We start from the raw sequence: 53,898 nt of genomic DNA, 5'->3' as shown, positions 1-53,898 counted from the left end.
CCCTGCAGTTCGACTACTGGCAGTGGCTCTCACTGACTCTTGCGGCCCCGGTGGTCACCTACGCCGCCTGGCCGTTCCACAAGGCCGCGCTCACCAACGCCAGGCACGGCGCCGCCACCATGGACACCCTGATCTCCGTCGGCACCTCGGCGGCGTTCCTGTGGTCGCTGTGGGCCCTGTTCTTCGGTACGGCGGGCATGCCCGGCATGACCCACCCGTTCGAGCTCACCATCGCGCGCAGCGACGGCTCCGGGAACATCTACCTGGAGGCCGCCGCCGGCGTCACCGCGTTCATCCTGGCTGGCCGCTACTTCGAGGCCCGCTCCAAGCGGAAGGCCGGCGCCGCGCTGAAGGCTCTGCTCGAGCTCGGCGCGAAGGACGTGGTCGTCCTGCGGGGCGGTCGTGAGGAGCGCATCCCGACCGGCGAGCTGCAGGTGGGCGACCGGTTCGTGGTCCGCCCGGGTGAGAAGATCGCCACTGACGGGGTGGTGGTCGAGGGGGCCTCCGCCGTGGACGCCTCGATGCTTACCGGTGAGTCCGTACCCGTGGAGGTCGGTGCGGGCGACAGCGTCACCGGCGCCACCCTCAATGCCGGCGGTCGGCTGGTCATCGAGGCAACCCGGGTCGGCGCCGACACCCAGCTCGCCCGGATGGCCAAGCTCGTCGAGGACGCGCAGAACGGCAAGGCCGCCGCCCAGCGCCTCGCCGACAAGATCTCCGCAGTGTTCGTCCCTGTTGTGATCGCATTGGCGCTCGGCACCCTCGGATTCTGGCTCGGCAACGGCGCCGGCTGGTCCGCCGCGTTCACCGCCGCCGTGGCCGTACTGATCATCGCCTGCCCCTGCGCCCTGGGCCTCGCCACGCCCACCGCGCTGATGGTCGGCACCGGCCGCGGCGCCCAGCTCGGCATCCTCATCAAGGGACCTGAAGTCCTGGAATCCACCCGCAACGTCGACACGATCGTCCTGGACAAGACCGGCACCGTCACCACCGGCAAGATGACCCTCCTCGCCGTCCACACCGCCGACGGCGCGGACGAGACCGAGGTGCTGCGCCTGGCGGGCGCCTTGGAGCACGCTTCCGAGCACCCCATCGCCCAGGCCGTCGCAGCCGGTGCCGCCGCCAAGGTGGGGCCCCTGCCCACTCCGGAGGACTTCGCCAACATCGCCGGCCTCGGTGTCCAGGGCATCATCGACGGCCATGCCGTCCTCGTCGGCCGCGAGAAGCTGCTCGCCGAATGGGCGATCGAACTGCCCGCCGGCCTCAAGGAGGCCAAGGCGGCGGCCGAGGCGGCCGGGCGGACGGTGATCGCGGTGGCCTGGGACGGCGAGGCCCGCGCGGTCCTGGAGGTCGCCGACGCGGTCAAGGACACCAGCGCCGAGGCCATCACCCGTCTGAAGGCCCTCGGGCTCACGCCGATCCTGCTGACCGGCGACAACCGGGCCGTCGCCGAGGCGGTGGCCGCCGAGGTCGGCATCGAGCAGGTCATCGCCGAGGTGATGCCCGAGGACAAGGTCGACGTCGTCAAGCGGCTCCAGGCCGAAGGCCGCTCGGTCGCGATGGTCGGTGACGGGGTCAACGACGCCGCCGCCCTCGCCCAGGCCGACCTGGGCCTGGCCATGGGCACGGGCACCGACGCCGCCATCGAGGCCGGGGACCTGACCCTGGTCCGCGGCGACCTGAGGGCCGCGGCCGACGCGATCCGCCTGTCCCGCAAGACGCTGGGCACCATCAAGTCCAACCTCTTCTGGGCCTTCGGCTACAACGTCGCCGCTCTCCCGCTGGCCGCGGCCGGCCTGCTCAACCCGATGATCGCCGGAGCCGCCATGGCCTTCTCCTCGGTCTTCGTCGTCGGCAACTCCCTGCGCCTGCGTTCCTTCCGGGCCGCCGCCTGACCCCGCGCCGCCGAAGGTGCCCCCGCTGCCGGCGGGGGCACCTTCGTCCGTAGGCCCGTACAGCGGAACACTTCGGCACCACCCCTCGTTACACCTATACCCCCCCGGGGTAATTAGGTGGATGGAAGGAAGGGATCGCCGTGCACGGCTACACCGCCAACAAGGACGACATCCTCAAGCGGCTGCGCCGCATCGAAGGTCAGGTGCGTGGCTTGCAGCGCCTGGTCGAGGAGGACACGTACTGCATCGACGTCCTCACCCAGGTCAGCGCCACCACCAAAGCCCTGCAGTCCTTCGGGCTCACCATGCTGGAGGATCATCTCCACTCCTGTGTCGCCGCCGCCATCGCGGAAGGCGGCGACGAAGCCCGCGACAAGGTCCAGGAAGCCTCCCAGGCCATTGCCCGGATGGTCCGCACCTGACGGCCTCAGCCGCCCGCGGTCTCCTCGCGTACGGCGCTGACCAGCCATGAGCTGCTGCGCAGCCACACGGCTGCGGCCTTCTCGTATGGTCGCAGTGCGTCCATCAGCGCCCGTCGGGCCTGCTCCTGGGTATCGGGTGATACCTGGCTGAGCAGGTGGCGGCCGGGGCCGGAGTCGAGTAGGAAGGCCGCGGCGTCCTCGGCGTTCTTCCCCCAGTTCCCGGCGGCTTCCACGCGCTTCAGGTGGGCGTTCCCGAAGCCGGCGGAGGCCAGGAGGGCGAGCGTGTGGTCGGGGTCGGTGAGTGAGAACATGCCCGGCCCGCCGGGCGCGCCGAAGCCTCCGAGCGGCAGGATGCCGTTCAGTGAGGCCAGCGCCTGGAGCCATTCGTTGGCCTCGGCCTCCGCCGCGCAGATGAACGCCAGGCGTCCACCCGGGCGCAGTGCGCGCCGGATGTTGGCGAAGGCGGCGACCGGGTCTGCGAAGAACGTGATGCCGTAGCGGCTGATGGCCGCATCAAAGGCCCCGGGCTCGAACGGATGGGCCTGTGCGTCGCCTTGGACGAAGGACGCGTTGCGCACCCCCTCGCGTTCCGCGCTCGCCCCGGCCCGCTCGAGCATCGGACCCGACAGGTCCAGGCCAAGAGCCCGGCCCTCGCCCGCACGTTGGGCGGCCAGGCGCGTCGTGCGGCCGGCTCCGCAGCCGATGTCCAGCACGCGATCGGTTGCCGAGATGGTCGCGGCGTCCAGGAGGGGCTGGTTGAAGCCGTCGTTGACGGCGTCCCAGCGTTCCTGGCTGCGGGCCCACTGCTCACCCTCGTAGCCGTTCCACGCCTCGGCCTGAGCGGTGTTGATGAATTGACCCATGGGTGAACTCCCTCCCGCCGGAGCGCGCCAAGGCCCTCCGGCCCTAGTATGGGCAAGTGCCCAAACAGTATGGGCGATCGCCCATACTTTCAATGGGCTTGAGGAAAGGGGCTGTTGTGTCACCTCGTGGAGTGGCGATTCCCGACTTGCGTGAGCGGCTGTTCGCAGCCGCGGAGCGCGTGGTGGCCCGCGATGGCGCCGCAGCCCTGACCAGCCGCGCGATCACGGCGGAGGCGGACTGCGGCAAGGGCGTCCTGCACGCGCACTTCGCCGGCCTGGACGAGTTCGTCGCCGAGCTGGTCCTGGACCGGTTCGCGGGCAGCGCCCGCCGGGCCGAGGGGCTGGACGCCAAGGTGGGGCAGGCCACAGTGGCGGCCAATCTTCAGGACATCGTTCTCGCCCTGCTGGAGGCCCTGCCTCCGGCGGTGGTGGGGCTGGCGATGACCCGCCCGGTGGCCGCACTGCACACCCGGGAGGGTTTTCAGGCCGGCGCGCCCGCCTTCGATGCAATCCAGCACGCCTTCACCGCTTACCTGCAGGCGGAGCAGCGCGGCGGCCGGCTGCATGCCGGCGCCGACGCTGCCACCATCGCGCTCGCGCTCGTCGGCACGATTCACCACCTGCTGATGACACGTGATCCCGGACGCGGAGAGGATCCGAAGGTGATCACGGGGCGGCTGCTGGCCGTTCTGCTCGGTGGTGCCGGGCAGCCGCCGGTGGTGTGATCCGCGGGGTCAGTGCCCGTGGCCGTCGTTGTGGGGCTGCTCGCCGACCGGGGGCGTGGCGGGAGCGGTGCGTGCCGGCGCTGACGGCTGGGTCTGCGGTGCGGGCTGCGTGCTGCCGGTGACGGTCGGTTCCTCTTGGTGGGTCTCGCTCCCGCCCGAATCGGTGCCGTGGCTGTGGCCGCCGCCCGATTCCGGAGCCATGGAGGACGCGACGTGGCGGAGGCCTGCGAAGGCGGCGAGGGCTGTGATGAGGACGGCGAGTCCGGCCAGGCCGAAGATGCGCCGCCACGAGACGTGCTCGTCCTTGATCACGTAGGCGGTGAAGGAGAGCAGGATGCCGGCGGGGATGAGGGTGGCGGCGCGGGTGGGGAAGTCCTCGAAGTGCTGGAGGCCGCCGCTGAGCATGCCGATGCCGAAGGAGAGCAGCAGGGAGGCGCTCATGATGCTCGCCACCTGCTTGAACGTCGGCTTGCGGCGGGTGAGCAGGAATTCGTTCAGGGCGGTCGCTGCGAGGAAGACCAGGACGCCGTAGAGGGCGATGCGTGTGTAGCGGGCGGGGTCGAGGGGGTGGTGGACGACGGCGCCGCTGATCAGTCCGGCGCCGACGAAGTAGCCGACGTATCCGAGGTACCTGGCCAGGAGGGCTTTGCGGCGGGAGCGGGCCTCGCGGATCGCCGTACGGCCTGTGGGGATGGGTTCGGTGGCAGGCGCGGCTTGGGCGCGGTCGGCGATCTGGGTGGGTGTCACGGGGAACTCCTTGGCGGATGTACGGGTGCAGGCACGCCGAGTCGGCGACGGGTGCGTCGCGGGTCATGGCAGGAGCGAATGCCGGAGGGCAGGCTGCACCGGGCCCGGCCCCGATACGGGGGCGGGCAGGGTTACGTGTGTGCGGGCAGCGCGAGCTCGCCGACGGCCTGTAGGGGCGTCGGGAGCTTGGAGTGGTCTAAACGCGCAGGATCGCTGTCGTGCCTGGCGGAGGTGAGCCGCCCAAGGCAGAAGCGGGGACCGCGTTCGCGTCCTGGGCTGCAGCAGGCACGGCGGGCAGGACCTGCGTCAGGGCGTGCTCGGCGGGAGGGGGCAGCGTCGGCTGCTGCGGCGGCCCGCTGGTGGCGCACTCCTCGGCGGAGTGGGACGAGTCGTGCCCCTCGCCGTGATGGTCGTCCGAGGTGCTCTCGGTGGCCGTCAGGCCGACGCCGGGGGTGACGATGCCGGCGGCCGTGTCCGTGTGGCCGCGGACGCCGTCGAGGCTGACTCCGTGCGAGTAGAGGAAGGCGAACACCAGCAGGGCCACCAGCAGCACGCATCGCGGGCCCGCGAGGATGCGGGTCCGCAGCGCGGAGGTACGGGGCCGGGCAGGGTTCACGCCGCGATCCTAGCCGCGGCCCCGTGCCGATCTGCAGGGTGGGCCCTGCGGGGTTCACTCCGATAGGTGATCTTGAAGCTGGCTCCGGAGATGTCAGTGCCCTGTGTTCGTCTGGCCCGGCCGGTGCACGACGGTCCATGTCCGGCCGCCGTCCTTGGACTCGTAGACAGCGTCGTTGGTGTCGGCGGCCAGCAGGTGAGTGGGGCTTGCCGCGGTCAGTACGGCGGGCTGCGCGCCCTGGGGGAGGCGACCGCGTTCGGTCCAGGACGTGCCGTCGCCGCCGGCCAGGACCTTGCCGTCGGCGGCGAGGGCGATCAGCTGGTCGGGGGCGGGCCGCTCCACCGCGGCCAGGGCTGGTGCGCCGGGGACCGGCTCGAAGGTCGCGCCGCCGTCGGTGCTGTGCAGCAGCCCGTCGCGGGTGGCCGCCCACACCTCCTGCGGCGCCCCCGGGTGGGCGGCGAGATCGCCGCTCGGGATCTTCGCGCGCCGCTCCCAGGTGGCGCCGGCGTCCTTGCTGGCCCAGATCTGCGAGGTCTGGCTGTCGAGGCCGTAGACGTTTTCACCGGCCTGCAGGAGCGAGTGGAAGTCTGCCTCGCCTCCGGCGGAGACGGTGGTCCAGGTCTGTCCGGCATCGGTGCTGCGGATCAGGCCCAGATGCGGTGAGGTCGCCGTCGGGTCGGTGGGTGAGGGGTGGCCACTGCCGAGGAAGGTGCGTGGGCCGGTGACGGTGAAGCCCATCGTGTCCTGGTAGCGGTCGGCGATCCGTACGGCGCCGGTGGGGCCGAGTCGGAAGACGCCGAGGTGCCCGGCCGCGTAGAGGCTGCCGTCGGCGGGGTCCACGCCGAGACCGTGGAGGTGCCCCGTTCCGGGGTCGGGGGCGCCGGCCTGGGTCGCGGCGGGCTGGGGGTCGGTGGCCGAGCAGGCGGTCAGCAGCAGGGCGCCGGCCGCCGCGCCGGCCGCGAGGGCGGGTATGCGGAAACGGATGGTCATGTGTGAGGTCCAGAACGCTTGAGAGGAGGCTGGTCGGCGGGGGTGCGGGCAGCCGTTGCCGGCTGCCCGCACCGAGGTGCTGATGCGGGTCAGCTCTTGCCGAGAAGGGTGTTCATCTGGGCGATCTCCGCGCTCTGGGAGGTGATGATCGCTCCGGCCATGTCCTTGGCGGGCTGGTACTTCCCGTCGGACTGTTCGGTCTTGGCCATGGCGACAGCGCCCTCGTGGTGCTTGACCATCATTGTCAGGAAGGCGGTGTCGAACGACTTGCCGGAGGAGGAGTCCAGCTGCTTCATCTCCTCGGCCGACATCATCCCGGACATGTCGTGCCCGCCGTGGCCCCCGCCCTCGGCCGGGACCTGCTCGCCCCAAGAGGTCAGCCAGCCGGAGAGGGTCTTGATCTCCGGGTCCTGGGCCTTCTTGATCTCGCCGGCGAGCTTCTTCACCTCGGCGGACTCGGCGCGGGTCGCGGCGAGATCGGCCATCTCGATGGCCTGACGGTGGTGGGGGATCATCCCCTGGGCGAACGCGACGTCCGCCGCGTTGTGGTCGCCCTGCTGCGCCGGCGCGGAGGCGGACGGCGAGGCGGCGTTGTGGCCGTTGTGCGCCGCGCCGTTGTCGTCGCCGTTGCCGCCGCAGGCGGCAAGGACGAGGGCGGCGGTGGCGGCCGCGGCCACTGCGGTGGCGCGGCGGATCAGGGAACGCTTGGTGATCATGGTGGTGCAACTCCTGCTGTGAGGCACGCGCGTATGCGGGCGTGCGAAGGTCGGGCGAGGCTGAGAGGCGAGGTCACCGGCCGCGTGAGGCCGGGCATGCCGGGGCCGCCCTATATGCGCAGGAGTTGCAGTTCGCTCAGTGACGGTGGCGCCCGCCCGCAGGCGGTGGCGTCGGGGACGATCCCGCGCGCGAGGACCGCCTCGGAGTCGGTACTGCCGAGCAGGACGGCGGGCGCGGGCAGGGCCGGTGCGCCGGCCGTGCCGGTGGCCGCGCACGTTGCATCGGCGTGTTCGGCATGCCCGCCGCGTCCACCGTCGACCGGATCACCGGCGTGAACGCAGCCGTCGTGGCACGGGGCATCGGAGGCGATCGCCTCGTCGTGGCCTGCGGCCGACGCGTGGTGGGCACTGGCCGCCGCGTGGGCTTCCGCCGGGACGGACGCGCCCGGCCCCAGGCCATGCATGGCCACCAGCCCCGCGAGTACGGCGAGGACGAGGAGCAGGTACGAGCGCAGCCCGAAGGGCTTCATCGCTCGCTTCACCTGGACGTCCATGTCCGCATCGTAAGCGGCCTCGTCCGCGGGTGGCGAGGCGAGGGCGGCTACCTCCCGTTGAGGAATACCCCTAGGGGGTATAACGTTCGGGCAGTCGAAGTCATACCCCCATGGGGTATCCACGTCTGTCTTTGGGGAGCGGTCATGTCAACCCTCAATCCGCGTCGCTGGTGGGCCCTCGGGGTGCTCGCCGCCGCACAGTTCATGGTGATCATGGACACGTCGATCATCGGCGTGGCGCTGCCTGAGATGCAGCGCGACCTGGGGTTCTCCCAGGGTGACCTGCAGTGGGTGTTCAACGCGTACGTCATTGCCTTCGGCGGACTCCTCCTTCTGGGCGGTCGTCTCTCCGATCTTCTGGGGGCCCGGCGGGTCTTCGTGACCGGCTGGGGAGTGCTGATCGCCGGTTCCGTCGTGGCGGCGGCCGCGACCACGGCGTGGGTCGAGGTCGCCGGACGCGCGGTACAGGGTGTCGGCGGCGCTCTCATCGCACCGGCCTCGATGACCCTGCTGATGATGCTCTTCGGTAACAACCCCAAGGAACTGGGCAAGGCCCTGGCCCTGTACGGCGCGGCGGCCCCGGCCGGCGGCACGGCAGGCGTGTTCCTGGGCGGGGTGTTCACCGAGTGGGCCAGCTGGCCCTGGGTGTTCGTCATCTACGTCCCCATCGGCATCGCCACCCTGCTCGCCACCGGCGTGCTGCCGGCCGTTGCAGCCCGCCGCGGCGGTGGAGTGGACGTCCTGGGAGCAGCGGCCGTCACCGCGGGCCTCGCGCTCACCGTCTTCGCCGTGGTCCGCGCGCCGGAGACGGGCTGGGGCGCCCCTTGGACGCTGGTCGAGTTGATCGCCGGCCTGGCCCTGCTGGCGGTGTTCGTCCTGATCCAGCGTTCGGTGAAGTCGCCGCTCATGCCGCTCGGCATCTGGCGCACCCCCGGCCTCGGCGTCTCCAACCTCGCGATGGCGCTGCTCGGGGCGGCCTGGATCCCGATGTGGTACTTCCTCAACCTCTATCTCCAGCAGGTGCTCGGCTACGGCGCCTTCGCCTCCGGAGCGGCGCTGCTGCCCATGACGGGCCTGCTGATGCTCCTCATGACCACGGTCACCGCGCGCCTGCTCGGCCGCTTCGGCCCCAAGCCGCTGATCACGGGCGGCCTGCTGGTCCTGGCCGCCGGTCTCGTCTGGCTGTCGGCGGCCCGTCCGACCGGCACCTTTCTCATCGACGTCCTGCCCGCCTCCCTCGTGGCCGCGTTCGGCATGGCTCTGGCCTACATCCCGACCCTCATGTCGGCCATGGCCGGCGCCCCGCAGGAACAGGCCGGCCTCGCCTCCGGCATCGTCAACACCACCTACCAGGTCGGGTCCGCCCTCGGCCTCGCCGCCCTGACCGCACTCGCCACCTCGCAGGGTGCAGGAGCACTGGGTGACCTGCCCGCCCTGACCGACGGGTTCAGTGCCGCCTTCCTCGCCGCCGCGGGCATCGCAGCCGCCGGCGCCCTGGCCACCCTGACGCTGATGCGGGGCAAGCCAGGTGCGGCCGGGGTGGCGGTGGAGCCTGTCGTGGGGACGGAGGGCGCCGAGCGAACCGGCCAGCTGCTCGACAAGAACTGACTGGGTGCGGACGGTGCGGCCGGCGATGCTCCGCCGACCGCACCGCAACCTGTACGCCTGTGCGACGTGGCCTACGTCAGCATGCGAGACGCGGCGGGGGGCGGCTGTGGCCGTCGACACCCTGTCCGTACGTCCCGGAGCCGGTCAGGCGGCCACAGCCTGACATCCCCCTTCGGCTGGGGCAGGTGACAGTCGACCCGTACGGTGCAGCGCGTAGAGCGCCGCCGCGCAGGCCAGGCCGAGCAGCCCCAACGCCGCCCACGGGAGTGCCGGCACTCCGGCATTGCGTGCGGCGTCCAGTGCAACGCCGGTGAGCAGGTTGCCCACCGTGATGCCGATTCCGCAGATGGTGTTGTACAGGCCGTAGTGCGTGGCCACGAGTCGGTTACCCGCGAGGCGGACGATGGTGTCCATCTCGAACGGGTAGGCGATCATCGTGCCGAGTGCCAGCAGCAGGGCGGAGAGCGCCGGTGGCAGCCCGGCCAGGACCCACAGGCCCGCCCCGCCGTCCGGTACCGGCACGGCCGAGGCAAGGAGCAGCGGGACGAACGCCGTCCCCATCACCAGCAGTCCCCAGGTGAGCGCCCGGCCCGGTTCCATGCGGGCCTTGCACCAGGCGGTGACCTTGGTCTGGAGGGCGATCGTGCTCAGCCCGGAGACCGCGAAGAGGACCGCCACCGCGGCCGTCCCGAACTGTCCTTCACCTCCCAGGCGCCTGACCTCCAGCGGCAGGGACAGGTAGACCTGGAAGGACATGACGTACGAGCCGACCATGGCGAGCGAGAACAGCAGGAACGGACGGTTGGCGAAGATCCCGTGCCACTGCCGCAGGACACCTTCGTGGACCCCGTCGGAGGCGTCCGTGTGATCGGGGCGCCGGGTCGGCAGGGCCCTGATCTGGATGATGCTCAGGATCGCGAAGATCCCGGCGGCCACCAGGCAGGTGACGCTGAAATCGACGCCGGTCAGGATCATGCCGACCAGCGGGCCGAGCAGGATGCCCGCCTGGTAGAAGACGTTGAACAGGGCGAACGCCTCCACGCGGCGCTCGCCCGCGTCGGCGGCCAGGTAGGCGCGCGACGCCGGGTTGAAGAGTGCGCCGGCCAGGCCGGTCGCAGCGGATGCGGCCAGGAGGGCTGCGACGGACTCCACCAGCCCGAGGGTCGCGAAGCCGGCGGTGCGGAGCACGAGCCCGGCGATGATCATGGGCTTGTAGCCGAGGCGGTCGGCCAGTGTGCCGCCGATGAGGAACATGCCCTGCTGGCTGAAGTTGCGTACGCCGAGGATCAGTCCGACCAGCCATCCGGCCAGGCCGAGCGGCCCGGCCAGGTAGGTGGCCAGGTAGGGCATCAGCATGTAGAAGCCGAGGTTGATGGTGAACTGGTTGACCATCAACAGCTGAACGCTGCCGTCGTACGAGCGGACTTGAGCGATCGTGTTCTTCACCGGGCCTGCTCCCGCGGGTGCGACGCCTGCTTCACGTCGGCCTCGTTCTCACGGCCCCCGCCGAGGGTGAGCGGGTCGACGACGGCGTTACACCGGGTCCAGCGGGTGACCTCCTTCTCGTCCAGTCGGCCGATAAGGTCCGGTTCCGGCGCCGGCGGGGAGTCGAGCAGGCCGTGGGCGGCGCAGTAGCCGTCGTCGTAGACGGTGCCGAGGTACCGCTGGGGGCCGTCGGGGAAGACCGCCGCGATGCGCGCCCCCTTCGGGAGCGAGCGGGCCAGCCAGCCCGCGACCAGTGCGACTGCTCCGACGCTCCATCCGCCGGTGGCGTAGTGGGAGCCGGCCAGCTGACGGCAGGTCCACACGGCTTCGGCTGGGGAGACCCAGTGCACCTCGCTGAAGTGGTCGTAGGCGACGTTGCGGGGGTAGATGCTCGACCCCAGCCCGCGCATCAACCTCGGCCGGGCCTGCTGCCCGAAGATCGTTGAGCCGATGGTGTCCACCCCCACCAGCGTCAGTTCGGGGTAGAGCTGCCGCAGTACGCGCGAGATCCCCGCGGAGTGGCCGCCGGTGCCGACGCTGCACACCAGTACGTCGATGTGGCGCAGCTCGGTGGCCAGTTCGAGGGCGAGCGGGGTGTAGGCGGCGGTGTTGTCCGGGTTGTTGTACTGGTCAGGGCACCAGGAGTCCGTGTGCTGCGCCATGAGTTGCTGCACCCGGTCGCGGCGGGCCTGCTGCCAGCCGCCCGCGGGGTACGGCTCGGAGACCATGTCGACCTGGGCGCCGTACGCCGTCAGCAGCCGGGTCATGGACGGCTCCAGGCCCGGGTCGGTGACCAGGGAGACCGGGTGCCCGTAGACCATGCCGGCCAGGGCGAGACCGAGGCCCAGGGTTCCACTGGTGGACTCGATGATCCGCGCGCCCGGCTTCAGGTCGCCGCGGGCACGGGCCCGTTCGACCATGTGCAGGCCGGGGCGGTCCTTGATGCCGCCGGGGTTAAAGCCTTCCAGCTTCGCCCAGAAGCCCCGGCCCGCCGGTGCGAGCGGTTCGGAGATGCGCAGGAGCGGGGTGTTGCCCACCAGTTCCGACAGGGCCAAGCGGCCGGTGGACGACGTGTCGGTGGTCGAAGAATGCATGGCTGTGCCTTCGTTCGTTCGGTGATGGCGTCGGCTACTCGTTCGTGTGGCATGCCGTGACCGGCCGGGCATCAGCAGGACAGGGCCCGGCCCGGAGAGCGGCATGCGGCAGCCGCGTGCGGCTGCGGGACGAGCGGCCTAAATCCGCCACCGGCAAACGTCGGCGAGCATGGAACGGCCGGTGCGCGCTATGGATGATCTACTGGAGCCGAAGGCGGCCGAGGCCACCTGCTCCACAGGCAGCACCCTGAGCTCCGACGAAGCAAGGGCTGCCGGCCCATCGGCCGGACGCTGGACCTCGTTCGCAGAGGCCCACGTGGTCAGGCAGGGCGAGGCGCACGCAGCGCCGTGGTCGTGCTGCGGGCGGTCCGGGTGCTCCTGTTCACCGGAGGGCTCCGTGTGCCCGTCCGGCGCCGCCGGTGCGGACAAGGAGAGGTGTCGGTGGCCGTCGTTGGACAGGTACGACGAACAGTGCACGGCGGCAAGGAGCAGCACGCTCAGCGCGCAGGAGAGCAGAACTGCCGGCCACCCGGCGGGTCGAGCGCGGCGGGGGCGGGCGGAGCACAGGTCCTCCGAGCGGCAGTCACTTCCTCGGCCGCGAGGGTGGGAAGCGACATGGGCGGGTGCGCGCACAGGTGGCAGGAATTCGAGGCCAGAAGCCGAGGCGCATTGAACATAACGCCGTGTAGTGGGTAAATCTGTGAATTCCGCAGGGCGCGCGTGGGTGTCGTCGGAAAGCTCCGACGTCTACACCTGAAGGACGACCTGTGATCTGACGTGGTCAGAGGAAGCGGCAGCGGGTTGCCTCAACTGCTCGGTGGGCCGCGCACGCCAGACGCTCGGAGAAGTCTGCCGTTCGTACAGCGCCGCGGCGAGATCGGGCTTGTCTGCCGTGCCTGACGGTGCACTCGAGCGGCGCGCACCCTCGACCGCCGAGTGGCTTTCGCCCTCGGGGCAGCCCTCGGCAGATGCCTCTATCTGGCCTTCCGCGTTCGCCAAGGTGGCGGAGGCGACCTGTACGGCCGCCGTTTCGCTGCCGTGCTCCGGCAAAGAGCAGCACACGCCGATCAGGCTGAGCAGCAGCAAGGCCAGCCCGGCAGTGACCAGTCGGCCCACCTGCGAGGTGGTCGACTGGCCGCCGGAACGCGACCGAGCTGTAATCACCCCGTGATCATAGTCAGCGTCCACCGGGTCCTGGGCGCCCCTTCGTGGAAGAGCGTGTGATCCAACTGCGCCTGTGTGCAAGGGCTGTAGGAAGCCACGAGGACCTGAGCTGAGGGCATGTGCGGATCGTTCAGGGCGCGGCGGTGACGCTTCCAGTCCTGACGGGCCGCTGCTGTCCGCGGCGCGTCACGCCCTTGGGCTTGAACACCGACAGCACCATCGCAGCCGCCAGGGCCAGCAGCGCAAGAACCGAGTGGAGCAGCGGCGACGGATTGCGCACCGCCTCAGCCGGGGCGTCGGACGCCGCCACCTGCGCCATCGCCTCGAAGGTCCGCATGTACATGAGCAGCACCCCGGTGCAGACCACCGTGATGGCGAGCTTGAACAGCACCCAATAGTGCCGCAACAGCCCCCATGGCGTTATCCACGACTGCACCAACCCTGTGACCAGCGAGGCAAAAGCCAGCGGTACCAGCGTGAACCAGGCCACCGGCTCCATGACCTGGTACACCCCGCGCGCGACGTTGGCGTCGGAACTGCTGACTCCCACCACGGCCAGGGCGAGGAAGCAGAAGACCGCGCCCAGCCAGCCGACGCTCGCGCCGACATGCGCGACCAGGGCTGTCTTCCGTACCAGCGCCGAGGCGGCCATCAACGCTTGACCTCCGCCATTGCGCTACCGGCGTCGACGAAGGCGGTGGCCACGGCGCCCGTCCCGGCCCCCTGCATGTGTCGGCTGGGGCTGTGCTCGCCACCGATCAGCAGCATCACCACGATCAGCAGCGCCACGGCGATGCCGACGATGCCGCAGATCTTCACCCAGCGCGGCATGCCCGGGCCGCTTCCCCTGCTGTCGGCTGTCCCGCCCATGACGTTTCCTCCTCGGCTCCACCGCCCCAGACATGGACGGCCGCATTCCTATTTTAGGAGACATCGTGTCTCTGTAGTGAGCGGAGTGTATCGAGGGCGTCGCTTCGTATACTGGGCGGATGCCGAAGCTGTGGAGCGAGACGATCGAGACACACCGTCGCGAGGTGCGCGAAGCGATCCTCGACGCCACTGCTGCCCTCGTCGCCGAACACGGACTGAGGGCGGTGACGATGTCCCGGATCGCCGAGCGGGCAGGCATCGGGAGGGCGACGCTCTACAAGTACTTCTCCGACGTCGAGGCGATCCTCGGTGCCTGGCACGAACGCCAGGTCGGTCACCACCTCCACGAGCTCACTGCGGTGCGGGACGAAGCGGCGGACCCGGCTGCGCGGCTGAAGGCCGTACTGACGGCATACGCGTTCATGACCTCCTCCCGCGCCGGTCACGACGCCGACATCGCGGCCTACCTCCACCACGGCCCGCACGTCGCCCACGCCCACGAGCATCTTCACGGCCTGATCCGCGACCTGATCGCCGAGGCGGCGGCCGGCAGGGACCTGCGCGCCGACACCGACCCGGGGGAGCTCGCCACCTACTGCCTGCACGCCCTCTCCGCAGCTGGCAGCCTGCCCTCCGAAGCGGCCGTCCACCGACTCGTCCAGCTCACCCTGGCGGGCCTGCGCAACCCCGGCTGAGAGCGGCGGATAGCATCCCGTTCCATGGCCGGGCAGAGCGTGCACCCTACGGCCCGGTCCTGGGCCGCGCTGCTCATGCTGCTCGCGCTCATCTGGTGCACGACGGGTCTGTCCCACCCCGTAATGACCGAGGGCGAATCCATGCCCGCCATGCCTGCGATGGCTGGCATGGCCGCAGCTCAGGGTCCGGAGGCACCTGCCCGAGGCGCCGTCCCTCCAGGACCGCCCGCCGGCGTCGGGCGTCTCGCTGACGGGAGGCCTTGAGCCGGCCCCGTGCGACTCCTTGCCGTCGGGCGTATCCGGCGCGGTACGTGCGCCTCCCCTCCCTGCTGCTCGCGGGGGACCTGACCTCGACCACCTGTGCGTGAGCCGGACCTGATCGTGCCACGCTCCACCGGGCCCAGCCCGCTGGAGCACTGACGCCCGTTCAGTCCGGCACGCCGTCATGCGCGCGTGCCTCTCCTCCCATGGAGTTGTTCACGCATGTCCTCCACTCTCAGCCTGCTGCTCAGCGGCGCCGGCACGGGTTTGCTGGCCGGCGGCGCCTCCTGCGCCGCCGTTCAAGGCGGCCTGCTCGCTGGCGCCGTATCCTGCCGCACCCCGACCAGCCCCGCCTCACCCCGGCAAACCGCCGAACCACTCGCCCCGGTGGGCGCCTTCCTCGTCGGCAAGCTGCTCTCCCACACCGCCCTCGGCCTCCTGCTGGGAATCTTCGGATCAGCGCTCCAGCCAAGCCCCCGTACCCGGGCGGTCCTGCTGATCGCGGCAGGGGTGCTGATGGTGTGCTTCGCCCTGGATCTCCTGGGCATCAAGGCGGTGTCGCGTCTGGTGCCCCGTCCGCCGGCATCCTTCGGGCGGCTCGTACGAGGCCGTACCAAGTCGTCCTCGCGCCTGCGGCGCTCGGCTTCGCCACCGTGCTCATCCCGTGCGGAGTAACGCTGTCCGTCGAACTGATTGCGGTCACGACCGGCTCAGCGGTGGCGGGCGCGGCCGTCATGGCTGGCTTCGTCATCGGCACCGCCCCACTGTTCACGCTCATCGGATACGTCTTCCGCCGCGCCAGCCGGGACATCTCCGGCTACCTGGCCGGCGTCACCGGAATCGTCGTGGCGGCCATCGCCGTCTGGACCATCCCCTCGGGACTGCAGGCAGGTGGCTGGCTCGCCACCGCCACCCCCACATCCACCACCGGCAGCGCCCCGGCCGCAGTGCCCGCCTCATCCCAGGCCGCTCCCGAAACAGGCGAGCCGCAGGCCCCTGTCACTCTCGACGCCTCCGGCAAGCAGACCATCGTCCTGACCGTCACCGACTTCTACGTCCCCACCGCCTTCACCGCAAAGGCGCACGTGCCCACCACTCTCGTCCTCCGAGGCGCCGACGCCGGAGGCTGCGCCCGCGCCTTCACCATCCCCGAACTCGGCATCGAGGAGATCGTCAAGAAGAACGGCGACACCCGCATCGACCTCGGAGCCCGCAAGCCCGGCAAGCTCCTCTTCTCCTGCGCCATGGGCATGCAGGGCGGCGCCATCGACTTCCAGGGAGGCCGGGCATGAGCTGGCTGCGCCGCCGCAAAAGCACCCAGGCCGGCCATGAGGCTGCCGGCCCCGGCACGGTCCTCCTCCGTATCGAGGGCATGCACTGCTCCAGCTGCGTACTCCTCATCGACGAAGAGCTCGAGGAGCTTCCCGGCGTGCGCTCCGCCCGCACGTCCCTGCGGGGCGCCCGCACGGTGGTCCAGCTCGACGACCCGGGTGCCGCGCACACGGGCGAGCTGATCGCAGCCGTGGAGCGGGCCGGCTACCGAGCCATCCCGATTGACTGGAGAAGGCCTCTCGCCATATACCCCCAGGGGGTATATGGTCTCAGGTGTGGGGCCACGGGGCCCAAACCGGACGAGGCGAGGAAGAGGCGAGAGAAATGGACCACTCCGCTCACCACACGGAAGCGTCCGCACACGAGCACGCAAGCCACGCGGGCCACGTGCCCGACGCCGGACATGCGCACCACGCCGAGCACGTCCACGCCGACGGAGGGACGACTTGGTCGATGGCCGCGAAGGCGACCCTCCACTGCCTGACCGGCTGCGCCATCGGCGAGATCCTCGGCATGGTCATCGGTACCGCCCTCGCCTGGGGCAACGCCCCGACCATGGTCCTGGCGATCGCGCTCGCCTTCTTCTTCGGCTACTCCTTCACCCTCTACGCCGTCCGCAAGGCCGGCCTCGGCTGGAAGGCGGCGATCAAGGTCGCCCTGGCTGCCGACACCGTCTCCATCGCAGTCATGGAGGCCGTCGACAACGGCATCATCGCCCTCATCCCGGACGCGATGGACGCCCACCTGAGCGAAGGCCTCTTCTGGTACGCGCTCCTCGGCGGCTTCGTGATCGCCTTCCTGATCACCACCCCGGTCAACAAGTGGATGATCGGCCGCGGCAAGGGCCACGCCGTAGTCCACGCCTACCACTGACACGATCTGCCGTACGCGGGCCCTCGCCCGAGCCCCGGCTCAGGCGAGAGCCTGCACTGCGTAAAGGCCGCCCACCCCCGCGGCGAGACCGCCCAGCAGCAGTCGTAGCGCGGTCTCGGGAAGCCGTGGCTGCAGGTGCGCTCCCACGTAGCCGCCGACCAGCCCGCCGAGGCCACAGGCCAGACCCAGCAGCCAGTACGGAGCTATGGCGCCCATGCCCGTGAGCGACAGGAGCGCGTACGTGCAAGCTCCGGCGACGGACGTGACGAACGTCGAGGCCAACGCCGCAGGTGCGACCCAGGGCGAGCCGGTTCCTCGCCGGTCGCCGTTGGCACGGGCGGCTGGGGCACAACGCCTTCATCATGTAGCCGAGGGTGGTCATCCTCCGGGCTTCGGGGTCGAGGCGCCGCTGGCCGTTGAAACATCCGGTGGGGCCTGGTCGGCGTCGAACGCGGCAGCGCAGTGGGCGGAGCAGAAGTAGTAGGTGCCCGTGCTGGTCGTCCTGTGTTCCGCAGCGTGGGCCGGATCCAGGTGCATGCCGCACACGGGGTCCACGACCTCGTGGGCCGACCGGCCCGAGTCCGGATGCCGGTGCTGCCTGCCGCCGGGTGCCTGACGGGGCGCGGATTCCGAAGGGCCCTCGGCTACCTGGTGGTCGGCCGGGGTTTCGACGCGGGGCTGGGTGCGGGCCGGAGGGGTGTGCGGGAGCGGGGTGGTGTGCCAGCGGCGCAGGCGGGAGGAGTTGGTGACGACGGACAGGGAGGACAGTGCCATGGCCGCGGCGGCGATGATCGGGCTGAGCCGGATGCCCCACAGGGGGTAGAGAAGGCCGGCGGCGAGGGGGATGCCGACGGCGTTGTAGATCAGGGCGAAGAACAGGTTCTGCCGGATGTTGCGCATGGTGGCGCGGGACAGGCGGATCGCGGTGACGACTCCGGTGAGCGAGCCGGAGATGAGGGTGATGTCGGCGGCTTCGATGGCGACGTCGGTGCCCGTTCCGATCGCGAGGCCGACGTCGGCGGCGGCCAGCGCTGGGGCGTCGTTGATGCCGTCGCCGACCATGCCGACGGTGCGACCTTCGTCCTGCAGGCGGCGGATCTCGTCGGACTTGTGCTCGGGCAGCACCTCGGCGAGCACGCGGGTGATGCCGACCTGGGAGGCGATCGCGGCGGCCGTGCGGGCGTTGTCGCCGGTGAGCATGACTACCTCGATGCCGAGGTGTTGCAGGGCGGCGATGGCGCCTGCGGAGTCGTCCTTCACGGTGTCGGCGATAGCGAGGACCCCGGCGGGGCGGCCGTCGATCCCGGCGAGGACCGGTGTCTTGCCTTCGGCGGAGAACCGAGTGAGGTGCGGGGCGAGTGTGGTGGTGTCGATGCCGGCGTCCGCCAAGAGCAGCCCAGTTCCGATGAGGACGGTGCGACCGTCGACTTCGGCCCGAACGCCTTTGCCGGTGACGGAGTCGAAGCCGGTCGCGGCCGGCCAGGTCAGCCCGCGCTCGCGGGCTCCGGTGACGACGGCCTGGGCCAGGGGGTGTTCGCTCACTTCCTCAGCAGCGGCCACCAGTCGCAGCAGCTCGTTCTCGTTGAAGCCGTTTGCGGTGTGGATGTCGGTGAGGACCGGTCGGCCTTCGGTGACGGTGCCGGTCTTGTCGAGTACGACCGTGTCGAGCTTGTGGGCGGTCTCCAGGGCTTCGGCGGAGCGGATGAGGATGCCTGCCTGGGCGCCCTTGCCGGTGCCCACCATTACGGACAGCGGGGTGGCGAGCCCGAGAGCGCAGGGGCAGGCGATGATCAGTACGGCAACCGCGGAGACCAGGGCCAGGGTAAGGGCCGGGGCCGGGCCGACGGTGTACCAGATGGCGAACGTGGCGATCGCGATGGCGATGACGGCGGGCACGAAATAGGCCGAGACCGCATCGGCAAGGCGCTGGATGGGAGCCTTGGATGCCTGCGCGGCCTGGACGAGGCGGATGATTTGGGCGAGCATCGTGTCCGCACCGACCTTGGCCGCCCGTACGCGCAAGGATCCGGTGCCGTTGACTGTGGCGCCGATGACGGTGTCTCCGGACCGTTTGGTCACCGGAATGGGCTCGCCGGTCACCATAGACTCGTCCACGGCGGAGGAGCCGGACAGGACCTCGGCGTCGACGGGGATCTTCTCGCCCGGCCGGATGACGACCACGTCACCGACCGCTACGTCCTCGACCGGGATCTCGGTCTCTTCGCCGTCCCGTACGACGCGGGCGGTGCGAGCCTGCAGGCCCAGCAGGGCGCGGATGGCCTCACCGGTGCCGGCCTTCGCGCGGGCCTCCAGGAGCCGACCGAGCAGGATCAGCGTCAGGATCACGCCGACCGCTTCGAAGTAGACCTCGCGCACGTGCTCAGGCAGGAGGGCGGGCGCGGCGGTGACCAGGAGGCTGTAGCCGTAGGCGGCACTCGTACCGAGGGTGATCAGGGAATTCATGTCGGCGGCACGGTGGCGCAGGGTCAGCCAGCCGGTCACGTGGATCGGCCAGCCGGTGTAGAACATCACCGGGGTGATCAGTGTCAGCTGCACCCAGTGGTTCAGCATCCACCCCGGCACCCAGTCGGCCCCGAACAGCTCGTGCGCCATCACTGCGAACAGCACCGGCGCGGTCAGCACCGCCCCGACGGCGACTCGGCGGGTCAGATCCTTGATCTCCGCCCGGCGCTCGGCGACATCCGCCGCCTCCGCCTCGGCCGCCGACCGCTCCACTGCGGTCGGCGGGCCGCTGTCGCGCGCGGTGGCGGTGCTGTGGCCGGTCGAAGGCAGCGACGCGGATTCGGGCTGCCCGTCCGGCTCGACGAGCAGCGTGCCTTGGATCATGTTCATGCCGCAGGCGAAGCCGAACGTCCCGGGCCGGTCCGGTATCAGGCGCACGGTAGTACGCGTGTGGGCGGGCAGCCCGGCGCTGACCTTCAGATCCGGGAAGACAACCCGGGAGGTGCACTCCCCGGATTCCTGCCGGTCGAAGACAATCTCCAGCGGCGTACCCTGGCGGACCTTGATCAGATTCGGGCTATAGCCGCCCCGGACGGTCACGTCCACCCGCTGCAGCCCGCCCTCCAGCCGGGCGGCCCCGGCGCGGCGCGGGCCGAAGAAGTACCAGCCCAGACCGCCGATCAACACAACGGCGGCCACGACGACGGTGACATCGACGGCGCCCATGGGCCCTCGCCTCCCTGCTCGGCATCGTCCCTTCCAGCATGCGCCCACCCCATGCGGCGGTGCGCAGGGACCACCCGGCACCAGCAAGGGACCATTCAGCCCCAGTCCTCACTCCCTGGGCGGCCGCATGATGCCAGTAGGCAGACAAGCCCCGTGGTCCGGGCCCCGTGCCCGGGCCGGTCAGGCAGGTGAGTGGTGATGATGTTCTGGTACGACCACGATGTCAGCGGGTGGGGCTGGTTCGCGATGACGGCCAGCATGATCCTGTTCTGGGCGCTGATCATCACGGCGGCGGTACTCCTCTTCAAGGCCCTGAACCGCCCCCACGAGCACACCCATGCCCCCGCCCCCACCGCGCCGACACCCGAGCAGATCCTCGGCCAGCGCCTGGCCCGCGGGGAGGTCGACGAAGACGAGTACCGGCGCCTCCGGGCCGCCCTCCGAACCAGCCCGCCGAACGCCCCGTAACCGGCTCGCCCACACCCGGGTGGAGCCGTCGCTCTTGAGGGAGGTCACCGTGAACACCAACCGCAATTACGGGCTGTACGCCCTAGCCGCCGCGATCGCGTTCGTGGGCGCCCTGGCGTTCGGCGTCCCGCTCGGGACGCTGGCCTGGCTCGCGCTCGTCGCCGCCTGCCCGCTGATGATGTTCTTCATGATGCGCGGCATGCGCGACTCCGACGGCCACGCAGGCCACGACTCGGCGGAGAAGGATCAGCTGGGCAAGCACGACCACCCGACCGGGCCCGGCCGCACCTGAGGCGCGGCTGGCCGAGTCAAGCAGGTGGGCGCCATGACCGCACTGATAGCTGTCCTCGCCGCCGCGCTGATCCTGGCGGGCGTCGCATACGACACCGCCCGCCTGATCACCCCCAGCGAGTGCCGGATGCCGCCGCCCGCCGCTCCATGCACCCGTTTTGGGCTCCTAGAAGAAACCCAATTTCTTGGGGGAGTAGCTACAAAAAACGCTCTTCGAGTGCTGGTGGTACACGCGCCACACCGGTCCTGACCAGGCAAAATAGAGGATCCGTCGTCGATCGGGCGGTGCTGGCCCGTAACTGGCCCGGATCTTGCTCCACTTAGAGGCGCAGTAGCGCCTGTTTGTCCGCGGCCCCGAGTGGAAGCCGGAGAGGCAACCGTGCGCAATTGTCACCCCATGTAGGACCCATGACCGTCGCTGCGTGGCACTGGGCGTCAGCTTCGACGGAGCTCCCATGCGGCGGATGCCTCGACTTGTTCCCGATCGATTCGGCAGCCCCGGAAGCAGACTCCACCCGGCAGTGGCTGGAGTGGGCCCGGGCCTACGCAAGATCCCTGGACCCCCTGCGGGAGCTGCCCGGGATGTCGGCGCCCCGCGAGCCCGATCCAGAGGAGCTGAAGCTGTACTTGAACGGCTGGAGTCCGCGCGGCCCGGAAGAGCACGGCTTCTCCTGGCGCAGGTGATCAAATGGCGCGGACGCTCATTTGATGCTCGTTCTGATGGAGTGCCACCTGGAGTCAGTTGCTGAGTGGGCCTGTGTGAGGCGCAGGTCGGCCGAGGGCCCCTGAGGGGCCGCGCAGCCTCAAGCTGCTTCCTGTGATCGACAACGGGGCTGCTGGACAGCGGATTCCGGCCGCCGGATAGAATCCTGGCGCGTTCACGGCCCGAGCTGCATCCAGCGCGCAGCGGACCCGCCGACCGGCGGCAGCGGTCCGGCGACCGCAAACATTCACACCCGGCTCCGGTCCCGCAGTCACTGCTCGTATCTGTCCGCCCGGCCGTCACAGTGCTGGGCCGACTGCCTATGGGCTGCTCGGGGCCGGAGAGGCGCCGAAGGCGCCCCTCTCCTCGACGGTGCCGCCGAGCGTGGCCCGCAGGGACTCCATGTACTCCTTGGATTTCGCCGAGAGCGCCCAGCGATCGCCGACCAGATAGACCCCGCCGTACAACTGCGCGTAGTCCAGCCAGGCGCGCTGCCCCTCGGCGGTGTCGAAGTCCACGAACACATAGTCCGCCTGGGCGGTCTTGCAGGTGGCCTGGCGGTAGTCGGCGGCCTTCAAGGTGATTTCAGCCGTGCAGCCGACGGCCGAGGCCAATTGCTGCACGGTCCTGGGCGGGGCGGTCGTGATGCTCGGGCTAGCACTGGCTGCCGATCGCTCGACGGATGCTGCAGCGTCGGGCTCGGTGCCCCCGCCGCAACCGGCGATCAGCAACGCGCCGGCAACGGCCAGGACCGGCCCGATGAGTACGCGGCTGCGCCGCATACCGGCGTTACGGATGGAGACCGGGTGCGACGGTTGATCCATCGGGCGCCCTCTCGTGGCAGGTACATGCGTGATGTCTACGTAAATACGTATGTTGTGCGGCTGCTGCTCAGCGGGCCCGGTCGCGTTCCGGCGCATCTCAGCTCACCGAGCCGTTCGCCCCGGGCCCCGTGAAGGCCTCGCACTGGGCGCCTGCAACCGGGCGGCCGGCGAACACCGGGCTGAGGCATGGCGAGACGCCCGGGGCGGGGCTGGAGCTCTCACTGGCGACGGCGGTCAACGTTCCCCCTGGGACGGTATAGGCAGTCACCGCAACCGCGGTGACGACGTGATGCGAATGGTCTCGTGCACGGTGACTTGATCGATCTCTGTGGTGCGCACCGTGAGGTTCATGGTCCACTCACCAGCGATGGGTAGTCGCAGGTCGTAGGCGGCCCAGTACCCCTTCTGGTTCTTGAGCCTGGCGTCGAGCGGGCCGATTCCCAGCTCTTCCTGGGTGAGGGTGAGGCGGAGTTCGGGCACTGCAGCGATGCCGCCGTCCCCGGAGAACACCACGGCCTCGACCGTGTTCTCGCCGACGCGCCCCGGCGCCAGCGTGATCTGCACCGTGCCCCGATGGTTGGCCGTCCCCATGTCGAACGGGATCGTGACCACCTTCGCCTGCGGCTCCTGTGCATTGGCTGCCGCGGCCATCTCTGCGGCAGCAGCGCGGCTGGGCTGGGTGCCGGTGAGCAGGGTGGTGATCGCCAAGACCAGGACACTGAGTGCTGCTTCGGCAGCCACCGTGCGGCGCAGTCTGCGCCGGTACCTGTCAGCCTCGAAGCCGGGAGGCTCGACGTCGTGGCCCGGCTCGCCCCCGCCGGGTGCATCGGGTGTGCTGGGGTGGTCTGTTGCCGCCGGGGAAGTCGGCGCGCCGACCGTCTGGGCGACTCTCACGTGTTTGGGTTCGGGCACCGTCAGTGCCTCCATGGCCGGCGGCGCCTCGTGGATGAGGCAGGCGGTCCACCGGCGCGAGAAGGACGCCACGCACAGCACCAGGACCACGGCGGCGATCTTGATGCTGAGGGTCCTGCCGTACGACGTGGTGGACAGCGCTTGCCAGGAGCCGACCTGCCGCCAGGACTGGTACACCCCGGTGCCGACCAGAACGGCGACGGCGCTGAAGGCCAGAGTCGAGAAGCGGGCGATCGCGGACGCTGGGATTTCGCCGTTGTCGGGCGCTCGGTGCCGAAGGATGATCACCAGAGGGATCAGGCCGCCCAGCCAGACCCCCATGGCCAGCAGGTGCAGCACAGCGACGGGAACGGCCAGAGGCACCTGGATGCCGGCTGAGGCGTGCTCGGCAGCGGCCCAGGTCAGCGCGAGGCCCAAGGCGAGCAGTGATCCGGCGAGGCGGACACGGGGGCCGAGGTCCCGCGGATGCGATTCGTCACCCAGACCGCGCAGTCGTACGGACAACCGTTTCAGCAACATCGCGGCCACCGCGAGCAGCACGAGGCGTGCGATCAGTGCGCCCCCGGGCCTCCCGGTGAGGGTTCGGCCCAGCTGAGACAGGTCGAACGCAGACGTCAGCGGGCCGGCCGTCTCGTACGGGCCGCGCAGCAGGAACAGGGCGATGGTGGACACCACCAGCGCTCCCCACCCGGCAACCAGCAGTCGGCGCACCGGGCGGACCCCGCCCGCGGTGGGCCAGCACACGAGGACGAACGCGGCAGCTCCGACGAGGAGGGCGAGGCCGCTGTAGGCGACGTAGCGGAAGAAGTCATAGATGCGGCTGGCGGCCGTGTCGTCCGGTGAGCCGGTCGCCACCACGGCGGTGGTCCCAGACGGCTTGCCGACGGAGAAGATGAACGCGCCTGAGATCGGGTGGCTGTCGGCGGAGACGACCCGCCAAGCCACCGTGTACGTGCCCTGGGGCAGCTTGCCGGAGAGCGCTACCCGGGCGGTGTTCCCCTTGTCGTCCGCATGCTGCGCGGGGCGCGGGTTCACGCGCTCGTTGTCCGGTGAAAGCACTCTCAGTGAGTCGTCGGAGAGGCCGACCGACTCGGTGAAGGTGAGCGTGACTTGCTCCGGGGCCGTCTTGAGCACCGTGCCCTCTGCGGGATCGGAGGCGCTGAGGCTGGTGTGCGCGAAGGCGGAGCCGGCCCCGCCGAGGAGCAGGGCGAGCACGGTAGCGACCAGCGCTACGACGGTCAGCGTCCTCCTTGTGGGAGGCAATCCAGCGTGCATGAAGGGCAGTCTCCGGGGTGACGGTCGTCAGCAGCGGCATCGCCTTGCGGAACTCAGTCGTGCGGCGTAGCGGCCGGAAGGGACGGCTCATCTGGGGCGACAGGGCGGGCACGGGCACGGGCGGTGACAGGGTGAGATGTGGACGGTAGTGCCACCTGCCTAGGAGCGGCGCAGGTTGAGCAACTTCGGCTAAAGGCTGTTACGGAAGGCTCGGATCGGGCGTTTTTCCTGTATGAGCGGGCCGGCCGAGCCCGCTCGGGTGGAGATGCTCGTCGCGTTGCGATGGACCGGTTCGAGAAGCTGGTGAGGCAGCTCCGCCGCTGGTCTTCGGAAGGGCTCCCGGGCTGTGACCGCGCGGTCGAACCGCAGCGAGGAAGACCACGACGTCGCTCTTCTGCTCCGCGACGCCATGGCCGATTGCATAGCCGGTGCGGGCGACGGCTCCGCAACTGCCCCCGGTCGGGGTGCCCCACGGTCTCGGGGCTGCAGTCCGCTCTGGTGGCTACGGATCGCCGCCCGGCATCCGGGCTGCGGCCCATCTCAAGGAGCACGCGAAAGCAATGTCGCATGCCCCGCGATCAGTACGGCGCAGCGGATGTTGTGGTGCCGCGGTCAGGCGGGATCCGCTTCGGCGCTGCCGGCCTGGGGGCAGCCCGGCGAACAGGTGCCGTCTCCGGCGCCGTCGGCGTGGTCGGCCTCGTGGGCTGCGGCCTCGTGGTGGTGGTGCGCGTTCCCCTCGCAGGGCGCGGTCTCCTGCGTGGCGTGTGCCTCGCCGTGGCAGTGAGTCGCGGCGCCGATCGAGGCCACCTCGGGGTGGGCTCCCGTGCAGGGCTGATGCGTCGTCATGCTGCTCCTTCGTCGTCTGTTCGTTCGACCTTGGGGGAGGAGGGTGTTGCCGAAGGCGGTGGTGACCGCTCGCGGGGCATGGCCGGATCAGCCGGTCTTTCGTTCCACCGAGTAGGAGGTGATCTCCGGGCGGTAGGTCTCGGCGTCCGGCGCCTGCCAGGGCTGGCGTCCCTGCGGCGGAACGGCTTCGAGGACCTCGGTCGCCGACTGCTCGATGGCGTCGAGCTGGCCGTCGAGGTTCGCGCGCAGGCGCTCTCGGTATTCCGCGGTCAGACTGCGCAGGCTCGCCACCTTCCGTTCGAGCTCGCGGCATGCCTGTTGCAGGGACTGCAGTTCGCTTCGCTTCGAGTGGAGTCCGTTCTCCACGGCGGCCGCCTGGTTGTGAGCCTCCTGCTCGATTTGGGTGGCTCGAGCGCGGGCCTCGCCTTCGACTTCCTGAGCCTGGGTCTGCGCCTGCAGGACTATGCGCGTGGCTTCGGCGCCCGCTTGCGTGATGACGTCGCCGGCGGTTCGGTCGGCCAACGTGAGGACGCGCTGGGCCTGGTCTCCGCTGCTCGTGGGATGATGCGCGGCGAGCGCGCCGACTACGGCTACCTGTTGCCGCAGCGCTTCGTTCTCTCTGAACAGGCGCGCCAGGGAGGATTCCACGGCGTGCAGGAACTCGTCCACCTCGCCGAGGGCGTAGCCCTCGCGGAGCCTCACCGTCGAGAACCGCTGGTGGTGTACGTCGTCCGGGGTGAGCAGGGGATCGTCGGCCACCCTCAGGTCGGGACGGAAGATGCGGGGCACACCGTCTGCCGAATCGCTGTCGCAGCACTCTTCGCTCATGGGAGGTCTCTTTCACACGGATGGTTTCGCCTTGCGGAGAAGTGGTTCGGGATTAGTAGGCGATCATGAACGCGGCACTCAGAGTGACCGCAGTGGCTGCTGTGACGACTTGCCACTGGGGCAGTTGACCCGATGCCCGCTTCTTGGCGGCGAGCCGCAGTCCGACCCAGGCGATGCGCAGGATCACTCCGCAGACCAGGGCGAGAGCCACGGGAATCGCGGGGGCCGGCAGTGGGCTGAGCCAGGTGACGAGAGCGCCGACGGCCGGGCTTGCGCAGGCGACCGTGGCCCAGGGCAGGAGCCGTTGCCGGGTTTCCTGCAGCAGGGTGGCTAGCGCGAGCCCGTCGCTGGCTGAGCCGATGACCAGGGCGAGAATGACGGGAAGGGAGACGTCCAGGGCGACGGCTGAGCCCTCCACGACGCGGTGTGCGGTTAGGGCGGTGGCCGCCCCGACACCCACGGACGCGGCGCCGAGTGCCTCCTTGGTCTTGCGATGGCGGCCCGGGGCGTGGACGCCCGCGACCTGACCCGCCAACTCCGCGTCGCATCCGCAGCCGTTCCGCGTGAAGACTGTCATGACCGTGTAACCGAGGATCGACGCGGCGATCACCAGCCAGCGGGGCAGACCCACTTCAGGAGCCTCGTGCCAGGCGTGGGGAAGGACGTCGGCTACGGCGGTGGTCAGCAGCAGTCCGGAAGCGATCATGAGGAGCATCCCGGCTTTGCCCGCTGCCCGGCGTGCGACCCACATGCCGGCCACGGTCGCGGAGATGATAAGGGCAAGGCCGACCCACACAGCCCCGCCGGGAATCGAGGTGGGGTCCCAGAGGTGCATGTGGCCTACTTCCGGTGGACCGGGCCGTGCGGTTCACCACAGTGAACCGCGGAACCTGGCGCCGTATCGGCAGGGACATGGTCGACCTGGAGGGTGGTGTGCCGGATGCCGTGTCCGGCCTGGACCAGCTCTTCCGCGGCGGCACGGACGGCATGGCAGTCGGCGTCGGGGGCGACGAGGATGTGCGCGGAGAGGGCGGGCCGGCCGGACGAGACCTCCCACAGATGCAGATCGTGCACTTCGACCACGTGATCGAGGGCGGCAGCGCGGGCACCGATCTCGTCCGGTTGGATTCCGTGGGGCGCGGCCTCCATGAAGATGCGCCCGGCTTCGCGGACGAGGTTCCAGCCGGCCCTGGCCATCAGCGCGGCCACGACGAGCGTGGCGACGGCGTCCGCACGGTTCCAGCCGGTCAACCAGACCACCACCCCCGAGACGGCCGTGCCGATGAAGGCGTACAGGTCGTTGAGGATGTGCTGGTAGGCGCCCTCGACGTTGAGCGAGGTGCGGTTGGCCTTGGCCAGGAGCCAGGCGGCCGCCACGTTGACGGCGATGCCGACGAGTGCGGTGACGATCACCACGCCGCCCGCGACTTGTACGGGGCTGATGAGGCGCCGTACGCCTTCGAACGTGAAGTAGGCGGCGAGGAGCAGCAGGGTGAGGCCGTTGATCTGGGCGGAGACGACCTCGGCGCGTTGGAGGCCGTACGTGAAGGAGCCCTGGGCCTTGCGGGCGGCCAGTCGCATGGCGACCAGCGCCAGCGCGATCGCCGCGGCATCGGTCAGCATGTGCCCGGCGTCGGAGATCAGGGCCAGCGACCCGGCGATGATGCCGGCTGCCACCTCGATGGCGAGGAACCCCGTGATGAGGATCAAAGCCGTGGTGAGGTAGCGGCGGTCGGCGTCGGCGTTCACGCCATGCTGGTGGCCGTGTCCGCCGTGCACGTGTTCGTGTTCGTGGGGTGTGTCACCGTCATGGCCATGGCCGGATTCGGTTTCTTGGGCGCTCATGCCGCCGGTCCTTCCGATGAGGCTTCCGCTCGCGACGCGTGCGGGATCACATACGGAATGTGTCCATGAATGGGGGCATGGGTACCTATCCCAGCGCATCTGGGACGAAGTGGGACGGCTTACCTGGAATGGCCGCAGTGCTGCGGGGGCCGTCCTGCGAAGCAGGGACAAGGAGGGGACGTTGATGCCCCGTTGGCGGCCACTGCCCGACGTACTCGACGACGACACGCGCCTCCTGGTGGAACGGCTGCGCACGCTGAAGGAGCAGGCCGGACTCAGCCTGGTGGAACTGGCCGCGCGAACCAGCTACAGCAAGTCCGCGTGGCACCGGTACCTCAACGGCGACAAGTTCCCTCCGCGTCAGGCGGTCGAGGCTCTCGGCCGGGTGGCGGGAGCGGAACCCGAGAGTCTCGTTTCTCTGTGGGGGCGCGCGCACCACGCGTGCAACCAGCCGGAGCTCCAGACCGTCGCCCCACCCCAGGTGACAGAGCCCGTGCGGCGTATCAACTGGTTCAAGACGGCAGTCGTGCTGGCGGCGTCCTGTGCGATCCTCGGCGCCGCCGCCGTTGCCGGGGAAGTCATGAGCGCAGCCGCTGACACGGCCGGTGTCGAGATGGCTTCGTGCCGCGGAGCAACGTGCCAGGGCCGCATCCCGCATTCCTCGCGCTGCACGCAGGATGCCCGCACCGAGAGCGCCGTCACGGCCGGCGCGTACGTGGTGCGCCTGCGCTACAGCCCTTCCTGCGCCGCGGTATGGGCCGAAGTGCACACCCACGCTGGTGGAGCGGTGAGCGAGGTCTCGATCAAGGCCGGGCCTGACACGCGGCTGACGTCACATCCCGTGGGCAACGCGGACGGCAGCAGCAGCCCGATGCTCCGTGCGTCCGAGCGGAGGACCGAGGAAGCCTGCGCCGTAGCGGGAGGCAAGCTCGCGTGTACGAGCAAGGACGGATCGGAGGTCGTTCCGGCGCCTGGCTGGTCACCCCAGCCGAGCGCGATGCCCGTGCAGGCCTGATCGAAGTGTCTGGACGAGGCGGTCGAGGAACATCTGGCCGGGCGGGTACGCGCTTTGGGGACGCGGCCCGCAACCGGCAGCTCACCGTCCAGGAGTCGCGCCACAAGCTGGCCCGCGACATCTGCCACGGAAAGCGCGGGCAGATCATGCAGGCGTAACGGACGGGGCAGGAGGACCAGCTCGGCGGGCTCGGCCCGGTCCTCAACGCCGCCGTGCTGTGGACGACCCGCTACCTGGAAGCCGCCGTCGAGCAGGTGCGGGCGCCGCCCGCCGAGGAGCGGGTACACGACGTCCTGGACCAGGACGTCGCCCGGCTCTCCCCGCTGAAGCACGCGAACCTCAACGTGCTGGGGCGCTACAGCTTTCGCGTAACCGTCCCGGCCGACGGGGGCTTGCGACCGCTGCGCGATCCGGACGCCGTTGGGCTTGATGACGACGAGGGTGGCGCGGAGGGTTGAGCGGGCCCGTGCGCCTGGCCGTCAGCCCGGCGGCCGGGGTGCGCTGAGCCGTCCGAGGCGGGGCAGGAACCGGCCGGTGCGCGCGGCGTACCCCGCATATGCCGCGCCGTGGACGCGCAGCAGGTAGGGCTCTTCGACCAGGCGGACGGTGATTTCGATGCCGATCACGGTTGCGGCGAGTCCGGCGAGGGCCAGCGGGTTGGGGACCATGAGGGCCAGCCCGCTGACCGTGAGGATCGCGGCGGTGTAGATGGGGTTGCGGACCAGCTTGAACGGGCCGGTGGTGACCAGGGCGGTGGTCTCACCCGGGGCGACACCGATGCGCCAGGAAGCGCCCATCGCCAGCTGTGCGGTGAAGGTCGCCGCGATCCCCAGCACCGCCAGCACCACCCCGGTGATCCGCACCGGCATGCCGTCCAGGCCGGGCAGAGGATGCACCAGGCCGGTGATCTCGGCGGCCGGAGCGAGGATGCCGGCCAGGAGGCTCCCCAGGCCGGGGGCGATGCTGCCCCACCACTGGGCGGTGCCCAGGCGGCCGTGGCGGGCGCCGGTATCCCCGGTGCGCCGGTACTGGATGCCGGCCCGCAGCGGACCGGCGATCAGCAGGAACGCCCCGTACAGAGAGAGCGCGAGGACGGCCATCACGCTCACCTCCTCCTTGGTCCAGTCAGGCAGGGGCCTTGTCGGGTTCGTGGTCGGTGCGGCGCCAGGACAGGGCGACCATGGCCAGTCCGCCGCAGACGATGAAGACGTCGGCGAGGTTGAAGGTGGGCCACCAGCCGGTGTGCAGGTAGTCGGTGACCACTCCGTCGCCGGCGCGGTCGGTCAGGTTGGCGGCGGCCCCGCCCAGGACGACGGCGAGCGCCGCGGCCGCGGCCTTCGACGTCGGCGCGGTACGCCAGGCGAACACGGCGACGGCGGTGGTGATCAGGCCGGTGAGGGCGATCACCACCCAGGAGGGCAGCGCCTCTCCCATGGAGAACGCGACCCCGTGGTTGAAGGCCAGGCGCAGCTCCAGCAGGCCCAGGTGGACCGGCTCGCCCGGGAGGGCGGTGTTGGCCCATGCCTTGGCGCCCAGGTCCGCGCCGGCTGCGGTCAGGGCGAGGGCTGCGGCGGCGGCTCTGCGGCGGACCGCCGCCCTAGCCGCGGCCGGGTCAGTGGCAGTCATCCGAGCACGACTTCCCGTCCGCGGGAGCGGCCTTGTCCTTGTCGTCTTCGCAGCCGTCGTCGCAGACGAGTTCGCCCTCCCAGGCTTCCTTGCCCTCCATGATCGCGAAGGCGGCGATGACGAATCCGGCGACGGGGTCGAGCCAGGTCCAGCCGAAGACGGCGAAGGCGAGCAGGCCGGCGAAGGTGGACACCGACAGCCAGGCGCACAGCTTGGTCTCGGCGGCGTCGGCGACGACCAGGCGGGAGTTCATCTCCAGTCCGGCCTTGCGCTTGGCGCGGGCCAGCCACGGCATGATCACGATGGACACACCGGTCAGGACGATGCCGACGAGGGAGGTGTCGGGCTTCTCGCCGCCGATCAGGTCGCGGATGCCCTCGACGGTGACGTACGCGGCGAGCGCGAAGAACGTGACGGCGATGAACTTCAGCGCCTTGCGTTCCTTGGCCTCGTCCGGCTCGCCGCCCTTGATCTCGGCGAGCAGCCGGACGAGGACGACGACGGCGGCGGCGACCTCGATGCCGGAGTCGACGCCGAAGCCGATCAGGGAGACCGCCCCGGCGACCGTGCCGGCGGCGATGGCGATGATGCCTTCGATGACGTTGTAGCCAATGGTGAACTTCGCGTACCGCACCGCGCGGTGCGCGGCCTTGCCGGTCACATCCGGCATGGCGGCCGTGGTGGTGTTCTCGCTGCTCATCGCGCGGTGCTCTCCGTGGTGTGGGGGTGGGTGCCGAAGGTGGGGCACAGGTCGACGGCCTCACCGGTGGCTGCCAGCAGCTGCTCGGCCGAGGCCAGCAGGTCCAGCAGCTCCGGGCGGGCCAGGAAGTAGAACGAGGAGCGGCCCTCGGCCCGGGAGTCGATCAGGCCGCACTCGCGCAGGCAGGACAGGTGCGCCGAGACCGTGGACTGCGCCAGCCCGAGCGCCTTCACAAGGTCCACGACGCGGGCCTCGCCCTCGGCGAGCCGCATCAGGATCGCCAGCCGGGCCGGCTCACCCAGCGAGCGGAACAGGGCCACGGCCGCCGATGGCGCCCCGCACGACGTTGTGGTGGCCGCCCGGGCCATCCCCATGCTATTCATCGTCATGCAACGATGATAGCTACTGACGGCGATGCGTTGGCAAGGGGGACCGGACATGCTCATGAACCGGATCGAGAAGGCCGCGATCAACAACCCGGCCAGACGGGCGCTCCAGCGCCTTTACGAGGTGCCGACCCTGCTCAAGCTGGCCGGCGGACCACTGCCGCCCGGCGCGAAGGCGGCCGAACTTGGCTGCGGGCCCGGCTACGGCACCCAGCTGATCCTGGACCGCTTCGGAGCCGCGCACGTCGATGCCGTTGACCTCGACCCCTACATGATCACCAGGGCCCGGCGGCGCCTCGCCTCCCAGCAGCACCGGGTACGCCTCGCAGTGGGGGACGCCACCGACCTGCGCACCGCCTTCGACGCCGGGGATGGGGCTTACGACGCGGTCTTCGACTTCGCGATCATCCACCACATCCCCGACTGGCGCTCCGCCCTCGCCGAGACCGCCCGGGTCCTGAAGCCCGGCGGGGTGTTCGTGTTCGAGGAGGTCACCGCACACGCCCTGGCCCGGCCCTCCTACCGGCTGCTCTTCGACCACCCCACCGACGACCGCTTCACCGCAGAACACTTCCTGCAGGAACTAGCCCACCACGGCTTCACCGTGCGGGGCGCCCTTACCCGCATACAGGGCGACTACCTCCTCGGCGCCGCCACGCGGGCCCATTGACCGGCAGATCGGCGGGCGGGGTTTAAGGCTGCCGCGTCAGCCCCGAACCCCGCCCGCTCGGCCGCCCGTCTCACGAATGAGCAGTTGCGAAAGTTCTGCGAACACCCCGGAGCCGCCCGGGCGGCATTCTGGGCGACGGGCTCGTCGCCGACCCCGTCCGGATCTACGGATCAGGGCGACAACGAGCGTGGCGATGGCCCGCCGAACGTAGGCCGTTCGCGCGGCGGATTGCCCAGTGCTTCCAGGGCCACGTCACTCGTTCGTGGCCTCCCTGCTCGCACAATGTCGTCACTCAGGGTAGCGTTAACGTTACGATGCGGTATCGAGAACGGTTGTTGCGGAGCGTGAGGCACGAGCGGTGGCTCGTCGGCCTCCTGCTCGGCGCCACGTTGATTCTGTTGCTCGGGGTGTGTGATTCGGCCGGACATCACCAGCTGGCGTCCACCATGCAGCCGGTCTCGTCCGCACAGACCGCTCCTGGTATTGCCGCCGCCGGCCAGCCCCGCGCCGTGGACCCGGTGGACGGCGGCTGCCACGCCGGAAACCGGGCTGTCGAAGAGCACACGGCCAACAAGCCCGATGGCGAGGAGGGCCACGTCGCGGGCCTGGAGCCCGCCACGGACCACTCTGCGGAGTTGCTGTTCAGCGGTCCCCTTCCTCGTGCCTCAAGTGTGGCCCTCAACCGGCCCGATCCACGGAACCTGTCGTGCGTGGACCGCAGATGACCGGGCCCGCCCTGCCTCCGTCCTGACAAGGACGGCCGGCTGGGCCGCCGCCATCCGCATGTCCCTGGGCGCTGCCTGGCCACACGCCTGCTCTGACAGGCATGGGCGGGATCTGGTGCGCCCGAGCACAGGAAGCCGCACCTTCATGAAGCACCTCGCCTCACCCCTGCCTGCCCGCAACCCGAGCCTGCTCTCCGCAGTCGGCTCGACGCCGATGCTCTACGTCGACGAACCCTTCGCCCGCGCCCCGCAAGGCTTCTGGGCCAAGCTCGAAGGCTTCAACCCGGGAGGCATCAAGGACCGCGCGGCCCTGCACATGGTCGCGAAGGCCCGCGAGCGCGGTGAACTCCGACCCGGCGCCCCCATCGTGGAGTCGACCTCCGGCACCCTTGGTCTCGGTCTTGCCCTCGCCGGCGTCATCTACGGTCATCCCGTCCACGTGGTCACCGACCCCGGCATGGAACCGATCATGGACCGGCTGCTGGCCGCGCACGGCGCGCACGTCCATCTCGTACCTGAGCCGCACCCCACGGGCGGCTGGCAGCAGGCGCGCCTGGACAAGGTGGCCGAACTCCTCGCCGAGAACCCGGCCGCCTGGTGCCCGGACCAGTACAACAACCCCGACAACGTCGATGCCTACGCGCCTCTCGCCGCCGAACTGGCAGAGCCGCTCGACACCATCGACATCCTGGTCTGCGCGGTCGGTACGGGCGGTCATTCCGCGGGTATCGCGCGTGCCCTACGCCCCCGCATGCCAGGGCTGCAGCTCGTCGGCGTCGACACGATCGGCTCCACCATCTTCGGTCAGCCCGCCCGCAGCAGGCTGATGAGGGGTCTCGGCTCCTCCATCCACCCCGGAAACGTCGACTACCCGGCCTTCAACGAAGTCCACTGGGTCGCCCCGGGCGAGGCCGTCTGGGCCGCCCGCGCCCTGGCCTCCCGCCACTACGCCACCGGCGGATGGAGCGTCGGCGCCGTCGCCCTCGTTGCGGGCTGGCTCGCCCGGACCAGCCCCAAGGACACACGCATCGTCGCCGTCTTCCCCGACGGCCCGCACCGCTACTTCGACACCGTCTTCAACGACGACTACTGCGCCGCGAACAACCTCCTCGGCGTCCGCCCCGCCGAAACCCCGGACTTCCTGGGGGACCCCGGCGAGCGTGAAGTCACCTCGTGGACGCGCTGCCCCCGCGTCGTCGACCCTCTGCACCGCACCACCACGGCCTCCACGCCCCAGATGGGAGCCGGCCGGTGACCGGTGTGTGGCGGCAGGCCCGTTCCTTCGACCCGGCGGTGCAGCTGCTCCTGATCAACCAGCTCACCATCAACCTGGGCTTCTACATGCTGATGCCCTACCTCGCCGCACACCTCTCCAGCTCCCTCGCCCTGGCGGCCTGGGCGGTCGGCCTGATCCTCGGCGTCCGCAACCTTTCCCAGCAAGGGATGTTCCTCATCGGGGGCGCCCTTGCCGACCGGCTCGGCTACAAGCCGCTGATCGTCGCCGGATGCGCCCTGCGCACCGTCGGATTCGCCGCTCTGGCCTTCGCCGACACCCTCCCCACCCTGATCGCCGCCTCCGCGGCCACCGGGCTGGCCGGTGCGCTGTTCAACCCTGCGGTGCGCGCCTACCTCGCGGCCGAATCGGGGGAGCGGCGGGTGGAGGCGTTCGCGCTGTTCAACGTCTTCTACCAGACCGGCATCCTGCTCGGCCCGCTGCTCGGACTCGCTCTCACCGCTGTCTCGTTCCCCGTAACGTGCCTGGTGGCCGCTGCACTGTTCGCGGCCCTGACGGTCTTGCAGACCCGCCGCCTGCCTGAGCGGAGCGGCGGACCCACCGGCGAACCGGTGTCTCTGCGCACCCAGGCGACGGCGGTACTCGGCAACAAGCCCTTCTGGCTGTTCGCGGCGGCCATGACCGGCTCCTACGTCCTGTCCTTCCAGATCTACCTCGCCCTCCCACTGGAAACCGCACGGCTGGCCGGCGACGGAGCGCTGGGCACGGCGTGCACCAGCGCCCTGTTCGTCGTCTCGGGACTGGTCGCCCTGTTCGGGCAACTGCGCATCACGGCATGGTGCAAGCGCACCTGGACACCGCAGCAGTGCCTGGTCGCGGGGCTGGCCCTGATGGGCGCCGCGTTCCTGCCCCCACTGCTGAGCTCCTCCTGGCCGCCGGCCGCAGGGTGGCCGTCCACGGTCCTCGCCGTGCTGCCCCTGCTCGCATGCTCCGCTGCGCTGGCCCTGGCCACGGCAGTGCTGTACCCGTTCGAGATGGACACCATCGTCGCGCTGGCGCGTGAGCGGTGGGTCGCCACCCACTACGGCCTCTACAACACCGTCTGCGGAATCGGCATCACCCTCGGAAACCTCGCCACCGGTGTCGTGCTCGACGCCGCGCGCGGTGCCGGCCTTGCCTTCGCGCCCTGGGCCCTGCTCGCGGCCGTCGGTGGACTGTGCGCCGTCGCGGTCGCGGCCTTGGCCCGGGGCGGACACCTGCGCGCTCCCGCGAAGGAGGTACTGGGCGTGTAGCCGCGAAGAGGAACCGGGCACGCTCGGCGGGGTGCCCGGCTCCGCTTCCCTCCTTCGGCTCAGCCGGTGTTGGTGCTGCGGCGCTTGAACCACACGGCTGCCCCGGCGCCGAGTGCGAGGGCGACGAGGATGCCGATGACCAGACCCGTGCTGCCGCCCTCGTCCTTCTTCTCAGCGGCGCTGTTAACGGAGGCGGAGGCGCTGGGTACCGACGACGGGGTCGGCGCCGCCGAAGTCTGGACCGGGGTCGGCGTCGGGCTGGGGCTGGGGCTGGGTACGACGGGCTTCGCGTCCGGCGCGGCGGGCTTCAGGTCGAGCACGGGTGCCGGGTTCTCCACCTTCTGGCCGCCCGTGGGCACCTCGATCCAGCGGGACACCTTGCCGTCTCCATACGTCTCCACCGTCTTGAAAGCCAGCGACTTCTCGTCGGGCAGCTGCCGTACGACGACGCTGTGTTTGGCGTCTTCACCGGCCTTCAAGGCAGTGCCGCCGACCGAGTAGCCGTCAGGGGTGGGGGTGAACTTCCAGCCCGCCGGGGCCTCTTTCAGGACCACCGAGCCTGGAGCGATCCCCGCGGGCAAGACGATCCGCAGCTCCTTGATTCCAGCGGAATCGGACTCTGCCTCCGAGGAGAACGAGAGCGTTACGTTCTCGGCCAGCGCCCGATCGTCGGAGGCTGTGACCTCGGCGTGGGCGAAGGCCGTTGAGGCGCCGGCCACCACCAAAGCGGCAGCGATGGCGATGGCGGCAGCCACGCGGGCGGCGCGCGGGGAAGTGCGTGAGCGGGTCATGATGCGATTCTCATTTCGGTGCGGGCGCGGCGCAGAAACGCAGGCTGCCGCGCCACGGAAAGGTCGGGGACGCCGGAGGGGCCGACCCCCGGTGGTCCTCGCCTGACGACCACGTGCACCAACTGCGCCACCGCCGCCGGACATCGGGGCGCCGCCACGGGCGAGTATGCGACCCGCAGGGGCGCCCGGAGAGAACAACCGGGCAGGGATCGGGCCGCGCGCGAGAGCGCCGCTGCGGTGGCCAATGCCCACCTGACCAGTACGACGGACAGCCCACGCAGCCGGTGGTCGGCCCAGTGCAGCAGGGACGCCACCGTCAGCGCCGCGGCCACATGCGCGGCGAACATGAGCCAGGGAGCATGGTGGGCCGAATGGCTCATCGGCGCGTGGGTGGCGTGAGGGCCCGGCAAGGCGATCCCTCGGTGCAGCACAGCCTGTGCAAGCAAGGTCGCCGAGACAGTACCCGCCGGTCCGCGTGCACGGCGGGTGACGGGCACGGAGACGATGAACACCCCGGCCGCCACCGACGCCAGCCTCACCCACGCCACCGGCTCTTCCGATGCCAGATGGTGGCCGACCGCCGCCAGCGTGGCATTGATCCCGGCAAAGAGCGCGGCGCCCGGCCAGCCCCGGCCCGGTGCCGACGCTGACCAGGTGGGAACGCGTGATTGCTCCGTCACAACCATGGCGCGCTCATCATGCCGCCTGAGCCCACCGCCGGGCCCGTCACCGCCGAAACTTGTGCCGAACCCGCTAAGAAGGCGGTCCCAGCCTTCAGTTCGTCCGACCTCTTCCCCGAACGACGGCGGATGACCTCCCGGCTGCCCAACGCTCTGGTCTCCCGCCCTGTCCTGAGCGTAATCTGCCTCCCTGTCCTCGGATGGGGAGGAACCGTGGTTCGGTGGGTGCAGCGCGAGTGGCTGACTGAGGATGGGCGGCGGATGTGCGCGATCGTGACGGCAGAAATGGCCGCGCTCACCGACGAGGAGCTGCGTCTCTCGTTCGAGCTGATGCATGGTGTTCCGCGTCAGAGCGGGTGCTCTGAGCGAGGTTTGATGCTAGCGCCGGAGGAGAGCCCCGGTTCAGGGCCCAATGCCGCGGCTGACCGCGGGATCGAGGAATTGCTGGCCTGGGTCGCGGCGCAGGGCGCTCAAGCGCTTGGAGCCGGAGATATCTCGGCCGAGTAGCCTGACCTGGATGCTTGATTGCTACGGAGGCTCTGGGTGCTTCGGATTGGGTGCGGGTGAGGCAGCCCACAACGAGGGCTACCGCGATCACGCTCCAGCCGAGCGGCGAATTGCCGTGCCGTCAGGCGGCGTGCTGACCAGGGCACTTCGGCCAGGCCTGCCCCAGTTGCACCCGACCACCTATCCCCAGTTCGCTGTAGATCCCCTTCGGGCATCCGGGGACCACACGGGCGGCAGGCTTTTGGCGCAGCACGGCACGCCAACAGGGCATCTCACCCCGTGATGCCTCCGTTGCACTGGGTGGCCGATGGGGTGGTCTGGTGGAGTGGTTCGCTCGGGCCATCGCTCCGACGGTGGGTCTATCTCGCCCGCCCGTCGCTTCAAGTGGAAGGGTTGCCTCCTCGGGCATACGCTGAAAACGGCGCAGTGCTTGCGTGCATGCATGCAGCAGCGGTTCGCGGTCCAGTACGCGTGCCGCTGCTGCTACCTGTGGCGGCTCTGCCGTCCCGGCCCTGTGTCGCATGAACATCGGCGACAGGCGTCTATACCGAGCAAGGCGAAGGCCACTGGCCGCTGCGCTCGCCGCCGTCCCGCTCTCGGCGGGACCAAGGGGAAGCTGCACCGCCGGCGCGCCGGCGCTCCTGTCGTTTTACGTCGCGGGACCTCCCTGTCTCTGCCCTTGCTGCCGCGGGGAGATCGCCGCACTAACTTCACAGTTCAGCCTTTCCTGAATCCATCAATCTCTGTATTGTTCAGGGTGTGCTGAACATTGCCGAAGACATCGAGGTGCTGGCGCGGTTCGGACGCGCGCTGGCCGACCCCATCCGCTGCCGCCTCCTGCTTGAACTGCGTAAGGCGCCGGCCCATCCCTCCGACCTCGCCGAAGAGCTGGGCATCTCCCGCACCCGCCTGTCCAACCACCTTGCCTGCTTGCGCGACTGCGGTCTTGTGGTCGCCGTCCCCGAAGGCCGCCGCACCCGCTACGAGCTCGCGGACGCCCGTCTCGGCCATGCCCTGGACGACCTGCGCACCGCGGTGGTCACCGTGGCCGCGGACCGCACCTGCCCCGACGCCGACGAGAAGGACTGCTGCTGATGTCCTTCCTCACCCTGGGCCCCTCCCCGGCACGTCGCGAGGTGCTCGCACGCCGAATACGCCTGCTGGTCGCGGCGACGATCACCTACAACGTCGTCGAAGGCATCGTCGCGATCACCGCCGGAACGATCGCCTCGTCGACCGCTCTCATCGGATTCGGCCTCGACTCCGTGATCGAGGTGTCCTCGGCCGCCGCCGTCGCCTGGCAGTTCTCCGCCCGGGACCACGCCGTGCGCGAAGCGCGCGAGCAGCGGGCCCTGCGGATCATCGCCTGTTCCTTCTTCGCCCTGGCCGCGTACGTCGCCGTCGACGCCGTACGGGCCCTGACCGGTACCGGCGAGGCAGCGGCATCGATTCCCGGCATCGTCCTGGCCGCCCTGTCCCTGGCCGTCATGCCCTTCCTGTCCGCGGCCCAGCGCCGGGCGGGCCGAGAACTCGGCTCGGCCTCCGCGGTCGCCGACTCCAAGCAGACCCTGCTGTGCACGTATCTGTCCGCGGTGGTGCTGGCCGGGCTGCTCCTGAACGCCACGCTCGGCTGGACCTGGGCCGACCCGGTCGCCGCCCTCGTCATAGCTGCCATCGCCGTCAAGGAAGGGCGCGAGGCATGGCAGGGCAAGGGCTGCTGCGCCCCGGTGTCCCCGTCCGCAACACCTACCGCTTCCGGTCAAGACACCTGCGGCAGCAGCCGATCCGGCGACGCGTGCTGCTCCGCTGAGCAGAAGGAGGACGCAAGATGAACGCCTGGGCATGGACGGCGCTGGTCCTCTTCACGGGATGGGCGGTGACCGCGTTCGGTGTACGGGCGTTCGTACAGCACCGCCGTACCGGGGACGCCGGGTTCCGCGGGATTTCGGGCAGGCCGGGTTCGGCATCGTGGTGGGCCGGTTTGCTGTTCGTCTTGGCCCTCGTCGGCGGAGCAGCTGCTCCCGTGGCATCGCTTGCCGGGCTCTCCCCGCTTCCCGGGGCCGGCGGAGATGCACTGCGGTGGGCGGGTCTCATCGTGGCGGTGGCGGGCATCGCGGCCACCTTGGCCGCGCAGAGCGCCATGGGTTCGTCGTGGCGGGTCGGCGTGGACGCCGGGGAGCGCACCGAGCTGGTCACCTCCGGCATCTTCGCCGGCGTGCGCAACCCGGTGTTCACGGCGATGGTCGTCACGGCCGCCGGACTCGCCCTCATGGTGCCCAACCTGATCGCCGTACTGACGTGGGGTGTTCTCGTCATCGCCATCGAGTTGCAGGTCCGGGTGGTCGAGGAGCCGTACCTCGCGCACGTCCACGGCGTGGCGTACGACGCCTACACGGCCCGGGCGGGGCGCTTCGTCCCGGGTGTCGGGCGGCGTCGGTCTCCCATCGCCGCCTGATCGCGCAAGGCGCTCAGGGACGGGCGAGGAAGGCGAGGACGGCCGCGGTGGTCTCTACGGGATGGGTCAACAGCCCGCCGTGCGCGGCGCCGGACACCATCGCCAACTCCCCGCACGGGAGCGCCTCGGCCGCCATCTTTCCGGCGCGCGGCGGGAAGTACAGGTCGTGCTCGAACGCCAGCACCTGCACGGGCACGTCCACGTCCGCGAGTGCGGCCATGCGCGTGGGGTCGCGGAGCCATCCGTCGGACGCCGCGGATTGCCCGGCGGCACCGGCGGGCGCGGTCCACACGTCCTCCTGGGCCCCGAGAAGCTCCAGCCAGCCACGTACCTGTTCCTCGTCGTCCCGCAGTACTGCGGGCGGCAGCGTGCTCAGCAGCGTCTGCAAGCGCATGAACGCCGGCGGCAGATGCCCGGTCGTCGCGATCAGTTCGGCCTCGGCGGCCAGCACCGCGTCCACCACGCCCGTTATCGGCCCGGCACCTGCCATCAGCACCGCGGAGCGCACCAGGTCCGGCCGGGTACGGGCCAGCAGTTCGGCGGTGAAACTGCCCAGCGAGTACCCGACGACCGCGACCTGCGACAGCTCCAGGACATCCAGCAGCCCGGCTAGATCCCCTGCCAGCTCCGCCATCGAATACGGGGCGTCAGGGGCATCCGAGGGCGCCACCCCGCGAGCCGCGTACGTGACCACCTCGAACCCGGCGCCCACCAGTGCGTCCCGGAGCCCGCAGAACTCCCACGCCACCGGCGGCATCCCCGTCCCGCCCGCGAGCACCACCGGCTGTCCCGCGCCGCATCTCTCATACGCGATCCGCACCCCGCCCACCACGACCGAATCCACGCCCCAGCCCCCTCACCGCGCGATCCAGGCTCCCATCATCACCTCCGACGACGCAGACGGAGGGCGAACCGAACAACACGCTGTGGCGTTCGCCGCGACGAGCAACGGGACTGCCAGGCTGAACGCCGGGCGCACCCAGACACACCAGGAGGAACAGCGACATGGGACACGGCCACGATCACGGCTCCACGCCCGGGCCGGACAGCGGCGACGCGCACGCGCACGGACCTCGGATCGGTACCGCGGGCGAACGCCACCAGAAGCCGTTGGCCATCGCCTTCGGAATCACCGCCGCCTACGCCGTGGTCGAGGTCGTGGCCGGCATCATGACCGGCTCGCTGGCCCTGATCAGCGACGCCGCCCACATGGGCACCGACGTCCTCGGGCTCGGGCTGGCGCTCTCCGCGATCCACCTCGCCAAGCGCCCCGCTGCCGGCCAGCGCACGTACGGCGCTTACCGGTTGGAGGTCCTGGCCGCCATCATCAACGGCCTGCTTCTGTTCGGTGTGGCCTTCTACGTGCTCTACGAGGCGTTCGAGCGGTTCCGCAATCCGCCCGAGGTCCTGGGCGTGCCGATGCTGATCGTCGCCGTGGTCGGCCTGATCATCAACCTGATCTCCTTCAGGCTGCTGACCGCCGGCGCGAAGGAAAGCCTCAACGTTAAGGGCGCTTACCTCGAAGTGCTCGCCGACATGCTCGGCTCGGTCGGCGTCATCATCGGAGCCATCGTCATCGCGACAACCGGCTTCCAGTACGCCGACCCGATCGTCGGAGCCGCGATCGGCCTGTTCATCCTGCCGCGTACCTGGAAGCTCATGCGCCAGGCCCTGCGCATCATCATGGAAGTCGCCCCGCCCGACATCGACGTTGATGCCGCCCAGCGGGACCTCGCCGCGATTCCCGGGGTCGACCAGGTCCACGACCTGCACATCTGGACCATCACCAGTGGCATGGAAGCCGCCTCGGCCCACGTAGTGATCAAGGACGGCGCCGACTGGCATGCCGTGCTGGACCAGAGCCGCCAGATCCTCGCCGAGCGGTACCGGGTCACCCACCCCACCATCCAGGTCGAGCCGGCCGACCACACGGAGGAACCCGCCGCTTTCTGAGCACCGGTACGCGCCCGGCCCCGCCCTATCCCCGGACGATCACTACGGGGCAGGGCGCGTGTTGGGCGCATTGCTGGCTGACCGACCCCAGCAGGAGTCGGGCGAAACCACCCCGGCCTCGGTAGCCGACCACCAGCAGGGTGGCGTCACGGGCCTCCTCGATCAGTACCTCGGCGGGAGAGCCATGCACGACACGCCGCTCCACAGACGCCGGCTCGGTTCCGGCGGCGCGCAGAGCCACGTCCAGCACGTCCTCCGCCGCCCGCTGGAGCAGCTCCCGTACGGATTCACCGGCCAGAACAGCGGTCTCACCATCGCTGTACGGGAAGGACCAGCAGTGCACCACGCGGAGGGCAACGTTGCGCAGCGCTGCCTCTTCCGCCGCCCAGCGCAGAGCCTGATCAGCGGCGGGCGAACCATCGACCCCCACAACAATGGCCGCCATGGCCGCTCCTCGTACCCTGCGGGCAACCCGCTTGTCGTCTCTCCATTACAACCCTGACCCCGAACAGCGGCATGGCAGCCCCGGCCGCCCAACGGGCCCGGTCGCGGCGACCCGCACTCGTTTCTACGATGGAAGAGGCCGTCGGGGCAGCCCCAGCCCCCTCACCTCGGAGTCCAGCAAGTCGACCGCCCCGGCGCACGCAGATTGTCGTCGGACGCCAGCGCACGGCACCCTGCGAAACCACCGCCGCGCCTCATCACGCCGGCAGGGACGAGGACACGGCATGGGCTCCAAGGATCCAAAGGACACATCCGCCGCGCGCCGTGCCCGGATCGAGGAGCTGCGCCGTGCGGAGCGGGCCCGCGAACGGCGGGGCAAACTCATGACGGTCGTGGTCTCCCTGGTCATACTCGCGGTCATCGTCGCTGCTGGCTGGTATCTCGTCGCCTCCACGAACGAGAGCGAAAAGACGAGAGCCGCCCCGGTCGCGGGCGAGAAGACCTGGCTCGACCTGAGCCGGGAACATGTGACCAGGGATGTCGCCTATCCGATGTCCCCCGCCGCCGGCGGTGACCACCACCCGGTCTGGCAGAACTGCAACGGCGATGTCTACGAAAAGTCGGTGACCGAGGAGAACTCCGTTCACTCGCTCGAGCACGGGGCCGTCTGGGTCACGTACTCGAGCGAGGCGGCTTCCGACGACGTGAAGGCGCTCAGTGAGCGGGTGTCGAAGACTCCGTACACCCTGATGAGCCCCGCGCCGGGCCAGTCCTCACCCGTCACCCTGACCGCGTGGGGCCACCAGTTGAATGTTGCACAGGCATCGGACGCGAGGGTGGCGGAATTCCTCGACAAATACGTCCAAGGCCCGCAGACTCCCGAGCCCGGCGCCGCGTGCACGGGTGGCAGGACATCGTGACGGCAGACCGACGGCGACGGGGTTGGTGGCCGGCCGCAGTGGGCGCCGTCATCGCCCTCGCGATCCTCGCCGCCGCCGCGTTGTTGATCAGCCGCCCCGGCAGTTCCTCACCCGGCAGTAGCTCGGTGGACGCCGGCTTCGCCCGTGACATGGCCGTCCATCACCAGCAGGCAGTCGAGCTGTCGATCATCGTCCGTGATCGCGCCGGCAGCGAGGACGTCCGCACGCTTGCCTTCGATGTCATCAACACCCAAGCCAACCAGCGCGGGATGCTGCTCGGCTGGCTTGAGCTCTGGGGTCTACCCAAGACCTCACAGGATCCGCCGATGGCGTGGATGGGGCACGGCGGCATGAACCACGACGCGCGTGACGGCTCGTTCATGCCGGGTATGGCCACGAATGCACAGGTCGACGAGTTGCGTGCGGCCAGCAGCAAGGCGGCCGAGGTCCTCTATCTGCGTCTGCTCACCGCCCATCACCGGGGAGGGGTGGAGATGGCCCAGGCCGCGGCGGACCGAGCCGAGACCGATGTGGTCCGACGGCTCGCCCAAGGCATGGTCGAAGGACAGCGGTCGGAGATGAAGCTGATGGCGGACATGCTCACGCAGCGCGGGGCCGGCGCCTAGCGGGAGCGGCACGCTCAACGTGTGGGAAGCGGCTTGTGGCGGTTCCGCCGTCTTTCTGGCGGCGGATTCGGGTTCGGCCGCCGCGCTCCCCCGGGACGGGGGCGCCGGTACCAAGTCCGCAGTTCGGCGGAGCGCCGTAGCAAGTCGGCTTGGAGCAGCGATGGCCGTCTTGGCTCCGAGAGGTGCCAGGACGGCCATCCCTCCGGGGAGGCAACCCGCCCCGGGGCACCCGCACGTGTCATCGGTTGGACGTCACGCCGCCTGCCAGCAGAGGCAGGTCCTTGATGAAGGAATCCGTGGGTGTGCCGCTGGTGTACAGGACGTGCGCCTTGTTGTCCGTCGGAAGGAATGCCAGGACCTGGGTGCCGTGCGAGGAAGTGACCTTGCCGTCGTGATGGACGGTCGGGTCTTCCACGCTGACGCCGAGAGACTTCGCGGCTTGCTTGACCTGCACGAGGTCTCCCGTCATGCCGGTGAAACGGTCCCCGAATGCCTGGAGCCACTTGCCGAGCTGCTCAGGGGTGTCGCGGGCCGGGTCGGTGGTGACGAACACGACGTCGATCTTGTCGCGGATCTCCTGAGGCTGCCGCTGGAGGGCCACCGAGACGTCTCCCAGGGTGGTGGGGCATACATCAGGGCAGTTGGTGTAGCCGAAGAACAGCAAGGTCGCGCGCCCGGCCGTCTTCTGACGCAGATCGTAGGGCTGGCCGTCGGTGCCCGTCAGGCGCAGGTCCGGCTTGTCGAATGGCTGGTCGATCTCGGTGCCTTTGTACGGCGACTTCGTTTCCTTCTGTGCGGCTGCATCGGTGGCGGGTGCTGTCGGTGTGCCGCAGCCCGAGAGGAAGAGGGCGGCGGAGAGTGCGCCTGCGGCGGCTGTGAAGCGGAGGCGCGTGGAGCGGGAGTGCACAGGAGTCCGATCGTCGGGGGTCGCCGTGCCGGCGAGCAGGGAAGCTGACGTGACGCTGGTGAGGGGATCAGATACCGACGGTGAATCCGACAGTCCAGGACTGCATCTGGCGGATGAGGAAGGACCACACTCCACTCACCATCAGCACTCCCGTGGCGATCATCATGCCGCCGCCGATACGCATGACCCATTGGTACCGGGCCTTGATCCAGTCGAAGAAGCCCAACGCCTTGCGGAACGCCAGACCGGCGGCAAGGAAGGGCAGACCCAGTCCGGCACAGTACGCGACGGTCAGGATCGCGCCGCGCGCGGCGCTGGCTTCGCTGAAGGCCAGTGCCTGTACGGCGCCGAGGGTCGGTCCGATGCAGGGGGTCCATCCGAGGCCGAACAGGACGCCGAGCATGGGCGCCCCGACCAGTCCGGCGGCGGGGCGCCGGTGCAGGCGCCATTCCCGGCTCATGCCCGGCAGCACGCCAAGGAAGGACAGCCCCATCGCGATGGTCAGGCCGCCCATGGCGCGGATCAACGGCTCCTGGTACTCGAGCAGCGCGTTGCCCGCGTACCCGAAAGCGGCACCGAAAGAGACGAAGACCGCGGTGAAGCCCGCGAGGAAGAGCAGCGTTCCGGCCAGGATCCGGCCGCGGCGGGCCTCGGCGAGGTCTGCGCCGCTCATGCCCGTCACGTAGGAGAGGTAGCCGGGGACCAGGGGCAGCACGCAGGGGGAGAAGAAGGACACCGCTCCCGCGAGTGCGGCGATCGGCAGCGCCAGCATCAGCGACCCGCTGAGTACGGTGGTTTCGATACCGGCCGACAGCAGCACGGCTCAGCCCTCCTTGAGCAGGGGGTCGATCATGCCCCGGAGCTGCGGCTCGTCCAGAGCCTTCAGCGCGCGGGCCGCGATACGGCCTTTGCGGTCCACGACGACGGTGCTGGGGATCGACGACGGTGAGACGGTGCCCTTGAACTTCAGTAGCTGCCGTCCGTCCGGGTCCCACAGACTCGGATAGGTGATGCCGAAGGTCTCCTCGAAGGCGAGCGCGTTGCCTTGGGTGGAGTCACGGGTGTTGATGCCCAGGAAGACCACGCCTTGATCGTGGGTGTCCTGGTAGACCTTCTGCAAGTGGGGGGCCTCGGCTCGGCACGGGGCGCACCAGGACCCCCAGACGTTCAGCACGACGATCTTGCCGAGGTGGTCGGCGAGCGCGAGTGCTTCACCGGTCAGGGATTCGCCTCTGACGTCCGGGGCGGGCGTCCGTCGGCCGGCGGGAATCTGCAGCAGTTGTTTGTCGGCGGCCGTCTCTGCGGAGCCTTCATCGGGTGCGGAGGTGCAGCCCGCGGCTGCCAGGGCGGTCAGCGGAACGGCGAGGAGCAGTGCCCAACGCGATATCGGCGGGCCGTGCGGGTGGGAGCGTTGGTGGTTCATGATGGCTTTCGGGCATGCGGAAGCAGGACGGAGTACGGGTCGGCGAGGTGCGCACTGATGCCGGGCGGGCCGCACGCGCGGCCCGCCCGGGTGGTCAGTGGTGTGCCGGTGGGACGGGCGTGGAGGGTGCCGGCGCCGATGACGCGGGCATCGCCGTGGCGTCGCGCTGGGTGAGCATGCTCGTCATGAGGTCGATCTCAGACTGCTGTGCCCGCACCATGCCTCCGGCAAGCGCCTTGACCTGCGGATTCTTCGCTTGCTTCTCCGCGGCCTCGGCCATGGCGACCCCGCCCTGGTGGTGGGGGATCATCAACTGCAGGTAGAGGACTTCGGCATCACGCCCCTTCGCCGCCTTCAGCCGGTCCAGCTGTTCACGGGTGGCCATGCCGGGCATCTCGGTGACCGCCATGCCGCCGCTGTGGCCGTCCATCCACGTCATCGCCCCGTCTGCGGAGACTTTGGGGGCCTGCCACATGTCCAGCCAGCCGAGCATCATGCCGCGCTGGTTGGCCTGGGTGTTGATGACGTCGTAGGCCAGGGTCCGTACTGCCTCGTCGTCGGTGTTGTCCCGGACGAGGAAGGACATCTCCACGGCTTGCTGGTGGTGGACGGCCATGTCGCGGGCGAAGCCTGCGTCGGCGGCCGTCGCGGGATCCGGACTTGCGGTGGCTGCCCCTCCGGAAGGGGACGCGAGCACCAAGGCGGCCGCGAACGCGCAGAGCAGCAGCCAGGCCGCACCCCACGCCAGCCACCGCGGCCGAACGGCGGCGCCGCTCACGCTGTCAGGCCGTTCGTGCAGGCCGCGCCGGGCTCGGGAGTCTGGGGGCCCTGGATGTACTTGGTGAGGAAGGTGTTCAACCGCGGGTCGGAGGCGCTGTCGACGCTGACCTGCTTGCCCCAGGCGGACAACGTGATCGGCGAGGTCTGCTTCGAGTGCGGGCTCATCAGCGTGTACGGGGTCTTCTTCACCCGTTCGGTGAGCTTCTTGACGTCGTCGGGCGTGGCCTTTTCGCTGTAGGTGATCCAGACGGCGCCGTGCTCGAGAGCATGCACGGCGTTCTCCTGCCGGATCTCCTTTTCGTACACGTCGCCGTTGCAGTTCATCCACGCCTGCGCGTGGTCGCCGCCGACGGCAGGGGTCATGGGGTAGTTCACCGCCTGGGCGACGTGGTTCTGGGTGAGCTTGTCCCAAGACTGCTCCCCGCTGATGGGGGCGGACTTGGCCGCCTCCTTCTTCTTCTCCTCACCCTTGATGGTGACGAGGAAATAGGTGGTGGTTCCGGCCAGCGCGAGGAAGATCGCCGTGCAGACGGCGACAGTGATGATCTTCATGCGGCGGTCGTGCGCAGCTTGGGCGCGGCGTACTTCGTCGAGCTTCGCGCGTCGCGCGGCTGCGGCGGACTTCTTGGGCAGGGCCATGTCGGCTTCCTTACGTCCCCGAAAACGGGGCGGCTGCAGGGCGTGGGATCGGGCGGCCGGAGGCCGCACCGGGCGTACACGGGTACGCGGGTGCGGCAGCGGCCCTAGATCCGCTGGACCTGCAGTGCGTGGAGATCGACGCCCGGCCTGGGCGCCGTATCGGCCGATGAGGGGCCCGCCCTGGGGACTGCGGAGGAAACGGAGTGGGCGGCGGGCGGCAGCACGGTGTCGTCCGGCAGTGGGACGTAGCTTTGGGGCAAGTGCTGAAGCCCGGTCAGGCAGTGGTTGCCGGACCGGTGATGCGCGCACCCTTGCCCGTCACTGGAGGGGAGCGGCTGCGCACTCGCCGCGGCGGATACCGACGGCACGGAGCCGGCGCCCGTCCGGGGCCCGCTCTGATGGCATACCGTCAGCGCGAGGAGGAGCGCGGCAAGGCAGCACGTCCAGCTCAGCAGCGCGCGAACCCGCAGGCCGCGGCGGAGCGGCGAGGGGAGCGACGGCATGGTCGTCATGGTGGGCAGATCCTAGTCACGGTGGCGGGCCGGCGGTATACCGCTGGGTAGGTCAGGCGTTCCGGCCCGCGTTTTTCAGGGCGTCCGCCAGAGCCTGCGGAGTGCGGGTCGACAGGTAGACGTACGGGGTCGGATCGGCCGGGTCGGTCACCTCGACGCGTACCGCGGTGGTGATGTAGCTGCGCATCATCATGTGGGCCCGCATGTCGGCCTTGTAGGTGCGCCACGCCCGTGCCTCCTCGCCTTCCAGTACCTGGGCCTCGCCCAGGGCCTTCAGCGGGATACGGGCGTCGTCGGCGATGAGCTGATCGGCGGTGACGCGGATACGGGAAGAACCCTGGGCGCTGACCCACATGCAGGTCACCACGGTGCCGGCCGCAAAGCCGCCGAGCGCGGCCAGCGGGCCGTACGGGAAGACGATCAGGGCCATGGCCATGCCGACCGCGACGGCGATGAGCCACCAGGTGCGCGGGGCCGTGAGCCGCTCGTCGTAGGCGAGTGCGGAGGGTGAGGTCATGGGAGGAAGTCCTCGTTGGGTGAGAAGGCCGCCGGTGTTCACAGCGGAAGGAAGGAGCTGAGGTGCGGCCGGAAGCGGAGCGTGGAGCCGGTCTCGAGCTCGTGGTACCAGCCGTGGGTGCGCAGGGAACCGTCGGCCAGGCGGGGGGCGACGAAGGCGTAGTCGCTGAGGACGTCCAACTGGCGCACCACGTGGCTGTGCCCGGCGGCGGTGAAATCTCCCGTGGTCAGGGCACCCGCCTCCTCTGCCGACTGCACGCCGTCGGTGACGCCCACGTCGACGACGTCGCAGTGGGAGTGTCCGCACACGACGATGTCGGTCACCTTCAAGGTGGCGACCGCGTACTCGATCGTCAGGGCTTCGCCCGAGGGGCGCTCGGGGTCGAAGCGTGGGAGTACTGCGCCGTGGGTGCGCAGCTCGAACACCTCTCCGGGCAGGCTCCCGGTGATCAGCGTGGGCACCAGTCGGGCGTCGGAGCACGCGATGAACATGACCTTCGGGCTGTGGACGTCCGCCAGCGGTGCCAGCTGAATGCCGTGGGAGGCGGCGTGTGCCGGGTAGTTGCGGGCGCCCTCGGTGAGCCGGGGAAGAACCGGACGCCCGTCGGTCCGGCTCATTTGGCGAGCCGTTCGTCGATGAGTGCCCTGAACGCCTCGTACGTGCGCGGCGTGGCGACCTTCTTCCCGTCGATGAAGAAGGTGGGTGTGCCCTGCACGTTCAAGCCCATGCCGTCCCTCTGGTCTGCGCGTACCCGGTCCTCGGTGGCCGGGGTGTTCACCGCCGCGTCGTACTTGGCCATGTCCAGACCGAGTTCGCCGGCGTAGGTACGGAAGAGGGCCGCCTTCGACTCCTGCAGCTCACCCCACTCCTTCTGCGTGGCGAACAGCTTGCTGTACATCTGCTCGAACTTGCCCTGCTGGGCTGCGGCTTCCACGGCGACGGCGGCGGTACGGCTGTTGCGATGGCCGGGCATAGGGAAGTACCGGGCGATGAAGGTGACCCGGTCCTTGTACTCCTCACGCAGCCGCTCCACGGTCGGGTGGACCGCCCCGCAGGCCTCGCATTCGAAGTCGAGGAACTCCACCACCGTCAGTTCGCTGCGCTGCGGGGTGGTGAGCCGGTGGCTGTTCTCCCGCACGACCTGCGCGTCGGTCACCGGGTCGGCGGACGCGGCGGCAGGGGTCGAGTCCTTGGAAGAGACGAGCACGAACGTGCCGAGGGCGCCGGCGAAGACAGCCACGAGTGCGGCCGCGACCAGGAGGTTCTTCTTCAGTTTCGTCATGATTCCTCACCTGCGTTCTGGGGGGACGTCGGCCCTGCCTGGGCGGCGACCTTGGCAGCTTGCGGGGCGCGGCGGTCGCGTGCGTGCAGGCTGGCCAGGTAAGCGTTGTAGGCGGCCAGCGGGTCGTTGGCGTCGCCGCGGTCGATCTGCCGGTCGACCCGGCGGGCCTCGCGGGCATCGGAGCGTACCCACTGCGCGGCCAGGATGATCGTGGTGATCAGCACGGGGATGTCGCCGGTGGCCCAGGCGATCGCGCCGGCGTTGTACTGGTCATCGGCGAGTGAAGGGCCCCAGGAGCGGGCCACCGTCGTCCACCAGTCCTCGGCGAGGAGGCCGGTGGAGCTCATCAGGGAGATACTGAACCACGAGTGGAACGGCATGGTCAGCATCAGTACGAAGAGGCGGCCCAGGTGCGGCGGCCGGCGGGGGCCCGGATCGATACCGATGATCACCCAGAAGAACAGCAGGCCCACCGCCAGGAAGTGGATCAGCATCACCATGTGGCCGAGATGGCTGCGCATGAGGGTCTCGAACAGCGACGTGTAGTAGACCGCGAAGGCGCTGCCGATGAACAGGATGCCCGCCACTGCGGGATGGGAAATAACCTTGACGTAGCGGCTGTGTAGCAGCCGCATCAGCACCTCGCGCGGCCCGTCCGGACCGTCCTTGGCCGCGGTCGGGAGGGTTCGCAGGGCAAGGGTGGCCGGCGCGCCGAGGACGAGCAGGATCGGAACGGTCATCGCGAGGATCATGTGCTGGCCCATGTGGACGCTGAACATCACCTTCCCGTACACCGCGAGCCCGCTCATCGTCGCGACCACGGTGACGGCCAGGCCCAGCATCCAGGCGATGGTCCGCCCGACCGGCCACGCGTCGCCCCGGGCCCGCAGCTTCCGCACCCCGGCGAGGTACAGCACGGCGGCGGCGCCGGTACCGAAGGCGAACAGCGGGTCGAAATGCCACTGGGTGAACAGCGGGGTCCACGGGAAGCCGCCCAGCTCCGGCGGCATCGCGAACCCCAGCAACTCCTCCGCTGGCGACAGCGAGCCGCCTCCGGCACTGGGCGCGGGCGTGCGGGAGAGGGCTACGGCCAGCCCCATCGCGGCGGCCATGACCAGCAGCTCGCCCGCCGCCAGCCGGATGAACGGGCCCCGGGCTCCGTCGGCGACCGCGGGCAGGGTCCGGCGCCGATGCCACCAGCCGATCCCGCCGAGTAGCAGCAGCGCGCCCGTCTTGACCAGGACCATCCGGCCGTAGGCACTGGTGAACAGGACCTCCGAGACGGGGAGCCGGACCAGGGCGTTGACCAGGCCGCTCGCGGCGACGGCGAGGAACGCCGCGCCTGCCAGCGGGCTGAACCGGCGGGCCGCGACCGCCGCCCCGTCCTCGCGCCGAAGGGCTGCGACCAGGACGAAGAGCAGACCGCCCACCCACACGGCCACGCCCGCCACATGGAGGGCCAGGCTCATCACCGCCGCGTCATGGTTTCCGGCGGCGGCGGAGTGACCGGTGAACGCGGGCGGCAGTACGCCTGCCACCGCGACCACCAGTGCGGCCCGCGCCCACCGGACCGTGGTGATGCCCATGCAGACGGTCGCCAGCAACAGCCCGGCAGCCGTCATCGTCGCGTAGGCGCGGCCCTGCGCGTCGGTGATGACGAAGTCCGCCACGATTGCGGGATCCAGCATCGCGGTCACAGGCTGGGCGAACAGGTCGGAGAGGGTGAACACGAGCAGCGCGGCGGACGACAGCGCCCACACGGCTGCCGACGCTGCTGCCCATGTCAGGTACCGCAGACGGCCGTCACCGAGCTGCCGGCCGCCCGGCAGCAGGACCGCGGCCAGCAGCAACAAGCCGACGGTGGCGACGGCGGCGGCGTCGGCAGCGATACGGGCTATGGGCAGCCCCCACTCCGTCAGCGGCCCGGCGTCCTCGATGCCCGGCACCTGCTGGGCCGACCCACCGGCCGCCCACATCGCCAGCGCGGTCACAGCCACGGCCACGAAGGCGGCCGTGCCGAGCACAACCGGCGGGCGAGGTACACGCGCGTTGTCAGCCGTCATGCCGAGCCTTCTTCCGCCGCATCAGCAGCACCGCGCCACCGGCTCCCGCGATGATCAGCACGCCCGCCAGCACCAGGGCCGACAGTGCGCCGCGGTTGGACGCCCCGGTCCTAGACGACCCCGCCTGCGGCGACGACGCGGTCGGGCTCGCAGGGCCATAGGTGCTCGGCGAGGCGGCGGCGGAAGAAGCCGGCGAGGAGGCAGGCGGCGGCGTGGCGCCGGCCGTCTCCTTGACGGTGAAGGTGTACGAGCCGGCCACGGGATGGCCATCGGCCGAGACGACCCGGTAGCCGACGGTGTAGCGGCCCGCAGGCAGGCCGGGCTTCACCGTCAGCGTCGCGCTCTTCCCCTCGACCCGCGGCTCACCCTCACCGGCCGGGCTGCCGTCCGGGCCGGTCAGAGCCACCTTGGCGTATTGCTGGGACATCTCATCGCTGAACGTCAGCCGGACGTCGGACGGCAGAGCGTCGACAGTGGCCCCGTCGGAGGGGCTGCTTGAGAGGAGGCCGGTGTGCGCCGACGCCTGCGGGGCCGCCGCCCAGACCAGGGCGGCGGTGAGGGGTACGACCAGGGTGCGTGCCGCCATACGGGCGGCACGCCGGCCAAAGGCATGCATGTGAGCTGGAGATCTCTCTGTGGACCCCGGACGAGCCGGAGCGGAAGTGCCGAACCCGCGGCAGCTCCGCCCTACGCCACTACGGCATGCAGAGACCACCGGCGAGCCACGGCCCGGTCAGCGAGAGGGGGGCGCGGCAGGACACACCACGCCCGGGGTTCGGCGGAGCCCGGCCGGAGTGCAGCCGCTCCACCAGTGCGGAGGAGGGCAGAGCACCGTTCTCGAGCGACCGCGAATCGGCATCCGGGCCATACGCCGTGCGCAGCACCGGCCACACGAACAGAAGCAGGCCGCGCAGCGCGTTCAGCAATGGCTTGCTCCGCCACAGCAGTCGCTCGGTCAACCCCAACAGCCTGGCGGCGAGCGCCAGCGTGATCACATGCCCGGCCAGGAGCACCTCGGACGGCGGCCCGGTGACCGGAAGGTGTTCGACTTGGGAGGCCAGCCAGCCGGGGTCGGTCGCTGCGGCGCAGGCGCCGGGAAGGGTGTAGGCCAGGTGGTACGCCAGCTGAGCGGCGGCGAGCGCGACAAGCAGCTGGGTGTCGGAGAGCTTTCGCCGGGTGAGGAGGACCGCGCCGGGTACGGCGGCGCCCGCCAGCCCGAGGACGATCATCCAGGGCGGCATGTGGCCCTGGGACAGTACGTGACCGACTACCGGCAACAGGACGCACAGGGCGGCCAGGGCTCCCGCCCGCACCCCGCGCAACACGCCACGCGTCGGCGACGCCGACCGTGAGGAGCGCGAGGGGACCATGATGTGGACGCTTTCGAGGAGTACCTGCCGTGACGATCTTGGAGGCCGCAGCCTCCGAGAAGCACCCGCAGGGTATCCCGTCAGCGACTCGGGGACGACGGCAGGCCCGACTCAGCCGCCCGGTCCTTTGGGCCGGGCCGCCGCCGGGAACACCTCGCCGGGACGGACGAAGGGGTCCACCGGGCAACCGGTGGACCCCTTCAGGCCGGATCGACGCACAGCTCAGACGGCGGGCGCCGACGAGACTCTCTCCCCTGCGGTGGCTTCGTCGCGCACTCCCGGCCGGGCCG

At 70.2% G+C, this 53,898-nt stretch carries 60 protein-coding genes and 4 pseudogenes (2 of these 64 only partly in view); 25 read left to right on the top strand and 39 right to left on the bottom strand.

Annotated elements, in window-relative coordinates; all coding sequences use genetic code 11:
- Both OG764_RS06945 and OG764_RS06940 read left to right on the top strand, forming a co-directional pair.
- Positions 1 to 1,895, top strand: the 3' portion of a protein-coding gene (locus tag OG764_RS06945) for a heavy metal translocating P-type ATPase (RefSeq protein ID WP_328967511.1). It extends 367 nt beyond the left edge of the window; the window shows 1,895 of its 2,262 coding nt (coding positions 368-2,262); its start codon lies beyond the left edge, outside the window; it ends in the stop codon at positions 1,893 to 1,895.
- Positions 1,896 to 2,029: 134 nt separating this feature from the next.
- A complete protein-coding gene (locus tag OG764_RS06940; RefSeq protein ID WP_328972903.1) occupies positions 2,030 to 2,317 on the top strand; it encodes a metal-sensitive transcriptional regulator in 288 nt (95 codons plus the stop codon).
- 5 nt (positions 2,318 to 2,322) lie between these two features.
- Here OG764_RS06940 and OG764_RS06935 read toward each other — a convergent pair whose 3' ends face one another.
- The gene (locus OG764_RS06935) at positions 2,323 to 3,180 is read right to left on the bottom strand and encodes a class I SAM-dependent methyltransferase (RefSeq protein ID WP_328967510.1); all 858 of its coding nucleotides are present in this window, start codon (positions 3,178 to 3,180) and stop codon (positions 2,323 to 2,325) included.
- Between the two features lie 116 nt (positions 3,181 to 3,296).
- Between OG764_RS06935 and OG764_RS06930 the strand changes: the two genes are divergently transcribed.
- Positions 3,297 to 3,905, top strand: a complete 609-nt coding sequence (locus OG764_RS06930; RefSeq protein WP_328967509.1) for a TetR family transcriptional regulator — start codon at positions 3,297 to 3,299, stop codon at positions 3,903 to 3,905.
- 9 nt (positions 3,906 to 3,914) lie between these two features.
- On the opposite strand, the gene OG764_RS06925 is transcribed toward OG764_RS06930, so the two are convergent.
- From OG764_RS06925 to OG764_RS06905, 5 genes are all read right to left on the bottom strand, one after another.
- On the bottom strand, positions 3,915 to 4,652 hold the full coding sequence (locus OG764_RS06925) for a hypothetical protein (RefSeq protein ID WP_328967508.1): 738 nt from the start codon (positions 4,650 to 4,652) through the stop codon (positions 3,915 to 3,917).
- A gap of 196 nt (positions 4,653 to 4,848) precedes the next feature.
- The gene (locus OG764_RS06920) at positions 4,849 to 5,268 is read right to left on the bottom strand and encodes a hypothetical protein (protein WP_328967507.1); all 420 of its coding nucleotides are present in this window, start codon (positions 5,266 to 5,268) and stop codon (positions 4,849 to 4,851) included.
- 93 nt (positions 5,269 to 5,361) lie between these two features.
- Entirely contained in the window at positions 5,362 to 6,258 is an 897-nt protein-coding gene (locus OG764_RS06915; protein ID WP_328967506.1) for a F510_1955 family glycosylhydrolase, read from the bottom strand.
- A gap of 89 nt (positions 6,259 to 6,347) precedes the next feature.
- Complete coding sequence (locus OG764_RS06910) at positions 6,348 to 6,974, bottom strand: DUF305 domain-containing protein (protein ID WP_328967505.1); 627 nt, start codon at positions 6,972 to 6,974, stop codon at positions 6,348 to 6,350.
- 110 nt (positions 6,975 to 7,084) lie between these two features.
- Positions 7,085 to 7,528 carry a DUF6153 family protein gene (locus OG764_RS06905; RefSeq protein ID WP_328967504.1) on the bottom strand — a complete coding sequence of 148 codons (444 nt, stop codon included), beginning with the start codon at positions 7,526 to 7,528 and terminating at the stop codon, positions 7,085 to 7,087.
- A 144-nt stretch (positions 7,529 to 7,672) separates the two neighbouring features.
- Between OG764_RS06905 and OG764_RS06900 the strand changes: the two genes are divergently transcribed.
- Positions 7,673 to 9,136, top strand: coding sequence for an MFS transporter (locus OG764_RS06900; RefSeq protein ID WP_328967503.1), 1,464 nt, complete (start codon positions 7,673 to 7,675; stop codon positions 9,134 to 9,136).
- 144 nt (positions 9,137 to 9,280) lie between these two features.
- Here OG764_RS06900 and OG764_RS06895 read toward each other — a convergent pair whose 3' ends face one another.
- The 5 genes from OG764_RS06895 to OG764_RS06875 all read right to left on the bottom strand — a co-directional run bounded on the left by OG764_RS06895 (position 9,281) and on the right by OG764_RS06875 (position 13,749).
- Complete coding sequence (locus OG764_RS06895; RefSeq protein ID WP_328967502.1) at positions 9,281 to 10,582, bottom strand: MFS transporter; 1,302 nt, start codon at positions 10,580 to 10,582, stop codon at positions 9,281 to 9,283.
- Positions 10,579 to 11,715 carry a PLP-dependent cysteine synthase family protein gene (locus OG764_RS06890; RefSeq protein WP_328967501.1) on the bottom strand — a complete coding sequence of 379 codons (1,137 nt, stop codon included), beginning with the start codon at positions 11,713 to 11,715 and terminating at the stop codon, positions 10,579 to 10,581. Before OG764_RS06890 ends, OG764_RS06895 begins: the two co-directional genes overlap by 4 nt.
- Before the next feature lie 747 nt (positions 11,716 to 12,462).
- Positions 12,463 to 12,903 (bottom strand): hypothetical protein, encoded by a 441-nt coding sequence (locus OG764_RS06885; RefSeq protein ID WP_328967500.1) that lies wholly within the window; start codon positions 12,901 to 12,903, stop codon positions 12,463 to 12,465.
- Positions 12,904 to 13,009: 106 nt separating this feature from the next.
- Complete coding sequence (locus OG764_RS06880) at positions 13,010 to 13,531, bottom strand: hypothetical protein (protein ID WP_328967499.1); 522 nt, start codon at positions 13,529 to 13,531, stop codon at positions 13,010 to 13,012.
- Positions 13,531 to 13,749, bottom strand: a complete 219-nt coding sequence (locus OG764_RS06875; RefSeq protein WP_328967498.1) for a hypothetical protein — start codon at positions 13,747 to 13,749, stop codon at positions 13,531 to 13,533. The genes OG764_RS06880 and OG764_RS06875 overlap by 1 nt, the downstream gene beginning before the upstream one ends.
- Before the next feature lie 119 nt (positions 13,750 to 13,868).
- On the opposite strand from OG764_RS06875, the gene OG764_RS06870 reads away from it, so the two are divergent.
- The 5 genes and pseudogenes from OG764_RS06870 (at position 13,869) to OG764_RS06850 (ending at position 16,910) form a co-directional block, all read left to right on the top strand.
- Positions 13,869 to 14,444 carry a TetR/AcrR family transcriptional regulator gene (locus tag OG764_RS06870; protein WP_328967497.1) on the top strand — a complete coding sequence of 192 codons (576 nt, stop codon included), beginning with the start codon at positions 13,869 to 13,871 and terminating at the stop codon, positions 14,442 to 14,444.
- A 483-nt stretch (positions 14,445 to 14,927) separates the two neighbouring features.
- Positions 14,928 to 15,511, top strand: a pseudogene (locus OG764_RS06865) (sulfite exporter TauE/SafE family protein); the annotation flags it as partial.
- 39 nt (positions 15,512 to 15,550) lie between these two features.
- Complete coding sequence (locus OG764_RS06860; RefSeq protein ID WP_328972902.1) at positions 15,551 to 15,997, top strand: cupredoxin domain-containing protein; 447 nt, start codon at positions 15,551 to 15,553, stop codon at positions 15,995 to 15,997.
- A pseudogene (locus tag OG764_RS41695) lies at positions 15,994 to 16,233 on the top strand (cation transporter); the annotation flags it as partial. The gene OG764_RS06860 and the pseudogene OG764_RS41695, both read left to right, overlap by 4 nt.
- A gap of 128 nt (positions 16,234 to 16,361) precedes the next feature.
- Positions 16,362 to 16,910, top strand: a complete 549-nt coding sequence (locus OG764_RS06850) for a DUF4396 domain-containing protein (RefSeq protein WP_443055861.1) — start codon at positions 16,362 to 16,364, stop codon at positions 16,908 to 16,910.
- A gap of 39 nt (positions 16,911 to 16,949) precedes the next feature.
- On the opposite strand, the pseudogene OG764_RS06845 reads toward OG764_RS06850, so the two are convergent.
- Both OG764_RS06845 and OG764_RS06840 read right to left on the bottom strand, forming a co-directional pair.
- Positions 16,950 to 17,210: pseudogene (locus OG764_RS06845) on the bottom strand (TSUP family transporter); the annotation flags it as partial.
- A 78-nt stretch (positions 17,211 to 17,288) separates the two neighbouring features.
- Positions 17,289 to 20,099: a heavy metal translocating P-type ATPase gene (locus OG764_RS06840; RefSeq protein WP_328967494.1), complete on the bottom strand. Its 2,811-nt coding sequence runs from the start codon at positions 20,097 to 20,099 to the stop codon at positions 17,289 to 17,291.
- A 198-nt stretch (positions 20,100 to 20,297) separates the two neighbouring features.
- Here OG764_RS06840 and OG764_RS06835 point away from each other — a divergent pair, with 198 nt between their 5' ends.
- The 3 genes from OG764_RS06835 to OG764_RS06825 all read left to right on the top strand — a co-directional run bounded on the left by OG764_RS06835 (position 20,298) and on the right by OG764_RS06825 (position 21,542).
- Positions 20,298 to 20,567: an SHOCT domain-containing protein gene (locus tag OG764_RS06835; protein WP_328967493.1), complete on the top strand. Its 270-nt coding sequence runs from the start codon at positions 20,298 to 20,300 to the stop codon at positions 20,565 to 20,567.
- 49 nt (positions 20,568 to 20,616) lie between these two features.
- Positions 20,617 to 20,859, top strand: coding sequence for a DUF2933 domain-containing protein (locus tag OG764_RS06830; protein WP_328967492.1), 243 nt, complete (start codon positions 20,617 to 20,619; stop codon positions 20,857 to 20,859).
- Positions 20,860 to 21,332: 473 nt separating this feature from the next.
- Entirely contained in the window at positions 21,333 to 21,542 is a 210-nt protein-coding gene (locus OG764_RS06825; RefSeq protein WP_328967491.1) for a hypothetical protein, read from the top strand.
- A gap of 339 nt (positions 21,543 to 21,881) precedes the next feature.
- Here OG764_RS06825 and OG764_RS06820 read toward each other — a convergent pair whose 3' ends face one another.
- From OG764_RS06820 to OG764_RS06795, 6 genes are all read right to left on the bottom strand, one after another.
- Positions 21,882 to 22,175: a hypothetical protein gene (locus OG764_RS06820; protein WP_328967490.1), complete on the bottom strand. Its 294-nt coding sequence runs from the start codon at positions 22,173 to 22,175 to the stop codon at positions 21,882 to 21,884.
- Positions 22,176 to 22,649: 474 nt separating this feature from the next.
- The gene (locus tag OG764_RS06815; protein WP_328967489.1) at positions 22,650 to 24,572 is read right to left on the bottom strand and encodes a copper resistance CopC/CopD family protein; all 1,923 of its coding nucleotides are present in this window, start codon (positions 24,570 to 24,572) and stop codon (positions 22,650 to 22,652) included.
- A gap of 612 nt (positions 24,573 to 25,184) precedes the next feature.
- A complete protein-coding gene (locus OG764_RS06810) occupies positions 25,185 to 25,418 on the bottom strand; it encodes a hypothetical protein (protein WP_328967488.1) in 234 nt (77 codons plus the stop codon).
- A gap of 87 nt (positions 25,419 to 25,505) precedes the next feature.
- A complete protein-coding gene (locus tag OG764_RS06805) occupies positions 25,506 to 26,246 on the bottom strand; it encodes a DivIVA domain-containing protein (protein ID WP_328967487.1) in 741 nt (246 codons plus the stop codon).
- Between the two features lie 52 nt (positions 26,247 to 26,298).
- The gene (locus OG764_RS06800) at positions 26,299 to 26,997 is read right to left on the bottom strand and encodes a hypothetical protein (protein ID WP_328967486.1); all 699 of its coding nucleotides are present in this window, start codon (positions 26,995 to 26,997) and stop codon (positions 26,299 to 26,301) included.
- 89 nt (positions 26,998 to 27,086) lie between these two features.
- The gene (locus OG764_RS06795; protein ID WP_328967485.1) at positions 27,087 to 28,091 is read right to left on the bottom strand and encodes a cation diffusion facilitator family transporter; all 1,005 of its coding nucleotides are present in this window, start codon (positions 28,089 to 28,091) and stop codon (positions 27,087 to 27,089) included.
- A gap of 184 nt (positions 28,092 to 28,275) precedes the next feature.
- Here OG764_RS06795 and OG764_RS06790 point away from each other — a divergent pair, with 184 nt between their 5' ends.
- A complete protein-coding gene (locus OG764_RS06790; RefSeq protein ID WP_328967484.1) occupies positions 28,276 to 29,106 on the top strand; it encodes a helix-turn-helix domain-containing protein in 831 nt (276 codons plus the stop codon).
- 71 nt (positions 29,107 to 29,177) lie between these two features.
- Positions 29,178 to 29,564, top strand: a pseudogene (locus OG764_RS06785) (Tn3 family transposase); the annotation flags it as partial.
- Positions 29,565 to 29,585: 21 nt separating this feature from the next.
- Here the strand turns inward: OG764_RS06785 and OG764_RS06780 are convergent.
- From OG764_RS06780 to OG764_RS06765, 4 genes are read right to left on the bottom strand one after another with little or no spacing between them, the layout of a single operon-like run.
- Positions 29,586 to 30,206 (bottom strand): methyltransferase family protein, encoded by a 621-nt coding sequence (locus tag OG764_RS06780; protein ID WP_328972901.1) that lies wholly within the window; start codon positions 30,204 to 30,206, stop codon positions 29,586 to 29,588.
- Positions 30,207 to 30,231: 25 nt separating this feature from the next.
- Positions 30,232 to 30,732, bottom strand: coding sequence for a signal peptidase II (locus OG764_RS06775; protein WP_328967483.1), 501 nt, complete (start codon positions 30,730 to 30,732; stop codon positions 30,232 to 30,234).
- The gene (locus OG764_RS06770) at positions 30,719 to 31,432 is read right to left on the bottom strand and encodes a cation diffusion facilitator family transporter (RefSeq protein WP_328967482.1); all 714 of its coding nucleotides are present in this window, start codon (positions 31,430 to 31,432) and stop codon (positions 30,719 to 30,721) included. Before OG764_RS06770 ends, OG764_RS06775 begins: the two co-directional genes overlap by 14 nt.
- Positions 31,429 to 31,821: an ArsR/SmtB family transcription factor gene (locus OG764_RS06765; RefSeq protein WP_328967481.1), complete on the bottom strand. Its 393-nt coding sequence runs from the start codon at positions 31,819 to 31,821 to the stop codon at positions 31,429 to 31,431. The genes OG764_RS06770 and OG764_RS06765 overlap by 4 nt, the downstream gene beginning before the upstream one ends.
- Before the next feature lie 49 nt (positions 31,822 to 31,870).
- On the opposite strand from OG764_RS06765, the gene OG764_RS06760 reads away from it, so the two are divergent.
- From OG764_RS06760 to OG764_RS06745, 4 genes are all read left to right on the top strand, one after another.
- Complete coding sequence (locus OG764_RS06760) at positions 31,871 to 32,488, top strand: class I SAM-dependent methyltransferase (protein ID WP_328967480.1); 618 nt, start codon at positions 31,871 to 31,873, stop codon at positions 32,486 to 32,488.
- A gap of 344 nt (positions 32,489 to 32,832) precedes the next feature.
- Positions 32,833 to 33,213 (top strand): hypothetical protein, encoded by a 381-nt coding sequence (locus OG764_RS06755; RefSeq protein WP_328967479.1) that lies wholly within the window; start codon positions 32,833 to 32,835, stop codon positions 33,211 to 33,213.
- Between the two features lie 145 nt (positions 33,214 to 33,358).
- On the top strand, positions 33,359 to 34,468 hold the full coding sequence (locus OG764_RS06750) for a PLP-dependent cysteine synthase family protein (protein WP_328967478.1): 1,110 nt from the start codon (positions 33,359 to 33,361) through the stop codon (positions 34,466 to 34,468).
- Positions 34,465 to 35,739 carry an MFS transporter gene (locus OG764_RS06745; RefSeq protein WP_328967477.1) on the top strand — a complete coding sequence of 425 codons (1,275 nt, stop codon included), beginning with the start codon at positions 34,465 to 34,467 and terminating at the stop codon, positions 35,737 to 35,739. The genes OG764_RS06750 and OG764_RS06745 overlap by 4 nt, the downstream gene beginning before the upstream one ends.
- A 59-nt stretch (positions 35,740 to 35,798) precedes the next feature.
- Here the strand turns inward: OG764_RS06745 and OG764_RS06740 are convergent, their stop codons facing one another.
- Positions 35,799 to 36,530: a DUF1775 domain-containing protein gene (locus tag OG764_RS06740; protein WP_328967476.1), complete on the bottom strand. Its 732-nt coding sequence runs from the start codon at positions 36,528 to 36,530 to the stop codon at positions 35,799 to 35,801.
- Positions 36,527 to 37,216, bottom strand: coding sequence for a hypothetical protein (locus OG764_RS06735; protein WP_328967475.1), 690 nt, complete (start codon positions 37,214 to 37,216; stop codon positions 36,527 to 36,529). The genes OG764_RS06740 and OG764_RS06735 overlap by 4 nt, the downstream gene beginning before the upstream one ends.
- Positions 37,217 to 37,471: 255 nt before the next feature.
- Here OG764_RS06735 and OG764_RS06730 point away from each other — a divergent pair, with 255 nt between their 5' ends.
- The 4 genes from OG764_RS06730 (at position 37,472) to OG764_RS06715 (ending at position 40,172) form a co-directional block, all read left to right on the top strand.
- A complete protein-coding gene (locus tag OG764_RS06730; RefSeq protein ID WP_328967474.1) occupies positions 37,472 to 37,717 on the top strand; it encodes a hypothetical protein in 246 nt (81 codons plus the stop codon).
- 759 nt (positions 37,718 to 38,476) lie between these two features.
- On the top strand, positions 38,477 to 38,812 hold the full coding sequence (locus tag OG764_RS06725; protein WP_328967473.1) for an ArsR/SmtB family transcription factor: 336 nt from the start codon (positions 38,477 to 38,479) through the stop codon (positions 38,810 to 38,812).
- Entirely contained in the window at positions 38,812 to 39,549 is a 738-nt protein-coding gene (locus tag OG764_RS06720) for a cation transporter (protein ID WP_328967472.1), read from the top strand. Before OG764_RS06725 ends, OG764_RS06720 begins: the two co-directional genes overlap by 1 nt.
- Positions 39,546 to 40,172: a methyltransferase family protein gene (locus OG764_RS06715; RefSeq protein ID WP_328967471.1), complete on the top strand. Its 627-nt coding sequence runs from the start codon at positions 39,546 to 39,548 to the stop codon at positions 40,170 to 40,172. The genes OG764_RS06720 and OG764_RS06715 overlap by 4 nt, the downstream gene beginning before the upstream one ends.
- A 13-nt stretch (positions 40,173 to 40,185) precedes the next feature.
- Here the strand turns inward: OG764_RS06715 and OG764_RS06710 are convergent, their stop codons facing one another.
- Positions 40,186 to 41,016 carry an alpha/beta fold hydrolase gene (locus tag OG764_RS06710; protein ID WP_328967470.1) on the bottom strand — a complete coding sequence of 277 codons (831 nt, stop codon included), beginning with the start codon at positions 41,014 to 41,016 and terminating at the stop codon, positions 40,186 to 40,188.
- Positions 41,017 to 41,177: 161 nt separating this feature from the next.
- On the opposite strand from OG764_RS06710, the gene OG764_RS06705 reads away from it, so the two are divergent.
- Positions 41,178 to 42,125, top strand: coding sequence for a cation diffusion facilitator family transporter (locus OG764_RS06705; protein WP_328967469.1), 948 nt, complete (start codon positions 41,178 to 41,180; stop codon positions 42,123 to 42,125).
- A 25-nt stretch (positions 42,126 to 42,150) separates the two neighbouring features.
- Here the strand turns inward: OG764_RS06705 and OG764_RS06700 are convergent, their stop codons facing one another.
- Positions 42,151 to 42,570 carry a universal stress protein gene (locus OG764_RS06700; RefSeq protein WP_328967468.1) on the bottom strand — a complete coding sequence of 140 codons (420 nt, stop codon included), beginning with the start codon at positions 42,568 to 42,570 and terminating at the stop codon, positions 42,151 to 42,153.
- Between the two features lie 283 nt (positions 42,571 to 42,853).
- Between OG764_RS06700 and OG764_RS06695 the strand changes: the two genes are divergently transcribed.
- A complete protein-coding gene (locus tag OG764_RS06695; protein WP_328967467.1) occupies positions 42,854 to 43,489 on the top strand; it encodes a DUF3105 domain-containing protein in 636 nt (211 codons plus the stop codon).
- 38 nt (positions 43,490 to 43,527) lie between these two features.
- Positions 43,528 to 44,115, top strand: coding sequence for a DUF305 domain-containing protein (locus OG764_RS06690; RefSeq protein ID WP_328967466.1), 588 nt, complete (start codon positions 43,528 to 43,530; stop codon positions 44,113 to 44,115).
- Positions 44,116 to 44,353: 238 nt separating this feature from the next.
- Here OG764_RS06690 and OG764_RS06685 read toward each other — a convergent pair whose 3' ends face one another.
- From OG764_RS06685 to OG764_RS06630, 12 genes are all read right to left on the bottom strand, one after another.
- The gene (locus OG764_RS06685) at positions 44,354 to 45,022 is read right to left on the bottom strand and encodes an SCO family protein (RefSeq protein WP_328967465.1); all 669 of its coding nucleotides are present in this window, start codon (positions 45,020 to 45,022) and stop codon (positions 44,354 to 44,356) included.
- 67 nt (positions 45,023 to 45,089) lie between these two features.
- A complete protein-coding gene (locus OG764_RS06680; RefSeq protein WP_328967464.1) occupies positions 45,090 to 45,842 on the bottom strand; it encodes a cytochrome c biogenesis CcdA family protein in 753 nt (250 codons plus the stop codon).
- 3 nt (positions 45,843 to 45,845) lie between these two features.
- Positions 45,846 to 46,445 carry a TlpA disulfide reductase family protein gene (locus OG764_RS06675; protein WP_328967463.1) on the bottom strand — a complete coding sequence of 200 codons (600 nt, stop codon included), beginning with the start codon at positions 46,443 to 46,445 and terminating at the stop codon, positions 45,846 to 45,848.
- 94 nt (positions 46,446 to 46,539) lie between these two features.
- Complete coding sequence (locus OG764_RS06670) at positions 46,540 to 47,223, bottom strand: DUF305 domain-containing protein (protein WP_328967462.1); 684 nt, start codon at positions 47,221 to 47,223, stop codon at positions 46,540 to 46,542.
- Positions 47,220 to 47,864: a DUF3105 domain-containing protein gene (locus OG764_RS06665; RefSeq protein ID WP_328967461.1), complete on the bottom strand. Its 645-nt coding sequence runs from the start codon at positions 47,862 to 47,864 to the stop codon at positions 47,220 to 47,222. Before OG764_RS06665 ends, OG764_RS06670 begins: the two co-directional genes overlap by 4 nt.
- Positions 47,865 to 48,428: 564 nt before the next feature.
- Complete coding sequence (locus tag OG764_RS06660; protein WP_328967460.1) at positions 48,429 to 48,893, bottom strand: DUF3093 domain-containing protein; 465 nt, start codon at positions 48,891 to 48,893, stop codon at positions 48,429 to 48,431.
- Positions 48,894 to 48,931: 38 nt separating this feature from the next.
- Positions 48,932 to 49,510, bottom strand: a complete 579-nt coding sequence (locus tag OG764_RS06655; protein ID WP_328967459.1) for a carbonic anhydrase — start codon at positions 49,508 to 49,510, stop codon at positions 48,932 to 48,934.
- Positions 49,507 to 50,175 (bottom strand): DsbA family protein, encoded by a 669-nt coding sequence (locus OG764_RS06650; RefSeq protein ID WP_328967458.1) that lies wholly within the window; start codon positions 50,173 to 50,175, stop codon positions 49,507 to 49,509. Before OG764_RS06650 ends, OG764_RS06655 begins: the two co-directional genes overlap by 4 nt.
- Entirely contained in the window at positions 50,172 to 52,238 is a 2,067-nt protein-coding gene (locus OG764_RS06645) for a cytochrome c oxidase assembly protein (protein ID WP_328967457.1), read from the bottom strand. Before OG764_RS06645 ends, OG764_RS06650 begins: the two co-directional genes overlap by 4 nt.
- Positions 52,228 to 52,824 (bottom strand): copper resistance CopC family protein, encoded by a 597-nt coding sequence (locus tag OG764_RS06640; protein WP_328967456.1) that lies wholly within the window; start codon positions 52,822 to 52,824, stop codon positions 52,228 to 52,230. The genes OG764_RS06645 and OG764_RS06640 overlap by 11 nt, the downstream gene beginning before the upstream one ends.
- A 109-nt stretch (positions 52,825 to 52,933) precedes the next feature.
- Positions 52,934 to 53,467, bottom strand: a complete 534-nt coding sequence (locus tag OG764_RS06635; RefSeq protein ID WP_328967455.1) for a hypothetical protein — start codon at positions 53,465 to 53,467, stop codon at positions 52,934 to 52,936.
- A gap of 363 nt (positions 53,468 to 53,830) precedes the next feature.
- Positions 53,831 to 53,898 carry the final stretch of a CbtA family protein gene (locus OG764_RS06630; protein ID WP_328967454.1) on the bottom strand. 745 nt of this gene lie beyond the right edge of the window, so only the last 68 of its 813 coding nucleotides appear in the window; its start codon lies off the right edge, out of view — the gene reads right to left on this strand; its stop codon occupies positions 53,831 to 53,833.

It is taken from the genome of Streptomyces sp. NBC_00239, from assembly GCF_036194065.1.
Lineage (GTDB): Bacteria > Actinomycetota > Actinomycetes > Streptomycetales > Streptomycetaceae > Streptomyces.
This window is presented reverse-complemented; position numbering and strand designations above follow the sequence as displayed.

What these genes read in the sequence shown, in the direction of transcription:
- OG764_RS06935 (WP_328967510.1), bottom strand. Translation starts at nt 3,180, where the DNA reads ATGGGTCAATTCATCAACACCGCTCAGGCCGAGGCGTGGAACGGCTAC.
- OG764_RS06915 (WP_328967506.1), bottom strand. Translation starts at nt 6,258, where the DNA reads ATGACCATCCGTTTCCGCATACCCGCCCTCGCGGCCGGCGCGGCGGCC.
- OG764_RS06910 (WP_328967505.1), bottom strand. Translation starts at nt 6,974, where the DNA reads ATGATCACCAAGCGTTCCCTGATCCGCCGCGCCACCGCAGTGGCCGCG.
- OG764_RS06905 (WP_328967504.1), bottom strand. Translation starts at nt 7,528, where the DNA reads ATGGACGTCCAGGTGAAGCGAGCGATGAAGCCCTTCGGGCTGCGCTCG.
- OG764_RS06900 (WP_328967503.1), top strand. Translation starts at nt 7,673, where the DNA reads ATGTCAACCCTCAATCCGCGTCGCTGGTGGGCCCTCGGGGTGCTCGCC.
- OG764_RS06890 (WP_328967501.1), bottom strand. Translation starts at nt 11,715, where the DNA reads ATGCATTCTTCGACCACCGACACGTCGTCCACCGGCCGCTTGGCCCTG.
- OG764_RS06880 (WP_328967499.1), bottom strand. Translation starts at nt 13,531, where the DNA reads ATGGCCGCCTCGGCGCTGGTACGGAAGACAGCCCTGGTCGCGCATGTC.
- OG764_RS06875 (WP_328967498.1), bottom strand. Translation starts at nt 13,749, where the DNA reads ATGGGCGGGACAGCCGACAGCAGGGGAAGCGGCCCGGGCATGCCGCGC.
- OG764_RS06870 (WP_328967497.1), top strand. Translation starts at nt 13,869, where the DNA reads ATGCCGAAGCTGTGGAGCGAGACGATCGAGACACACCGTCGCGAGGTG.
- OG764_RS06850 (WP_443055861.1), top strand. Translation starts at nt 16,362, where the DNA reads ATGGACCACTCCGCTCACCACACGGAAGCGTCCGCACACGAGCACGCA.
- OG764_RS06840 (WP_328967494.1), bottom strand. Translation starts at nt 20,099, where the DNA reads ATGGGCGCCGTCGATGTCACCGTCGTCGTGGCCGCCGTTGTGTTGATC.
- OG764_RS06835 (WP_328967493.1), top strand. Translation starts at nt 20,298, where the DNA reads ATGATGTTCTGGTACGACCACGATGTCAGCGGGTGGGGCTGGTTCGCG.
- OG764_RS06815 (WP_328967489.1), bottom strand. Translation starts at nt 24,572, where the DNA reads ATGCACGCTGGATTGCCTCCCACAAGGAGGACGCTGACCGTCGTAGCG.
- OG764_RS06810 (WP_328967488.1), bottom strand. Translation starts at nt 25,418, where the DNA reads ATGACGACGCATCAGCCCTGCACGGGAGCCCACCCCGAGGTGGCCTCG.
- OG764_RS06805 (WP_328967487.1), bottom strand. Translation starts at nt 26,246, where the DNA reads ATGAGCGAAGAGTGCTGCGACAGCGATTCGGCAGACGGTGTGCCCCGC.
- OG764_RS06800 (WP_328967486.1), bottom strand. Translation starts at nt 26,997, where the DNA reads ATGTGGGTCGCACGCCGGGCAGCGGGCAAAGCCGGGATGCTCCTCATG.
- OG764_RS06795 (WP_328967485.1), bottom strand. Translation starts at nt 28,091, where the DNA reads ATGAGCGCCCAAGAAACCGAATCCGGCCATGGCCATGACGGTGACACA.
- OG764_RS06790 (WP_328967484.1), top strand. Translation starts at nt 28,276, where the DNA reads ATGCCCCGTTGGCGGCCACTGCCCGACGTACTCGACGACGACACGCGC.
- OG764_RS06780 (WP_328972901.1), bottom strand. Translation starts at nt 30,206, where the DNA reads ATGGCCGTCCTCGCGCTCTCTCTGTACGGGGCGTTCCTGCTGATCGCC.
- OG764_RS06775 (WP_328967483.1), bottom strand. Translation starts at nt 30,732, where the DNA reads ATGACTGCCACTGACCCGGCCGCGGCTAGGGCGGCGGTCCGCCGCAGA.
- OG764_RS06770 (WP_328967482.1), bottom strand. Translation starts at nt 31,432, where the DNA reads ATGAGCAGCGAGAACACCACCACGGCCGCCATGCCGGATGTGACCGGC.
- OG764_RS06765 (WP_328967481.1), bottom strand. Translation starts at nt 31,821, where the DNA reads ATGACGATGAATAGCATGGGGATGGCCCGGGCGGCCACCACAACGTCG.
- OG764_RS06760 (WP_328967480.1), top strand. Translation starts at nt 31,871, where the DNA reads ATGCTCATGAACCGGATCGAGAAGGCCGCGATCAACAACCCGGCCAGA.
- OG764_RS06750 (WP_328967478.1), top strand. Translation starts at nt 33,359, where the DNA reads ATGAAGCACCTCGCCTCACCCCTGCCTGCCCGCAACCCGAGCCTGCTC.
- OG764_RS06740 (WP_328967476.1), bottom strand. Translation starts at nt 36,530, where the DNA reads ATGACCCGCTCACGCACTTCCCCGCGCGCCGCCCGCGTGGCTGCCGCC.
- OG764_RS06735 (WP_328967475.1), bottom strand. Translation starts at nt 37,216, where the DNA reads ATGGTTGTGACGGAGCAATCACGCGTTCCCACCTGGTCAGCGTCGGCA.
- OG764_RS06730 (WP_328967474.1), top strand. Translation starts at nt 37,472, where the DNA reads ATGTGCGCGATCGTGACGGCAGAAATGGCCGCGCTCACCGACGAGGAG.
- OG764_RS06720 (WP_328967472.1), top strand. Translation starts at nt 38,812, where the DNA reads ATGTCCTTCCTCACCCTGGGCCCCTCCCCGGCACGTCGCGAGGTGCTC.
- OG764_RS06715 (WP_328967471.1), top strand. Translation starts at nt 39,546, where the DNA reads ATGAACGCCTGGGCATGGACGGCGCTGGTCCTCTTCACGGGATGGGCG.
- OG764_RS06705 (WP_328967469.1), top strand. Translation starts at nt 41,178, where the DNA reads ATGGGACACGGCCACGATCACGGCTCCACGCCCGGGCCGGACAGCGGC.
- OG764_RS06700 (WP_328967468.1), bottom strand. Translation starts at nt 42,570, where the DNA reads ATGGCGGCCATTGTTGTGGGGGTCGATGGTTCGCCCGCCGCTGATCAG.
- OG764_RS06695 (WP_328967467.1), top strand. Translation starts at nt 42,854, where the DNA reads ATGGGCTCCAAGGATCCAAAGGACACATCCGCCGCGCGCCGTGCCCGG.
- OG764_RS06675 (WP_328967463.1), bottom strand. Translation starts at nt 46,445, where the DNA reads ATGAACCACCAACGCTCCCACCCGCACGGCCCGCCGATATCGCGTTGG.
- OG764_RS06665 (WP_328967461.1), bottom strand. Translation starts at nt 47,864, where the DNA reads ATGGCCCTGCCCAAGAAGTCCGCCGCAGCCGCGCGACGCGCGAAGCTC.
- OG764_RS06660 (WP_328967460.1), bottom strand. Translation starts at nt 48,893, where the DNA reads ATGACCTCACCCTCCGCACTCGCCTACGACGAGCGGCTCACGGCCCCG.
- OG764_RS06655 (WP_328967459.1), bottom strand. Translation starts at nt 49,510, where the DNA reads ATGAGCCGGACCGACGGGCGTCCGGTTCTTCCCCGGCTCACCGAGGGC.
- OG764_RS06650 (WP_328967458.1), bottom strand. Translation starts at nt 50,175, where the DNA reads ATGACGAAACTGAAGAAGAACCTCCTGGTCGCGGCCGCACTCGTGGCT.
- OG764_RS06645 (WP_328967457.1), bottom strand. Translation starts at nt 52,238, where the DNA reads ATGACGGCTGACAACGCGCGTGTACCTCGCCCGCCGGTTGTGCTCGGC.
- OG764_RS06640 (WP_328967456.1), bottom strand. Translation starts at nt 52,824, where the DNA reads ATGGCGGCACGCACCCTGGTCGTACCCCTCACCGCCGCCCTGGTCTGG.
- OG764_RS06635 (WP_328967455.1), bottom strand. Translation starts at nt 53,467, where the DNA reads ATGATCGTCCTCGGGCTGGCGGGCGCCGCCGTACCCGGCGCGGTCCTC.